Source organism: Curtobacterium sp. 314Chir4.1 (assembly GCF_900215175.1).
Classification (GTDB): Bacteria; Actinomycetota; Actinomycetes; order Actinomycetales; family Microbacteriaceae; genus Curtobacterium; species Curtobacterium pusillum_A.
The window spans coordinates 459,285-515,954 of sequence record NZ_OCMI01000001.1 but is presented as its reverse complement, the minus strand read 5'-3'; the positions used below and the strand labels follow the sequence as shown (position 1 = coordinate 515,954).

At 70.9% G+C, this 56,670-nt stretch carries 56 protein-coding genes (1 of these 56 cut by a window edge); 34 read left to right on the top strand and 22 right to left on the bottom strand.

The window, feature by feature from the left end; translation table 11 throughout:
• Window positions 1-991, bottom strand: the 5' portion of a protein-coding gene (locus tag CRP27_RS02350; RefSeq protein ID WP_097179137.1) for a glycosyltransferase family 9 protein. It extends 104 nt beyond the left edge of the window; 991 of the gene's 1,095 nt are visible here — the first part of the coding sequence; it begins with the start codon at window positions 989-991; its stop codon lies off the left edge, out of view.
• Window positions 988-1,539, bottom strand: a complete 552-nt coding sequence (locus CRP27_RS02345) for an HAD-IIIA family hydrolase (RefSeq protein WP_097179136.1) — start codon at window positions 1,537-1,539, stop codon at window positions 988-990. The genes CRP27_RS02350 and CRP27_RS02345 overlap by 4 nt, the downstream gene beginning before the upstream one ends.
• A gap of 100 nt (window positions 1,540-1,639) precedes the next feature.
• Here CRP27_RS02345 and CRP27_RS02340 point away from each other — a divergent pair, with 100 nt between their 5' ends.
• The 3 genes from CRP27_RS02340 to CRP27_RS02330 all read left to right on the top strand — a co-directional run bounded on the left by CRP27_RS02340 (window position 1,640) and on the right by CRP27_RS02330 (window position 4,123).
• Window positions 1,640-2,629: a glycosyltransferase family 9 protein gene (locus CRP27_RS02340; RefSeq protein ID WP_097179609.1), complete on the top strand. Its 990-nt coding sequence runs from the start codon at window positions 1,640-1,642 to the stop codon at window positions 2,627-2,629.
• Between the two features lie 50 nt (window positions 2,630-2,679).
• Window positions 2,680-3,036 (top strand): PRC-barrel domain-containing protein, encoded by a 357-nt coding sequence (locus CRP27_RS02335; protein ID WP_097179608.1) that lies wholly within the window; start codon window positions 2,680-2,682, stop codon window positions 3,034-3,036.
• An 85-nt stretch (window positions 3,037-3,121) separates the two neighbouring features.
• Entirely contained in the window at window positions 3,122-4,123 is a 1,002-nt protein-coding gene (locus CRP27_RS02330) for an SGNH/GDSL hydrolase family protein (protein WP_097179135.1), read from the top strand.
• A gap of 67 nt (window positions 4,124-4,190) precedes the next feature.
• On the opposite strand, the gene CRP27_RS02325 is transcribed toward CRP27_RS02330, so the two are convergent.
• Window positions 4,191-5,033, bottom strand: a complete 843-nt coding sequence (locus CRP27_RS02325; protein WP_097179134.1) for a universal stress protein — start codon at window positions 5,031-5,033, stop codon at window positions 4,191-4,193.
• A 216-nt stretch (window positions 5,034-5,249) separates the two neighbouring features.
• On the opposite strand from CRP27_RS02325, the gene CRP27_RS02320 reads away from it, so the two are divergent.
• Together CRP27_RS02320 and CRP27_RS02315 are read left to right on the top strand one after the other, a co-directional pair.
• The gene (locus CRP27_RS02320) at window positions 5,250-5,711 is read left to right on the top strand and encodes an NUDIX domain-containing protein (RefSeq protein WP_097179133.1); all 462 of its coding nucleotides are present in this window, start codon (window positions 5,250-5,252) and stop codon (window positions 5,709-5,711) included.
• Between the two features lie 129 nt (window positions 5,712-5,840).
• Window positions 5,841-7,895, top strand: coding sequence for a collagen binding domain-containing protein (locus CRP27_RS02315; protein ID WP_141399657.1), 2,055 nt, complete (start codon window positions 5,841-5,843; stop codon window positions 7,893-7,895).
• A 383-nt stretch (window positions 7,896-8,278) separates the two neighbouring features.
• Here CRP27_RS02315 and CRP27_RS02310 read toward each other — a convergent pair whose 3' ends face one another.
• Both CRP27_RS02310 and CRP27_RS02305 read right to left on the bottom strand, forming a co-directional pair.
• The gene (locus CRP27_RS02310; RefSeq protein ID WP_176505431.1) at window positions 8,279-9,655 is read right to left on the bottom strand and encodes an MFS transporter; all 1,377 of its coding nucleotides are present in this window, start codon (window positions 9,653-9,655) and stop codon (window positions 8,279-8,281) included.
• A 232-nt stretch (window positions 9,656-9,887) separates the two neighbouring features.
• On the bottom strand, window positions 9,888-10,736 hold the full coding sequence (locus tag CRP27_RS02305) for a hypothetical protein (RefSeq protein ID WP_097179130.1): 849 nt from the start codon (window positions 10,734-10,736) through the stop codon (window positions 9,888-9,890).
• A 62-nt stretch (window positions 10,737-10,798) separates the two neighbouring features.
• Here CRP27_RS02305 and CRP27_RS02300 point away from each other — a divergent pair, with 62 nt between their 5' ends.
• A complete protein-coding gene (locus CRP27_RS02300; protein ID WP_079236016.1) occupies window positions 10,799-11,002 on the top strand; it encodes a hypothetical protein in 204 nt (67 codons plus the stop codon).
• 134 nt (window positions 11,003-11,136) lie between these two features.
• Here CRP27_RS02300 and CRP27_RS02295 read toward each other — a convergent pair whose 3' ends face one another.
• Both CRP27_RS02295 and CRP27_RS02290 read right to left on the bottom strand, forming a co-directional pair.
• Window positions 11,137-11,874 carry a membrane protein insertase YidC gene (locus CRP27_RS02295; protein ID WP_097179129.1) on the bottom strand — a complete coding sequence of 246 codons (738 nt, stop codon included), beginning with the start codon at window positions 11,872-11,874 and terminating at the stop codon, window positions 11,137-11,139.
• 59 nt (window positions 11,875-11,933) lie between these two features.
• Window positions 11,934-12,218 (bottom strand): DUF6412 domain-containing protein, encoded by a 285-nt coding sequence (locus tag CRP27_RS02290; RefSeq protein ID WP_255257401.1) that lies wholly within the window; start codon window positions 12,216-12,218, stop codon window positions 11,934-11,936.
• Between the two features lie 67 nt (window positions 12,219-12,285).
• Here CRP27_RS02290 and ybaK point away from each other — a divergent pair, with 67 nt between their 5' ends.
• The 17 genes from ybaK (at window position 12,286) to CRP27_RS02205 (ending at window position 30,507) form a co-directional block, all read left to right on the top strand.
• The gene (ybaK, locus tag CRP27_RS02285; protein WP_097179128.1) at window positions 12,286-12,771 is read left to right on the top strand and encodes a Cys-tRNA(Pro) deacylase; all 486 of its coding nucleotides are present in this window, start codon (window positions 12,286-12,288) and stop codon (window positions 12,769-12,771) included.
• A 95-nt stretch (window positions 12,772-12,866) separates the two neighbouring features.
• On the top strand, window positions 12,867-15,467 hold the full coding sequence (locus CRP27_RS02280) for an ATP-dependent Clp protease ATP-binding subunit (protein ID WP_097179127.1): 2,601 nt from the start codon (window positions 12,867-12,869) through the stop codon (window positions 15,465-15,467).
• 621 nt (window positions 15,468-16,088) lie between these two features.
• On the top strand, window positions 16,089-16,325 hold the full coding sequence (locus tag CRP27_RS02275) for a hypothetical protein (RefSeq protein ID WP_097179126.1): 237 nt from the start codon (window positions 16,089-16,091) through the stop codon (window positions 16,323-16,325).
• Window positions 16,326-16,422: 97 nt separating this feature from the next.
• Entirely contained in the window at window positions 16,423-16,965 is a 543-nt protein-coding gene (locus CRP27_RS02270) for an adenine phosphoribosyltransferase (protein ID WP_097179125.1), read from the top strand.
• A 193-nt stretch (window positions 16,966-17,158) separates the two neighbouring features.
• On the top strand, window positions 17,159-19,072 hold the full coding sequence (gene thrS / locus CRP27_RS02265; protein ID WP_255257439.1) for a threonine--tRNA ligase: 1,914 nt from the start codon (window positions 17,159-17,161) through the stop codon (window positions 19,070-19,072).
• Window positions 19,072-19,641, top strand: coding sequence for an HIT domain-containing protein (locus CRP27_RS02260; protein ID WP_097179124.1), 570 nt, complete (start codon window positions 19,072-19,074; stop codon window positions 19,639-19,641). Before thrS ends, CRP27_RS02260 begins: the two co-directional genes overlap by 1 nt.
• Before the next feature lie 12 nt (window positions 19,642-19,653).
• Window positions 19,654-20,574, top strand: coding sequence for a pyridoxal 5'-phosphate synthase lyase subunit PdxS (pdxS, locus tag CRP27_RS02255; RefSeq protein ID WP_097179123.1), 921 nt, complete (start codon window positions 19,654-19,656; stop codon window positions 20,572-20,574).
• Window positions 20,571-21,164, top strand: a complete 594-nt coding sequence (gene pdxT / locus CRP27_RS02250; protein WP_097179605.1) for a pyridoxal 5'-phosphate synthase glutaminase subunit PdxT — start codon at window positions 20,571-20,573, stop codon at window positions 21,162-21,164. The genes pdxS and pdxT overlap by 4 nt, the downstream gene beginning before the upstream one ends.
• Before the next feature lie 116 nt (window positions 21,165-21,280).
• A complete protein-coding gene (locus tag CRP27_RS02245; protein ID WP_097179122.1) occupies window positions 21,281-22,045 on the top strand; it encodes a YebC/PmpR family DNA-binding transcriptional regulator in 765 nt (254 codons plus the stop codon).
• A 7-nt stretch (window positions 22,046-22,052) separates the two neighbouring features.
• On the top strand, window positions 22,053-22,715 hold the full coding sequence (gene ruvC / locus CRP27_RS02240; protein ID WP_255257438.1) for a crossover junction endodeoxyribonuclease RuvC: 663 nt from the start codon (window positions 22,053-22,055) through the stop codon (window positions 22,713-22,715).
• A complete protein-coding gene (ruvA, locus tag CRP27_RS02235; RefSeq protein WP_097179120.1) occupies window positions 22,712-23,332 on the top strand; it encodes a Holliday junction branch migration protein RuvA in 621 nt (206 codons plus the stop codon). Before ruvC ends, ruvA begins: the two co-directional genes overlap by 4 nt.
• Window positions 23,329-24,366 carry a Holliday junction branch migration DNA helicase RuvB gene (gene ruvB / locus CRP27_RS02230; RefSeq protein ID WP_097179119.1) on the top strand — a complete coding sequence of 346 codons (1,038 nt, stop codon included), beginning with the start codon at window positions 23,329-23,331 and terminating at the stop codon, window positions 24,364-24,366. The genes ruvA and ruvB overlap by 4 nt, the downstream gene beginning before the upstream one ends.
• A gap of 117 nt (window positions 24,367-24,483) precedes the next feature.
• Window positions 24,484-24,882, top strand: a complete 399-nt coding sequence (gene yajC, locus CRP27_RS02225; RefSeq protein WP_097179118.1) for a preprotein translocase subunit YajC — start codon at window positions 24,484-24,486, stop codon at window positions 24,880-24,882.
• An 86-nt stretch (window positions 24,883-24,968) separates the two neighbouring features.
• Entirely contained in the window at window positions 24,969-26,720 is a 1,752-nt protein-coding gene (gene secD / locus CRP27_RS02220; protein WP_097179117.1) for a protein translocase subunit SecD, read from the top strand.
• On the top strand, window positions 26,720-27,721 hold the full coding sequence (gene secF, locus CRP27_RS02215) for a protein translocase subunit SecF (protein WP_097179116.1): 1,002 nt from the start codon (window positions 26,720-26,722) through the stop codon (window positions 27,719-27,721). Before secD ends, secF begins: the two co-directional genes overlap by 1 nt.
• Window positions 27,721-28,098, top strand: a complete 378-nt coding sequence (locus CRP27_RS02210) for a rhodanese-like domain-containing protein (RefSeq protein ID WP_097179115.1) — start codon at window positions 27,721-27,723, stop codon at window positions 28,096-28,098. Before secF ends, CRP27_RS02210 begins: the two co-directional genes overlap by 1 nt.
• Window positions 28,099-28,155: 57 nt before the next feature.
• Window positions 28,156-30,507 carry a bifunctional (p)ppGpp synthetase/guanosine-3',5'-bis(diphosphate) 3'-pyrophosphohydrolase gene (locus CRP27_RS02205; RefSeq protein WP_255257400.1) on the top strand — a complete coding sequence of 784 codons (2,352 nt, stop codon included), beginning with the start codon at window positions 28,156-28,158 and terminating at the stop codon, window positions 30,505-30,507.
• On the opposite strand, the gene CRP27_RS02200 is transcribed toward CRP27_RS02205, so the two are convergent.
• The 3 genes from CRP27_RS02200 to deoC form a co-directional block, all read right to left on the bottom strand.
• A complete protein-coding gene (locus tag CRP27_RS02200; RefSeq protein WP_097179114.1) occupies window positions 30,494-31,087 on the bottom strand; it encodes a hypothetical protein in 594 nt (197 codons plus the stop codon). The genes CRP27_RS02205 and CRP27_RS02200 overlap by 14 nt on opposite strands.
• Before the next feature lie 96 nt (window positions 31,088-31,183).
• Window positions 31,184-32,137, bottom strand: coding sequence for an ROK family protein (locus CRP27_RS02195; protein ID WP_097179113.1), 954 nt, complete (start codon window positions 32,135-32,137; stop codon window positions 31,184-31,186).
• Between the two features lie 122 nt (window positions 32,138-32,259).
• Window positions 32,260-33,006: a deoxyribose-phosphate aldolase gene (deoC, locus tag CRP27_RS02190; RefSeq protein ID WP_303622055.1), complete on the bottom strand. Its 747-nt coding sequence runs from the start codon at window positions 33,004-33,006 to the stop codon at window positions 32,260-32,262.
• A 42-nt stretch (window positions 33,007-33,048) separates the two neighbouring features.
• Between deoC and CRP27_RS02185 the strand changes: the two genes are divergently transcribed.
• The 4 genes from CRP27_RS02185 (at window position 33,049) to CRP27_RS02170 (ending at window position 37,261) form a co-directional block, all read left to right on the top strand.
• A complete protein-coding gene (locus tag CRP27_RS02185) occupies window positions 33,049-34,581 on the top strand; it encodes an SDR family oxidoreductase (RefSeq protein ID WP_097179112.1) in 1,533 nt (510 codons plus the stop codon).
• Window positions 34,578-35,162 carry a GDSL-type esterase/lipase family protein gene (locus CRP27_RS02180; RefSeq protein WP_097179111.1) on the top strand — a complete coding sequence of 195 codons (585 nt, stop codon included), beginning with the start codon at window positions 34,578-34,580 and terminating at the stop codon, window positions 35,160-35,162. The genes CRP27_RS02185 and CRP27_RS02180 overlap by 4 nt, the downstream gene beginning before the upstream one ends.
• Complete coding sequence (locus tag CRP27_RS02175) at window positions 35,162-35,602, top strand: DUF6804 family protein (protein ID WP_176505430.1); 441 nt, start codon at window positions 35,162-35,164, stop codon at window positions 35,600-35,602. Before CRP27_RS02180 ends, CRP27_RS02175 begins: the two co-directional genes overlap by 1 nt.
• A gap of 93 nt (window positions 35,603-35,695) precedes the next feature.
• Entirely contained in the window at window positions 35,696-37,261 is a 1,566-nt protein-coding gene (locus CRP27_RS02170) for a stealth conserved region 3 domain-containing protein (protein WP_097179110.1), read from the top strand.
• 550 nt (window positions 37,262-37,811) lie between these two features.
• On the opposite strand, the gene CRP27_RS02165 is transcribed toward CRP27_RS02170, so the two are convergent.
• The 5 genes from CRP27_RS02165 to CRP27_RS02145 form a co-directional block, all read right to left on the bottom strand.
• Entirely contained in the window at window positions 37,812-38,771 is a 960-nt protein-coding gene (locus CRP27_RS02165) for a phosphodiesterase (RefSeq protein WP_097179109.1), read from the bottom strand.
• A gap of 177 nt (window positions 38,772-38,948) precedes the next feature.
• Entirely contained in the window at window positions 38,949-40,634 is a 1,686-nt protein-coding gene (locus CRP27_RS02160; protein ID WP_097179108.1) for a ubiquinol-cytochrome c reductase cytochrome b subunit, read from the bottom strand.
• A complete protein-coding gene (locus CRP27_RS02155) occupies window positions 40,634-41,701 on the bottom strand; it encodes a ubiquinol-cytochrome c reductase iron-sulfur subunit (RefSeq protein WP_079236042.1) in 1,068 nt (355 codons plus the stop codon). The genes CRP27_RS02160 and CRP27_RS02155 overlap by 1 nt, the downstream gene beginning before the upstream one ends.
• Window positions 41,702-41,734: 33 nt before the next feature.
• Window positions 41,735-42,544, bottom strand: coding sequence for a cytochrome c (locus CRP27_RS02150; RefSeq protein WP_097179107.1), 810 nt, complete (start codon window positions 42,542-42,544; stop codon window positions 41,735-41,737).
• Between the two features lie 21 nt (window positions 42,545-42,565).
• Window positions 42,566-43,204, bottom strand: a complete 639-nt coding sequence (locus CRP27_RS02145) for a heme-copper oxidase subunit III (protein ID WP_058727853.1) — start codon at window positions 43,202-43,204, stop codon at window positions 42,566-42,568.
• Window positions 43,205-43,274: 70 nt separating this feature from the next.
• Here CRP27_RS02145 and trpD point away from each other — a divergent pair, with 70 nt between their 5' ends.
• On the top strand, window positions 43,275-44,330 hold the full coding sequence (trpD, locus tag CRP27_RS02140; RefSeq protein ID WP_097179106.1) for an anthranilate phosphoribosyltransferase: 1,056 nt from the start codon (window positions 43,275-43,277) through the stop codon (window positions 44,328-44,330).
• Window positions 44,331-44,426: 96 nt separating this feature from the next.
• On the opposite strand, the gene glpK is transcribed toward trpD, so the two are convergent.
• Window positions 44,427-45,938, bottom strand: a complete 1,512-nt coding sequence (gene glpK, locus CRP27_RS02135; RefSeq protein WP_097179105.1) for a glycerol kinase GlpK — start codon at window positions 45,936-45,938, stop codon at window positions 44,427-44,429.
• Between the two features lie 44 nt (window positions 45,939-45,982).
• Entirely contained in the window at window positions 45,983-46,708 is a 726-nt protein-coding gene (locus tag CRP27_RS02130; protein WP_097179104.1) for an MIP/aquaporin family protein, read from the bottom strand.
• 283 nt (window positions 46,709-46,991) lie between these two features.
• Here CRP27_RS02130 and dhaK point away from each other — a divergent pair, with 283 nt between their 5' ends.
• From dhaK to dhaM, 3 genes are read left to right on the top strand one after another with little or no spacing between them, the layout of a single operon-like run.
• On the top strand, window positions 46,992-47,993 hold the full coding sequence (gene dhaK / locus CRP27_RS02125) for a dihydroxyacetone kinase subunit DhaK (protein ID WP_097179103.1): 1,002 nt from the start codon (window positions 46,992-46,994) through the stop codon (window positions 47,991-47,993).
• Between the two features lie 32 nt (window positions 47,994-48,025).
• Window positions 48,026-48,652, top strand: coding sequence for a dihydroxyacetone kinase subunit DhaL (gene dhaL / locus CRP27_RS02120; protein ID WP_097179102.1), 627 nt, complete (start codon window positions 48,026-48,028; stop codon window positions 48,650-48,652).
• Window positions 48,649-49,371 (top strand): dihydroxyacetone kinase phosphoryl donor subunit DhaM, encoded by a 723-nt coding sequence (dhaM, locus tag CRP27_RS02115; RefSeq protein WP_097179101.1) that lies wholly within the window; start codon window positions 48,649-48,651, stop codon window positions 49,369-49,371. Before dhaL ends, dhaM begins: the two co-directional genes overlap by 4 nt.
• 108 nt (window positions 49,372-49,479) lie before the next feature.
• Here the strand turns inward: dhaM and CRP27_RS02110 are convergent, their stop codons facing one another.
• Entirely contained in the window at window positions 49,480-50,076 is a 597-nt protein-coding gene (locus tag CRP27_RS02110) for a TetR/AcrR family transcriptional regulator C-terminal domain-containing protein (protein ID WP_097179100.1), read from the bottom strand.
• A gap of 56 nt (window positions 50,077-50,132) precedes the next feature.
• On the opposite strand from CRP27_RS02110, the gene CRP27_RS02105 reads away from it, so the two are divergent.
• Window positions 50,133-51,353 (top strand): beta-ketoacyl synthase, encoded by a 1,221-nt coding sequence (locus CRP27_RS02105; protein ID WP_097179099.1) that lies wholly within the window; start codon window positions 50,133-50,135, stop codon window positions 51,351-51,353.
• A 47-nt stretch (window positions 51,354-51,400) separates the two neighbouring features.
• The gene (locus CRP27_RS18090) at window positions 51,401-51,544 is read left to right on the top strand and encodes a hypothetical protein (RefSeq protein WP_176505429.1); all 144 of its coding nucleotides are present in this window, start codon (window positions 51,401-51,403) and stop codon (window positions 51,542-51,544) included.
• 66 nt (window positions 51,545-51,610) lie between these two features.
• Here CRP27_RS18090 and CRP27_RS02100 read toward each other — a convergent pair whose 3' ends face one another.
• The 4 genes from CRP27_RS02100 to CRP27_RS02085 all read right to left on the bottom strand — a co-directional run bounded on the left by CRP27_RS02100 (window position 51,611) and on the right by CRP27_RS02085 (window position 55,810).
• The gene (locus CRP27_RS02100; RefSeq protein ID WP_097179098.1) at window positions 51,611-52,594 is read right to left on the bottom strand and encodes an AraC family transcriptional regulator; all 984 of its coding nucleotides are present in this window, start codon (window positions 52,592-52,594) and stop codon (window positions 51,611-51,613) included.
• A gap of 472 nt (window positions 52,595-53,066) precedes the next feature.
• Window positions 53,067-54,320 (bottom strand): MFS transporter, encoded by a 1,254-nt coding sequence (locus CRP27_RS02095; RefSeq protein ID WP_097179097.1) that lies wholly within the window; start codon window positions 54,318-54,320, stop codon window positions 53,067-53,069.
• The gene (locus CRP27_RS02090) at window positions 54,317-54,886 is read right to left on the bottom strand and encodes a helix-turn-helix domain-containing protein (protein WP_176505428.1); all 570 of its coding nucleotides are present in this window, start codon (window positions 54,884-54,886) and stop codon (window positions 54,317-54,319) included. Before CRP27_RS02090 ends, CRP27_RS02095 begins: the two co-directional genes overlap by 4 nt.
• 90 nt (window positions 54,887-54,976) lie before the next feature.
• Window positions 54,977-55,810 (bottom strand): helix-turn-helix domain-containing protein, encoded by an 834-nt coding sequence (locus tag CRP27_RS02085; RefSeq protein WP_097179095.1) that lies wholly within the window; start codon window positions 55,808-55,810, stop codon window positions 54,977-54,979.
• A gap of 102 nt (window positions 55,811-55,912) precedes the next feature.
• On the opposite strand from CRP27_RS02085, the gene CRP27_RS02080 reads away from it, so the two are divergent.
• On the top strand, window positions 55,913-56,593 hold the full coding sequence (locus CRP27_RS02080) for an SDR family NAD(P)-dependent oxidoreductase (RefSeq protein WP_097179094.1): 681 nt from the start codon (window positions 55,913-55,915) through the stop codon (window positions 56,591-56,593).
• Window positions 56,594-56,670 lie beyond the last annotated feature (77 nt).

Genomic DNA, 56,670 nt, shown 5'->3' with positions numbered 1-56,670 from the left:
TGGACAGGCACGGGTGACCCGGGACGGGGCACTCGCGGGCGCGGCTCAGGCGGCACGGGGCGCCCTGGTCGCCGAGCAGTTCGACCAACGGTCCGTCCGGTGCCCACTTCACCGCTGGGACGACGGGGGAGAACAGGCTGACGATGGGCGCGCCCACCGCCGCGGCGAGGTGCGCGGGCCCGGTGTTGCCGACCACGACGACCTCGGCACCGGCGAGGACCGCGGCGAGCTCCGCGGGCGATGTCCGCCCGCCGAGGTCGATCGCGGTGTCCCCGGCGACCGCCGCGGTGCGTGCACGCTCACCGGCGGAACCCGTGACCACGACGGGGACGCCGCGGGCGGCGTAGGCCGCGACCAGCGCACGGTGCTGCGACTCGGGCCACTCCCGGGCCGGCACGCTCGCTCCCGGGTGGACGACGACGTACCGGTCCAGCCCGGCCACGGGCGGCGGCGCGCCGACGTCGAGGCGCACCCCGAGCCTCCCGTCGTCATCCGGCGGCGGACGGAAGCCGGCCGCCTCGGCGATGCGCAGCGCGCGCTCCCGTTCCGGCACGTCCTCGGGGAGGTCCTCGCCCGGGCGCAACCGCACGTCGAGCAGCGACCCCGGGTGGTCGACGCTCGCGCCGGACACGCGCTCGACGCCGGCCAACCGGAGCAGGAGCGCGACGGGCAGGGGCGACTGGTGGAACGAGGTGAAGACGACGGCCTCGTCCGGGGCCTCCTCGGCGACGATCGCGCGGAACTCGGCGACCAGGGCGTCGTCGATCGGCCGTGCGGTCTCGGTGACCCACGGTGCGGCCCACACCCGGACGCGGTCGACGCCGGGCAGGAGATCGGCAGCCGGCGCGCCCTGCGGGCCGCAGAGCAGCGTGACGTGCGAGGCCCCGGCCGCGATCGCCCGCACCGCCGGGCCGGTCACCAGCACGTCGCCGAACGAGTCGAGCCGAACGGCCAGCACGCGCGGTCGGGCACCGGGTGCCCGCCCGCTCACGACCGCACCGCCTCGGCGCGCGCGAGGGCCAGCTCGACGGCCTCGTCGAGGGACGCCGCGACGGTCGGAGCGGCGTCGACCTCCGCACGACGGGTCCGAGGCGTCGGCACGAGCACGGCCTGCGCGCCCGCTGCCAGTGCGGCACCGACGTCGGCCCCGATGTCACCGATCACGACGAGCTCCGCGGGGGACAGCCCGAGTCGGTCCGCTGCGTCGAGCACCATCCCCGGCCGGGGCTTCCGGCACGCGCACCCGTCGTCGGCGTCGTGCGGGCACACGCACCACGCGTCGAACGGTCCGACGAGGTCGTCGACGCGGGCGTTCGTCGCGTCGACCTGCTCGCGGGTCGCCATGCCCTTCGCGATCACGGACTGGTTCGTCACCACCCCGAGCAGCAGTCCGGCCGCACGGGCGCGCTCCACTGCCCGGTGTGCACCGGGTACGGGCACGACCAGGTGCGGATCGGCGTTGTAGGGGACGTCGACGACGAGTGTGTCGTCCCGATCGAAGAGGAGACCGCGAACCACACGGTCCGGTGCGAGAGCCATGCACCTCGACTACCTGCGGGTCGCCGGGGGAGGCCTCAGGATCAGCCACGGAACGCGTTCCCGGGTGTTCCCGCGGCCGTTCGCGGCTACCGTCTGCGCCGTGACCGCCGTCGACACCCTGCCACCGTCCGACGGGCGCCCCGAGCTGCTCGTGCTCCGCGCCATCAAGCTCGGCGACCTGCTCGTCGCCGTCCCGGCCCTGCGCGCGCTGCGGCGTGCCTTCCCGGAGCACCGGATCACGCTCGCGACGACCGCCTGGCTCGCCCCGGTCGTCGAGCTCGTGCCGGAGGTCGACGTCCATCTGGCCCAGCACGGGCTCGACCACCCGATCAGCGCCCCGGCCGGAGCGGTCGACGTCGCGGTGAACCTGCACGGCGCCGGGCCGGAGTCGTCCGACCTCGTCGCGGCGCTCGGCGCACGGCGGGTGATCGGGCACGCCGACCCCACCAACGGCTTCGAGGGTCCGGCGTGGCCGGACGCCGTGCACGAGCGGGAGCGCTGGACGCGCCTGCTCGCCTGGCACGGTCTCGCGGCCGACCCGGACGACGTCGGCATCGCCCGCCCGGTCGCGCCGCCCGTGGTCGCGGACGTCGCGGTCGTGCACGTGGGCGCCTTCCACGGTGCGCGGCACTGGCCGACGGACCGCTTCGCCGCCGTGGTGCGGGGGCTGCGGGATCGCGGGTTCGACGTGGTCCTGACGGGAGGCGCGGACGACGTCGAGCGCGCGGCCGCCGTCGCGGGGGCGGCCGGGTTGGCGCCGGGGGCGATCCTGGCCGGCGTCCTGGGTCTGCAGGAGTTCGCGGGCGTCATCGCCGCTGCGCGGCTCGTCGTCACCGTCGACACCGGTGCCGCCCACCTCGCCTCGGCGTACGGGATCCCCTCGGTCGTGGTGTTCGGTCCGGCGCCGCCCGAAGCGTGGGGTCCGCCGGCCGCCGGCCCCCACGTGGTGCTGACCGACGCATCCGTCCGTCGCGGTGACGTGTTCGCCGAGGACCCCGACCCCGCACTGCTCGCGGTCGGACCGGGCGACGTGCTCGAGGCGGTCGACGCCCTGGGCGTGACCGTGACCGACGCCCCGACGCCCCGGTAGCGTCGGTGGCGAGCGGCCCGGACGCACCGGGCGCTCACGAGGAGGCGCACGTGTTCGAAGCCGCGAACATCCGGGACTGGATCGGCCTGCCGGTCGTCGACGAGGCGGACGACAAGGTCGGCACGCTCGAGAGCATCTACTACGACACCGCGACGTCGGAGCCCGCGTTCGGCTCGGTCACCACCGGCATGGTCGGGTTCCAGAAGCTCCTGTTCGTACCGCTCGCCGGGGCGCTCGTGGCACCGAAGCACCTCCGGGTCGCGTTCCCGAAGAAGCTGGTGAAGGACGCACCCACGATCCCGACCGACGGCGAGCTCGACGCCTCGCTCGAACCGGAGCTGTACCAGCACTACGGGCTCGAGTACCGCACCGGCAGCGGGGGAGAACGGCGACTCGGACGCCGCTAGGCTGGTTGGTCCAACCCGACCCTGGAGGCCGAACCTGCTCCGCTCCGCCCGCTCGACGCTGCTCGCTGCAGCGGCGACGTTCGTCGTGCTCGCGGGGTCGCTCGCGGGCAGCGGCGCGGCGGTGGCGGCACCGATGTGGCCGGTCCCCGAGCCCTGGCCGACGACGGCGGTGCCGCAAGAGACCCTCGCCGGCATCCCCGCCGGCAGCGAGTACGTCGCGCTCGGCGACTCGTACTCGGCCGGTTACGGGCTGTCGGACCCGACGCGGCTGCCGACGAGTGCGTGCGGCCAGTCGGCCCAGGACTACCCGCACCGCATCGCAGCACGCTTCGGACTCGCCCTGAAGGACGTCACGTGCGGTGGGGCGACGAGCGCGGACGTCACCAGCGGGTTCCAGTTCAAGGGCGTCCCGCCGCAGATCCGGTCGTTGTCCGATCGCACCCGCCTCGTCACGCTGACGATCGGCGGCAACGACGCCGACCTGTTCGGCACCGCGGCGTCGTGCCTGGCGATCTCGGCGAAGGGCCCGGTGTTCTCTGGTCGCGACGCCCCGTCGTGCCGGAGCACCCTCGTGTCCGACGGGGTCGACCAGCTCGGTGCGAAGATCCAGTCCCGCGTCGCTCTGGGCATCGCGGACACGCTCGCCGCCGTGAAGGCCGCTGCACCGAACGCCCGGATCGTGTTCCTCGGCTACCCGGCGATCTTCCCGGACGCCGACCACACCCCGAAGGGCGGCTGCTTCCGGTCGGCGCTCGACCTCGGCACCCTGACCGGGTCCTTCCCGACGAACTCGTACCCGTTCACGAACACCGACGTCCGGTACCTCCACGGTGTCCAGCAGGAGCTCAACGAGGTGTCGAGGACGGCGGCGCGCGCCGCCGGCGTCCGGTTCGTCGACGTCTTCTCGAGCACGCAGGCGCACTCCGCCTGCGCGACGAAGAAGCCGTACGTGTCCGGGGTGTCGCTCGACGGCACGGCGAACCTGCGAAGGATCGACCTGCAGCCGGACGCCCTGCACCCGAACATGCGCGGTGTCGCGTACCTGACGAAGCGCGTCGCGGCGGCGACGCGCGACCTCGCGGGCTGACCAGCGCCTCCGACACGGCGGGCCGGTGCCGCCGAACCGGGTGACGCCCGTCACGCGCCGACGCTCGTCAGGCGCTGACGCCGACCGCTTCGGTGTGCGCAGCAGGGGGCACGACGCACACCGGCGAGACCGTCTCCCGCAGGACGTCGTGGAGCACCGACCCGGACAGCGCCTTCACGTGCCCCAGCCCGAGCACGACGAGACAGGCCCGCCGGGTGTGCGCGGCGATGGCGTGCCCCGGGTGCCCCTCGACGAGCAGCGGGTGGAACCGGACCTCCGGGTACCGTCGGGTGAGCGCTGCCGTCACGCGCTGCAGGAGCTCGGCGTTCCGGGTGCGCCACCGCATCGGGTCCTCGGCGAAGTCGGTCAGCCCCGTGCGGGTGAGCACCGGCATCTCCCACGCCCGCAACAAGGTCACGCGACGGTGCCGGCGGCGGGCCTCGTCCACGGCGATCGCGACGGCACGCTCGTCGAGGGGCTCCTCGACGGCGAGGACGACGTCGCCGTCGATCGGGTGCGGGCCGTCGGGCACGACGACCGTCGGCACCGCGGCGCGCTCGGCGACCCGTGCGGGGTCGCCACCGGCGGTCGAGCCGCGTCGGCTCCGGAACGTGCCGATGACGAGCAGGTCGCCGTCGTCGGACTCCTCCACGAGCGCGGCGGCGAAGGGTCCGGCGTGGCGTCGGATCTCGACCTGCACGTCCGGCAGGCCCGCGCGTGCGGCATCCGCGACGGCTTCGGCCACGCGTCTGCCCGACGGTCCGACGCGGGCCTCGAGCGCCGGGTCGACCCCGATCACCCGGATGCGTTCGATGCCGGTCCCCGCCCGCGCGGTGATCCAGTGCACGGCCTCCTCGTGCGGCTTCGCTGCGTCCGCGGCCAGCGTGACCGTCGTCCACCGTTCGTCCATCCCGATCGACCTCCTCGTCCGGGGTCCTCCGGGGGCGTCGCCATGGCGCTCCTTGCGGTGCAAACTACTCCCGCCGTGCGGCCCGGTACGCCCCGTTCCTCAGGTACCGAGTGCATACGGGCGTACCTGGTCGTTCCTTCCGACCAGGTACGCCCGGATCCGCGTTCCATCGCACGTGCTCTGGGAAGGGACGCCGCGCGCGCTACGCTCGCCGACATGGTGCTGAGCGCGGGACTCCTGCTCTACCGGGTCGACGACTCCGCGCTCCAGGTGTGGATCGCGCACATGGGTGGGCCGTTCTGGCGTCGTCGGCCCCGGGCGTGGTCGATCCCGAAAGGCCTCGCCGAGGGGGACGAGGACGTGCTCGAGACCGCGCGCCGCGAGTTCGCGGAGGAGATGGGCGTGCCAGCCCCTGCTGGTCCGACGATCGACCTCGGGGAGCACCGGCAGGCGTCGGGGAAGCGCGTGCGGGTGTTCGCCGTGGAGGCCCCGACGTTCGAGGTCGCCGAGGTCCACTCGAACACCGCGCGGCTCGAACTCCCGCGCGGTTCCGGCCGGTTCGTCGAGGTACCGGAGGTGGACGAGGCCCGGTGGGTGCCGATCGAGGCCGCTCGGGACATGGTCGTCGCGGGGCAGGTCGGCGCGCTCGATCGGCTGATCGCGGTGGTGCAGCCGTGATGCACGACCGTTCTCGTGGCGCGTGTGACGGGGGTCACGAACGGGTCTCGGTCTGGACGGAGTTCGCGGTCTCTGGCTAGCCTGAACGAGCGCCGTGGCAGCGCGGTGCGCGAAGCAGGGGAGTTGCACATGCAGCGTTGGCGCGCGCTCACGGCAGGGTTGACCGGGATCGTTCTCGGAGCAGGACTGGCGATCGGCGGCGCGACGAGCGCCTCCGCCGCGCCGGCCGGGCACTGGGGCACGTTCACACTGAGCGGGTCGAGCAAGGACTACACGGGCACGATGACGTTGCCCGGGTTCCCGGGCACGACCTTCACCTCGAACTCCCGGCAGTCCACGGTGATCAGCGGGGCGTCGACGTGGCAGGGGCCCTCGACGGGTCCGGGCGCCGCCTACGGATCGAGCCGCGGCAACACGTACATCAACCAGCGCCCGAACGCGGACTCGCCGACCGCGGCTGCCGCGTCGACCACGACGTACACCTTCGACGGACCGACGCCCGGCAACGGAAGCTGGTCGTTCGTGCTCGGCGACATCGACGCCGACCAGGCGACGATCTCGGCCACGGTGCAGGGCGGCGCTCCGGCGACGGCCGCGCAGCTCGGCTACCAGAGCTCGTACAACTCGTGCTCCGCGGTCTCCGCAGGCGGGTGGTCCTGCCCGGCCGACCCGGGCGGCGTCCCGGCCGGCCAAGACCGCCCGACGTGGAACGAAGCGTCGCGCACGCTGATCGGGAACGCCGCCGCGAACGACACCTCCGGCGCCACCGCCTGGTTCACCCCGACCGTGCCGCTCACGTCCCTGACGATCACGTACCAGCAGCGCAGCGGGTTCCCCGTGTACCAGACCTGGTTCGCGAACCGGACGGCGGCGATCACCGGCACCGCCACGCTCGACGGCACGCCGATCCCCGGGACTGTGGTGACGGTCACGGCGCCAGGCGGACAGGTCTTCACGACGACGACCAGTACCAGTGGTGAGTACACCTTCCCGGCTCTCACGCCGCAGGCGGGTTACACCGTGTCCGTCACTCCACCGCCGGGAGCCGAGACCGACCCGGCGTCCCCCGCCACGCAGACGGTCGACCTCGTCGACCCGGATGGCGGCGGCGTGGATGGCACCGCGGACTTCCGCTTCACCTCGCCGTCGGGCACTTCGTCGATCATCGGTGTCGTGACGAATGGTCAGCAACCCATCGCGAACGTCCCCGTCACGATCACCGATCCGTCGGCACCGGGAACCCCGATCGAGACGACCACCAACGATGCCGGCGTCTACACCGGATCCGGCCTCTCACCGAACACCACCGTCGAGGTGTCGGTCGACAGCGGGACCCCTGTGCCCGTGAGGACCGGAGATCCGGGTACGGCTGCCACGCCTCCCACCATCGAGGCCCCGAACGCGGCAGCGACCGTCAGCGGAGTCGTAACGCTCGACGGTGCTCCCGCTCCCGCCGTGGCTGTCGACCTGCTCGACGGATCCGGGAACGTCGTCGCAACCGTTGAGACGGACGCGGACGGGCGGTACTCGTTCACGACCATCGACGGCACTTACACGATCCGCTCCGCCCTGCCCTCAGCGGACGCCGAGGGCTCGACAACGAGCCAGCCGGTGGCGATCGTGGGCGGCGGTGCGCCCCAGACGCGGGACTTCGCCTTCATCACGCCCGAACCGCCGACGGCGGTCACGACGATCGCCACCGGTCGCGTCATCGACACCGACGGCCAGCCGATCGCGGACACCGCGGTGACGGCCACCCCGAGTGACTCAGATGCTGGGGGACCGGTTACGGCAACCACGGGTGACGACGGCAGTTACACGCTCGATGGTCTCAACCCTTCGACGGAGTACACGGTCTCCGTGGCCGGCAGTGACGTGTCAGTCGACTTCACCTCCGGCACGGACGAGGCCGACGTGACAACAGTGCCCGACCTCGTGATCGATGCAGCGACCGTTACGCCGACGCCGACTCCGACGCCCTCCGCTTCGGCGCCCGCCGCCGGGCCGGGCACCACGCCGGTGTCGTCGAACGGCGGCTCGAACACGGGCGGCGCACTGGCGTACACCGGTGCGGACCTGACGCCGGGCCTCATCGCGGCGGGCGTGCTCGTGCTGCTCGGCGCCGGGCTGCTGACGTTCCGCGCCGTGCGGAACCGTCGCCGGACCTCGCACCTGCAGGACTGACCCGGGCATACGAAGGGGCGGGATCGGCGCTCCCGATCCCGCCCCTTCGTCGTGTGCGCCCGGCGGACGAACGGTGGACCGGCGGGCGGTGCCGAGGTCGCACGTCCTGTCGCCCGGGGTCTCTCCGAGCGGCACTTTGTGCGACCCCGGTGGCACGCGCGCGGCATGTCACGCGACCTCGGCCAGCTCGCCAGTCAACTCGCCCGCCCGCCCGCGACCCTCCGGGACCGGCGCCACCCGGGCGTCGAGGTCGCACGTGCTGTCGCCCGGGGTCTCTCCGAGCGGCACTTCGTGCGACCTCGGTGGCACGCACACGGCATGTCGTGCGACCTCGACCGGGCGCGATCGGCCGGCTGGCCCGGACCGCCGGCCCCGGCCAGGACTCAGCGGCGCCGACGCGTGGGAACGGACCCGGTCGCCACGGCGCCCGGCACGACCGAGACCGACCCCGTCAGGGTCTGGATCGCCCGGCTGACGACGGGCACCGAGGTGGTGACGACCGCCAGCGACGAGGTGATGGCCTCGATCGACGAGGTCGACAGGTGCTCCTGCACGTGCGTCTGTACGGGGAAGCCACGACGAGCTGCGATCACGACACCGAGCGAGCCGACCAGCACCGCCGCGCCCGCGAACGGCATGAACTGCAGCCCGACGACGCTCAGGGCCTGCCCGCCGATCGCCGCACCCCCCGCGATGCCGATGTTCGAGGCGCCGTTGACGAGTGCCCCGGCGATGTCGGGGGAGACGCCCCCGGTGCGGATCGCAGCCGCCATGAACAGCGTGCCGGTCGTGCCGTTCGCCGCCATCCAGACACCCGCGACGACCATCGTGCCGAGCAGCGACCCGTGCACGAACGGCAGGACGGCGAAGGCTGCAGCCATCACGGCGACGGCTGCGATCAGGGTCTGTCGGGGAGCCCGGTCGACGAACATCCCGGCGAGCCAGAGCCCGACGACCCCGGTGCCCCCGAGCACGAGCAGCGCGCCGCTCACCAGGTGGGCGTCGAGTCCGGCGTCGATCGCGTACGGCCCGATGTACGTGTAGACGATGTAGTGCCCGGCGAAGAGCAGCAGGTCCGCGACGACGACGGAGAGCAGGCCGGTGCGTGCCCAGGCCTTCGGGGAGCCGATGTGCGGCGACGCGGCGCCGCTCACGCTCGGCAGGAACAGGAGCGCGACGACGGCGAGGGCGGCGGCCGCGACGGCGACGGCACCCACGGCGGGACGCCAGCCGATGGACTGCGCGACCCAGGTGGCGATCGGCACGCCGAGGACGAACCCGAGCGAGCTGCCGGAGTACACGAACGCGATCGCACGGCCGGCGAGACGCGGCGGGACGATCCGGGTCGCGTACGCGGACGCCACCGAGAAGAAGAGCGCGTGGGCGATGCCGCCGACGACCCGCCCGGCGCAGACGACCGCGAACGAGGGCGCCAGCGCGATCATCACGTTCGACACGGTGTAGCCGACGAGCGTCGCGACGAGCACGGTCTTGCGGGGGAGCCTGGCGGTGAGCGACGTCAGCGGCAGGGCGAGGAGCGCGACGGCCGCGGCGTACACGGTGACGACGATGCCCATGGTCGACTCGGAGACCCCGAGGTCGGCGCTCATGGTGCCGAGCAGCCCGACGGGCATGAGCTCGGTGGTGATCGCGAAGAACGTGGCGAGACCGAGCACGGCGATGCCGACGATCGACCCGCTCGTGACGGTGATCGGCCGCGTGTTCGTCACGGCCGGGTTCGTGGTGGTGTTGGTGGACACGCTGCTGACCTCCTCCGGGGCACGGCGGAGCACGCGTCGGTGTCGACGGATCGACGACAGCAGATACGCACTCGCTGGTGGTGTGGATGTGGATGTGTTCGGGTACGACTCCACGGCGAGTGCGTCCATCCAGTCTTGCACGCTGCCCGGGAGCAGCGCGAGAGCCCTCGCCGAGAATCTCCTAGGAGCGCTCCAACGCACCGGCCACGGAGGCATTCCCGATCCGGGCGGATCAGTTCTCGTTCGTCACCGTGCCCTGCACGCCACCGCCGCGCAGGGTCAGCGTCAGCGTCCCGCTCATCGACTGCGCGGACAGCGACACCGATCCGTGCAGCGCGTCGTCCCGCGGGTAGCAGGCCGACGTCGACTCGAGACGGTTGGCCGTCGCGACGAGGCAGATCGTCGACCGGTCCGTCCCGACGCCGGCCCACACGCTCCACGGTGTCTCGAACGAACCACCGTCCAGCGCTCGGTTCGTGAAGATCAACCGGGTGGTGCGCAGGCTCACCGGCGCCTCGACCGGGCCCGGAAGCTGGTCGGCGTAGGTCTGCGGGGCGTCGAGCAGGTCCTCGAGGGTGATCGTCCCGGCACTCGGCGTGACGCTCGGTGCGGCCGGAGTCTGCTCGTGCGAGGTCCCGACCACGGTCCCCGCCGCGAACGCCACACCGATCGCGGCGGCCGCGCCGAGCGCGATCCACACGCGGGGTCGGGTGGTCCAGAGGAACCGTCCGGCCCGCGTCCGCCAGGGGACGGTGTCGGCCTGGAGGCGCGGATCACCGCCGGCACGATCCGCCACGTCCGACACGTGGTCGGTTCCGGACCCGCCTGCCGCCGTCGGTGACGACGGCGCACCCGCCGCGGGTCGCTGGACGGTCCCGCCGGGCTCGACCGCGGCGGTGGGAGCCGACCGTGTCGGGGACGGAGCGGTCGACGGGACGGGAGTCGCGCCTCCAGGCCGGTGCCCGCGGGACAGCTGCTGCAACGCGGCGCGCGCTCGCGCAGCGTCGGCCTCCGGGACGCCGGCACCCCACGCGAGCGCCTCGAGCCGTGCTCGCTCCGCTGCCACGTCGTCGTCGGCCATGCCTCATCGTCCCACCGGCACCCGGTGCGTGCTCGCCCAGTTCGGGGGCGTAGACGGGTGCGATGAGCGACACGCACGAACCCGATCCCGAGACCCTCGAGCCGCTGAGCCACGACGCGCAGTCCGGCGAGGCCGACTACGTCGCGACGAGTCCCGGCGGGAGCGGCACCGAACGCCACGTGCCCACCGCGGACGAGGAGCAGGGACGCGGCACCGAGTACGACCCCGTCGACCAGGGTCCGCAGCAGGAGGGCCAGGGCGGCTAGCCAAGGGCGCGAGACACCGCCGAGTTCGCGAGACACCGCCGCGCCGTCGAGACACCGTCCGATCCGGCGGTGTCTCGACGCTCGCGCGGTGTCTCATCGTGTCGGCGGCGTGCGGCGGCGGCGTGACACCGCGGCTAGGCGAGGACGCGACGCAGGACGGCACGCTCGCCGTACGTCCACGCCGCACTCGTCACGACGTAGAGCGCCGCGGCGAGGGGTGCGATCGCCGCGAACACCACGGTGACGAACGGCGCGTACCGCCCGATCGCCGCCGTGGCCGCTGCTCCCGGCACTGCTGCGTCGGGTACGGCGGCCGGGTTCCAGCGCAGGTTCGCACGGCGCGTCAGCTCGACCACCACAGCGAGGACGGCGAGCAGGAGCACGACCACCCAGGCGTGCGCCCAGAGCGGCGACGTCAGGACGACGACGAGCGAGTGGCCGAGCGGGACGCCGGCCAGCGTCGCCGACAGCAGGGTGTTCGTGACGCCGCCGATCGACGCGTGCGTGAACAGGGCGTAGACGAGCGACAGCACCGGCGCCTGGGCGAGCACCGGAAGGCAGCCCGCGAGCGGCGAGACCTTCTCGTTCGTGTAGAGCTCCTGCAGGGCGCGCTGCATCCGCTCGCGGTCCTCGGCGTACCGCTTCCGCAGTGCGGCGATCTGCGGGGCGAGCCGTCGTCGGTCCCGTTCCGCGCGGACCTGCAGCACGGCGAGCGGCAGGAGCACCGCGCGGACCGCGACGGTGAGCAGGACGACGGCGATCGCCGCGGCGAGTCCGCCGGCGACGGGGGAGAGTGCCGCTGTGGTCGCGGCGAGGAGGTCGGCGCCGCCGTGCAGCAGCGGCCCGACGAGGGGCAGGGTCGAGAGGTCCATGACGTTCCGATCGGTTCGGTGGGAAGGGTTGCGTGTGCGGCCCGCCCACCGGCCGGTGGTCAGGCCGGAGCGACGACTCCCGGTGCCCGGGGTCGGGCGTGTCCGTCGGCGTCGGGGTGGCTCCACGCGATCCGCGTCGCGAGGTCGGCCGGCGCGCGCGCCGGCGCTGCCGGGCCGGTCGTGTCCAGACCGAGCACGAGCGCCAGGACGTGGGCCACCAGCACGGCGACGGCCACGGCGGTCAGCCCGAGCGCAGCGACCGCAAGGAGCGGGAGCGCGGTCACTGCGGGGTCGCCGAGGACCAGTGCGGCGGTGCAGCGCAGGAGGAACTCGACGACGGTCATGGTCCGTTCAGGGTAACGCCCGCGCGCCGCTCGGAGGGAAGTGGCTGGTCACGGCAGGATCGTGCCCATGACCGCAGGTTCGCCGAGCACCCCAGCGACCGCCGCCCTCGAGCGGGCAGGGGTCGCGTACACGCCGCACGTGTACGAGCACCACGAGACCGCCACGAACTTCGGCGAGGAGGCAGCGGCAGCCCTCGGGCTCCGCGAGGAGCAGGTGTTCAAGACCCTCGTGGTGTCGGTCGACGGTGCCCTGGCGGTGGCGATCGTCCCGGTGGCGAACCGACTCGACCTCAAGGCGATCGCGGCAGCGGTCGGCGGCAAGAAGGCGACCCTGGCCGACCCGGCCCTCGCCGAGAAGCGCACCGGCTACGTCGTCGGGGGTATCAGTCCGGTCGGCCAGAAGACGAAGCTGCGGACCGTGGTGGACGAGTCGGCGTTGTCGTACGCGAGCATCTTCGTGTCCGGTGGGCGTCGCGGCTTCGACATCGAGGTGGCCCCGGCCGACCTCGTCCGCGTCACCGGGGCGACGGTAGCGGCCATCGCACGGGCCTGAGTCCGCTCGCCTCAAGTTCTTTCCGATCCCGGGAATGACCCGGCACCTCCTGCGTTGCATTGAGTCAAAGGCACTCAAGTTCCCAGGAGGTCCCTTTGCCAGCACAGTTCGGCCCGACCGGCGGCAACGACTCGTTCGACGAGTTCCTCGCCCGACTCCTCGCGGCCCAGAACCCCGGCGCCCAGCGATCCGTACCGCTGGGACGCCCGGTCGACATCACGCGACTGCTCAGCCGTCGCACCCACGAACTGCTCCAGCGCACCGCCGAGTACGCCGTCGAGCAGGGCCAGCACGAGGTCGACGCCCTGCACGTCCTGCACGTGCTCGTCCGGACCGACCCGTTCACGGCGATCGTCCGGCAGGCCGGGGTCGACCCCGAACAGCTCGCCGACGAGATCGAGCAGCGGCTCCCGATGGCGTCGGAGGCCGGCGCGGACCAGGGCGCACGACCGGCACTGACCGGCACCGCGCAACGCATCCTCGTCGAGGCCACCCAGGCGGCCCGCGGGTTCGGCAGCACCTACACCGACCCCGAGCACGTCTTCTTCGCGCTCGTCATGGACCAGGACACCGTCACCGGGCAGCTGCTCGCGAGCGCCGGCGTCACCCCGCAGGTGATGCAGGAGTACGCGGCGCAGGCTTCGGCCGCCGCACGAGCGGGACGCCCGGCGCCCGGCACCGAGTCCACGCGCAACGCCGACGAGTCGACGAGTGACACCCCGACGCTCGACCAGTTCGGCACCGACCTCACCGAGCGCGCCCGGGACGGCCGCATCGACCCCGTGATTGGCCGCGCCGAGGAGATCGAGCAGACCGTCGAGATCCTGCTCCGCCGCACCAAGAACAACCCCGTCCTCATCGGCGAGCCCGGTGTCGGCAAGACCGCGATCGTCGAGGGCCTCGCCCAGCGCATCGCGGACGGCGACGTCCCCGTCCTCCTGCAGGGCAAGCGGGTCGTGGCGCTCGACCTGCCGGGCATGCTCTCCGGTACCCGGTACCGCGGCGACTTCGAGGAGCGCCTCACGACGGCGATGGACGAGATCGCGGCGCACGCCGACGAGCTCATCGTCTTCGTCGACGAGCTGCACGCGGTCGTCGGCGCCGGTGGCGGCGGCGAGGGCGGTTCGATGGACGCCGGCAACATCCTCAAGCCCCGGCTCGCCCGCGGCGACCTGCACCTGGTCGGCGCGACCACCCTCAACGAGTACCGCCGGATCGAGAAGGACGCCGCGCTCGAACGTCGCTTCCAGCCGGTCACGGTGGGGGAGCCCAGCGTCGAGGACGCGGTCGCGATCCTGACCGGTCTCGCCCCGCGGTACGAGGAACACCACGGCGTCACGTACACACCGGACGCCCTGCGCGCCGCGGTGGAACTGTCGCACCGCTACGTCACCGACCGGCACCTGCCGGACAAGGCCATCGACCTCGTCGACCAGGCCGGTGCACGCCGCCGACTCGCCCTGTCGGGCGACGTCGACGTCGAGGCGCTGCGCGCGCAGATCGCGACGCTGACCGCGTCCAAGGACGCCGCCGTGGCGGAGGAGCACTACGAGGAGGCGTCGCGCCTGCGCGACGAGATCGACGACCTGGAGGCACGGATCACCGCCGCCGGACAGGCGGACGCTGGTCGCGCCTCCAGTCGGGAGATCGTGGGCACGTCGATCACGGAGGTCGACATCGCTGCCGTCGTGTCGCGCGCCACCGGCATCCCGGCCACGCGCCTGACGCAGGGCGACCGCTCGCGGCTCGCCGCGCTCGAGGACGAACTCCACGAGCGCGTCGTCGGCCAGGACGACGCCGTGCGCGCCATCGCCACCGCGGTGCGGCGCAGCCGGACCGGCATGGGCGACCCGCGTCGTCCTGTCGGCAGCTTCCTGTTCCTCGGCCCGACGGGCGTCGGCAAGACCGAGCTCGCCAAGGCGTTGGCGGGATCGTTGTTCGGCGACGAGTCGGCGATGCTCCGCTTCGACATGAGCGAGTTCGGCGAACGCCACACCGTGTCGCGGCTGGTCGGTGCCCCTCCGGGGTACGTCGGTTACGACGAGGCGGGACAGCTCACCGAGCGCGTCCGCCGGAACCCGTACTCGGTGATCCTGCTCGACGAGGTCGAGAAGGCGCACCCGGACGTCTTCAACCTGCTCCTGCAGGTGCTCGACGACGGCCGGCTGACCGACGGCCAGGGGCGCACGGTGGACTTCCGGAACACGGTCCTCATCATGACGTCGAACATCGGGTCGGAGTTCCTCGCGTCGCGCTCCGGTGCGCTCGGGTTCGCGCCGGTCGGCTCCGGGGACGGGTTCGCCGAGGACGACCTGCGCGCCCGGGTGATGGGCAAGCTGCGCGAGGCGATGCGGCCGGAGTTCATCAACCGCATCGACGAGATCGTGCTGTTCCGCAAGCTCGACCGGTCGCAGCTGCACGCGATCGTGTCGATGCTGCTGCAGGACACCGCGCTCCGGCTGCTCGCGCAGGGCATGACCCTGTCGGTGTCGGACGCCGCGGTGGACTGGCTCGCCGAGCACGGGTACGAGCCGGAGTACGGTGCCCGCCCGCTCCGTCGGCTGATCCAGCGCGAGGTCGACGACCGCATCGCGAACCTCGTCGTCGGCGAGGCCGTGACGCACGGCGACACGGTGCGGATCGACGTCGTCGACGGGGGCCTGGACGCGACGGTCGCAGTGGCCGCCACGGTCTAGCACCACCTTCCGCAGAACGCCCCGGTACCCGTCGTGGTGCCGGGGCGTTCTGCGTGCCGGGGTTTCGGACTGTCGTGGGTCTCCGGAGCATCCGGACTGTTCGGGAATGCAATTCCGGAAGAAGTTCGAGAAAAGGCTTGCGCGGGGAATGCCGGTGTGGATAGTGTTCACGGGCAGCAATCACCACGTCAGCACGAGACCGAGAGGGGGCCTGACCATGATGATCACCGCAACGACTCCGTTCCGTGGCATCCGAACGTTCGGCGGCACCCCGATCCGGGTCCGCTGACGCGGAGCGTCCCGCACCTGTCGACACTGCTGTCCTGACACTCCCGCGCTGAGTGCGTCTCGCCGGGACGCGTCTGGGGCCTCCGTCGGTCACGCGTCTCGCAAGCTCGATCACCACCCTTCGCGGTGGTGTTCTCCGGGCGGCGAAATGCGGCCGCGAATGTCGGTGGTGGGTGGCACGCTCGTCGTATCGGCAGTCATTCCTGATCGCTTCCGCGCACATTCTCGTGCGGGGCGCGAAATGCATTCTCTTGCATTCATCTCCTGCCCGCGTACCGGGCAGTCCGTCATGCCCGCGTGCGGGCGATTCCGTCATGCCATGAAGGGGACACCGTGTCCACGAAGACCACCACCATCCGCCCTCCTGACACCCGCGCGGTGCGCCGTCGGGTGTCGCTCTCCGACCGCATCGCGCTCCGCATCGGGATGACCCTGATCATCTGGAGCCGTCGCACCCACCGGGTGCGGCCGTCGGTCGACTTCGAGACGCGCCAGCGCCTCGAACGCGAGCGGCTCGACCGCGAGGCCCGCTGGCTCGTCCAGAGCGCAGCGATGCACCTCTGGCACTGAGTGCGTTCGCGGTCGCTCCACCACGACCAGCACGGTGCGAGGTCCCGCCGACCTCGCACCGTGCAGGGGCACGCCGCACCTCCCGTACCGTTGTCGGGTGACCGAAACCGCTGCTGCACTCGTCGAACGCCTCACCGCCATCGTCCCGGACTTCCCCTCGCCGGGGATCCTGTTCCGCGACGTCACGCCGGTGTTCTCCGACGCGGTCGCCTTCGGCCGGGTGTGCGAGGCACTCGCCGCGCCGTTCGCCGTCGGTGAGGGCTTCGCAGCGGTCGCCGGCATCGAGGCCCGTGGCTTCGCACTCGCCGGTGGCATCGCCGCGCAGCACCAGGTCGGTGTCCTGACCGTCCGCAAGGCCGGCAAGCTCCCGGGCGAGGTCCTCAGCGAGCAGTACGCGCTGGAGTACGGCGAGGCCGAACTCGAGCTCCGCCCCGGTCAGCTGCCTGCCGGTACCCGGGTGCTCGTGATCGACGACGTCCTCGCGACGGGCGGCACCGCGGCCGCCACCGTGACGCTGCTCGAACGCGCCGGGTACGAGGCCATCGGCTTCGCGGCGCTGCTCGAGCTCGACGGCCTCGCGGGGCGTGAACGGCTCGAGTCGCGTCTGCCCGTGCAGACGCTCGGTTCCGTGCCCGCCTGAGCCGCACGCGCGCACTAGTCTTGACGCACCATTTCGATCGAGGAGTCCCATCATCGTGACCGAGTCAGTCGCCGCAGCGCCGGAAGGTGCATCGCCGGAGAACGCCGAGCCCGCAGCCGTGCCCCAGGCACCCGAGCCCCGCACCGCGACGACGACCACGACGGGCACCGAGCTCTTCGACGGCGTTCGTGGCGTGGTCGCGATCCGGGTCGCGGGTGTCCTCAAGGACCTCGCCGCGGCGGTCGACGCCGGCGACGTCGTGGAGCCGGTCACGCTCGACGAGCAGGACGGGCTCGACATCCTCCGCCACTCGGCGGCGCACGTGCTCGCGCAGGCCGTGCAGCAGATCAACCCCGACGCCAAGCTCGGCATCGGGCCGCCCGTCACCGACGGCTACTACTACGACTTCGACGTCGCCGAGCCCTTCACCCCGGAGGACCTCAAGGCGATCGAGAAGAACATGGACCGCATCATCCGGCAGGCCCAGCGCTTCCGCCGCGTGGTCGTCACCGACGAAGAGGCCCGCGAGCGCATGGCGGGGGAGCCCTACAAGCAGGAGCTCATCGGCCTCAAGGGCGCTGCGGACGCCGGTGACTCCGGCGAGAGCGTCGAGGTCGGTGCCGGCGAGCTGACGATCTACGAGAACGTCGACCCGAAGACGGGCGAGGTCGTGTGGGAGGACCTGTGCCGCGGCCCGCACCTGCCGCACACCCGGATCATCGGCAACGCCTCGAAGCTCATGCGCGTCGCCGCGGCGTACTGGCGCGGCTCGGAGAAGAACCCGCAGCTCCAGCGCGTCTACGGCACCGCGTGGCCGGACAAGGACCAGCTGAAGGCCTACCTGCTCCGACTCGAAGAAGCAGCGAAGCGCGACCACCGCAAGCTCGGTGCAGAGCTCGACCTGTTCTCGTTCCCGGACGAGATCGGTTCCGGCCTGGCGATCTTCCACCCCAAGGGCGGCATCATCCGTCGTGAGATGGAGGACTACTCGCGTCGCCGGCACGAGCAGGAGGGCTACTCGTTCGTCTACACGCCCCACATCACCAAGGGCGACCTGTTCGAGCAGTCCGGGCACCTCGGCTGGTACAAGGACGGCATGTTCCCGGCCATGCACATGGACGAGGCACGCGACGAGGACGGCAACGTCACCCGCCAGGGCGCCGACTACTACCTCAAGCCCATGAACTGCCCGATGCACATCCTGGCGTACCGGTCGCAGGCGCGCTCGTACCGGGACCTGCCCCTGCGCATGTTCGAGTTCGGCACGGTGTACCGGAACGAGAAGTCCGGCGTGATCCACGGGCTCACCCGGGTCCGTGGCATGACCCAGGACGACGCCCACATCTTCACCACGCAGGAGAAGATGAAGGAGGAGCTCACCACGACGCTCGAGTTCGTGCTCTCGCTGCTGCGCGACTACGGCCTCGACGACTTCTACCTCGAGCTCTCCACGAAGGACCCGGAGAAGTACGTCGGCGACGACGAGGTCTGGGAGGTCGCGACGAACACCCTGCGCGAGGTCGCCGAGGAGTCCGGTCTCGAACTCGTCCCGGACCCCGCCGGCGCCGCGTTCTACGGCCCGAAGATCTCGGTGCAGGCCCGTGACGCCATCGGCCGGACCTGGCAGATGTCGACCGTGCAGCTCGACTTCAACCTGCCCGAGCGCTTCGGCCTGGAGTACGCGGCGGCCGACGGCACGCGCCAGCGCCCCGTGATGATCCACCGCGCCCTGTTCGGCTCGATCGAGCGGTTCTTCGGCGTCCTGACCGAGCACTACGCCGGGGCCTTCCCGGCGTGGCTCGCCCCGGTGCAGGTCGTGGCGATCCCCGTCGCGGCGGAGTACGGCGACTACCTCGACGAGGTCGTCGCGAAGCTCCGGTCGCACGGCGTCCGCGCCGAGGTCGACCACTCCGACGACCGCATGCAGAAGAAGATCCGCACGCACACGAAGCAGAAGGTCCCGTTCCAGCTCATCGCGGGCGGCGACGACCGCGACGCCGGAGCGGTCTCGTTCCGCTTCCGTGACGGCCGTCAGGACAACGGGGTGCCGGTGGACGAGGCGGTCGAGCGCATCCTGACCGCGATCCGCGAGCGCGCGCAGGTCTGATGACCGACGAGCAGGACCCGCTGGTGATCCGGGACGCCGCGTCCGGCGCAGCCGTCCCGGACGCCTTCCAGCGGCTGTGGAACCCGCACCGGATGGCGTACATCGACGCGGGGCGTGAGGGGCGTGGCCGCGGGCACGACGACGACTGCCCCTTCTGCGAGGCACCGCGCAAGTCCGACGAGGACGCCCTGATCGTCGCCCGCGGCGAGCACGCCTACGTCCTGCTCAACCTGTTCCCGTACAACAACGGGCACCTGCTGGTCTGCCCCTACCGCCACGTCCCGCTCTACGACGAGGCAACGCCGGACGAACTCCGCGAGATCGGCGAGCTCACCCAGACCGCGATGCGCGTCCTGCGTGCCGTGTCGCACTGCGACGGGTTCAACATCGGCATGAACCAGGGCGAGGTCGCCGGAGCCGGGGTGGCCGGACACCTGCACCAGCACATCGTGCCCCGGTGGCAGTCGGACGCGAACTTCTTCCCGATCATCGCGCGGACGAAGTCGATGTCGCAGCTGCTCGGTGAGACCCGGCGTCTCGTCGCCGAAGGGTGGCCGGCAGACCACTAGACTGTCGGCATCATGAGCGACAGCAGCAGCACCCCGAGCACCCCCGGCACCTCGATCACCGGCTCCGACCGCGTCAAGCGCGGCCTCGCGGAGATGCTCAAGGGCGGCGTCATCATGGACGTCGTCGACGCCGAGCAGGCCCGCATCGCCGAGGAAGCCGGCGCGACGGCCGTCATGGCCCTCGAGCGCGTCCCCGCCGACATCCGCGCACAGGGCGGCGTCGCCCGCATGTCCGACCCGTCGATGATCGAGGAGATCATCGCCGCCGTGTCGATCCCCGTGATGGCGAAGGCCCGCATCGGCCACTTCGTCGAGGCGCAGGTCCTGCAGGAGCTCGGCGTCGACTACATCGACGAGTCCGAGGTCCTCTCGCCTGCCGACTACGTCAACCACATCGACAAGTGGAACTTCACGACCCCGTTCGTCTGCGGTGCCACGAACCTGGGCGAGGCCCTCCGTCGCATCACCGAGGGCGCGGCCATGATCCGCTCCAAGGGCGAGGCCGGCACGGGTGACGTGTCCGAGGCCACGAAGCACATCCGCACGATCAACAAGGAGATCGCTGCCCTCCGGTACCTGAAGGAGGACGAGCTCTACGTCGCCGCGAAGGAGCTGCAGGCACCCTTCGACGTCGTCAAGGAGGTCGCCCAGACCGGCAAGCTCCCGGTCGTGCTCTTCACCGCCGGAGGTGTCGCCACCCCGGCCGATGCCGCGATGATGATGCAGCTCGGCGCGGACGGCGTGTTCGTCGGCTCCGGCATCTTCAAGTCCGGCGACCCGGCGGCCCGCGCCGCGGCGATCGTCAAGGCCGTCACCTTCCACGACGACCCCAAGGTCATCGCCGAGGTCTCGCGCGGTCTCGGCGAGGCGATGGTCGGCATCAACGTCGCCGACGTCCCGGCCCCGCACCGTCTGGCCGAGCGCGGGTGGTGAGCGCGCGGCCCCGCATCGGGGTCCTCGCGCTGCAGGGTGACTTCCGGGAGCACATCACCTCGCTGACGGAACTCGGCGCCGAGGTGGTCCCGCTGCGTCGCCCGGAGGAGATCGGCACGCTGCACGGCGTCGTCATCCCCGGCGGCGAGTCGAGCGTCATGGACAAGCTGTCCAGGGCGTTCGGGGTTGCCGAACCGCTTTCAGCGGCGATCCGCGGCGGGCTCCCGACGTACGGCACGTGTGCGGGCATGATCATGCTGTCCTCCCGCATCGCCGCCGGCATCCCGGGGCAGCAGACGCTCGACGTGCTCGACACGACCGTCCGGCGGAACGCCTTCGGCAGCCAGAACGACTCCTTCGAGACCGACATCCCGATGCCGGCGCTCGGTGACGCCCCGGTGCACGCGGTGTTCATCCGTGCACCCGTGGTCGAGCAGCACGGCCCCGGGGTCCAGGTCCTCGGTGCCCTGCCGGACGGACAGGTCGTCGCGGTGCAGCAGGAGAACGTCATCGCGAGCGCCTTCCACCCGGAGGTCGCGGGCGAGGACCGCTTCCACCGCCGGTTCCTGGACCTCGTCCGCTCGGCCTGAGCCGCGTCGCGCACGCGCCGGCGGACCACTTGTCCACAGGACCAGCGCGGCGGGGGCGAGCCGCGCCTCCAGGCCGGTAAACTGAGTCAGATTTTCCGCTAGACGCAAGGAGCACCGTGTCCGGGCATTCCAAGTGGGCAACGACCAAGCACAAGAAGGCGGTCATCGACCAGCGCCGTGCCAAGTCGTTCGCGAAGCTCATCAAGAACATCGAGGTCGCCGCGAAGATGGGCGGTGCCGACCTCTCCGGCAACCCGACCCTGGTCGACGCCGTGCAGAAGGCCAAGAAGACCTCGGTCCCCAACGACAACATCGACCGCGCGATCAAGCGCGGTGCCGGGCTGACCGGTGAGTCGATCGAGTACACGACGATCATGTACGAGGGCTACGGCCCCAACGGCGTCGCGATGCTCATCGAGTGTCTGACCGACAACAAGAACCGTGCAGCGGCCGAGGTCCGCACGGCGATGTCCCGCAACGGCGGCACCATGGCCGACCCGGGCAGCGTCGCGTACAACTTCGCGCGCAAGGGCGTCATCTCCGTGACGAAGACCGACGGTCTCGACGAGGACACCGTCATGACGGCCGTGCTCGACGCCGGTGTCGAGGACGTCATCGACCAGGGCGGCGGCTTCGAGGTCATCACCGAGGCGACCGACCTCGTCGCGGCCCGCACGGCGCTGCAGGACGCCGGGATCGACTACGACTCCGCCGACGCCGAGTTCGTGCCGGGGCTCAAGGTCCCGGTCGACGCCGAGACCGCGCGCAAGGTGTTCCGCCTCATCGACGCGCTCGAGGACAGCGACGACGTGCAGAACGTCTACTCGAACTTCGACATCCCCGCCGACGTCCAGGCCGAGCTCGACGAGGACGAGGACTAACCCGATGCTGCGCGTGCTCGGGGTGGACCCCGGGCTCACGCGGTGCGGCGTCGGCATCGTCGAGGTCGCACCGAACCGGCGTGCACGGCTCGTCCACGTGACGGTCGTGCGCACGCCGGCGGACATGGCACTCGAGCAGCGCCTGCTCCGCATCGCCGACGGCATCGCGGCCGAGATCGACGAACACCGCCCCGACGCGGTCGCCGTCGAGCGGGTCTTCGCGCAGGCGAACGTCCGCACGGTGATGGGGACGGCCCAGGCGGCGGGTCTCGCCCTGCACGCGGCGGCGGCTCGTGGGCTCCCGGTCGGCCTGCACACGCCGTCCGAGGTCAAGGCTGCTGTCACCGGGTACGGCAACGCCGACAAGCGCCAGGTGCAGACGATGATCGCGCGGGTGCTCGGCCTCGACGAGGCCCCGAAGCCGGCGGACGCAGCCGACGCCCTCGCGCTGGCGGTCTGCCACGCGTGGCGTCTCGGCGCACCGGACACGGTCGGCACCCGTGTGACGAACCTCACACCCGCGCAGCGAGCCTGGCGCGACGCCCAGGGCGGCACCGTCGACTCGCCCCTCGCGCGCGCAGCGGCCGCGGCTGCCCGTCCGCAGCGCGGTGCGGTGGCGCAGCGTGGCACCTCGGCTTCGTCGGCGGCGGGCCGTAGGCTCGGCGCATGATCGCGAGTCTCCGGGGCACCTGCATCGACGTCGCCGGCTCGGCCGTCGTGGTCGAGGTCGGGGGAGTCGGCTACGCGGTGACCGTGACGCCGGCGCACGCCCTCACGATGCGACACGGGGCCGAGGTCTTCCTCCGCACGGCGATGATCGTGCGGGAAGACGAGCACCTGCTGTTCGGCTTCGAGTCCACCGACGCGCTGCAGGTGTTCGACCTGCTGCGGAGTGTGTCCGGTGTCGGCCCGAAGTCCGCGATGGGCGTCCTCGCACACATGGAACCGGCACAGGTCGCGAACGCCGTCGCGAACGACGACGACGCCGCGTTCCGCAAGGTGTCCGGCATCGGTCCGAAGACCGCCAAGCTCATCATCGTCGCGCTCTCCGGCAAACTCGCCGCGTTCGAGCAGACACCCGCGGCCGCAGCTCCACGTGGCACCACCGCCCACCCGGCCGCCGTCGACGTGGTCGCCGCCCTGGTCGGCCTGGGGTGGCGTGAAGACGCCGCCCAGCGCGCCGTCGACGACACCATCGCGAACGAGCCCGGCGCCGCCACCATGGGCACGCAGTCCCTGCTCCGCGCCGCGCTCGGCGCCCTCCGCCCCGCCGGAGCCGGCCGGTGAGCGGCATCACCGCCGCCGACGCCGAGTCGCAGGAAGAACTCGCGTTCGAAGGAGCGCTCCGCCCGAAGTCCCTCGACGAGTTCGTGGGGCAGCGCAAGGTCCGCGGCCAGCTCGACCTGCTCCTGAAGGCCGCAGCACTCCAGGACCGGACGCCCGACCACATCCTGATGGCGGGACCACCCGGCCTCGGCAAGACCACCCTGGCGATGATCGTCGCGCACGAGTCCGGTCGCCCGTTGCGGATGTCCAGCGGGCCTGCGATCCAGCACGCGGGCGACCTCGCTGCCGTGCTCTCCTCGCTCGTGCCCGGCGAGGTCCTCTTCATCGACGAGATCCACCGCATGGCGCGCTCCGCAGAGGAGATGCTCTACCTGGCGATGGAGGACTTCCGCATCGACGTGATGGTCGGCAAGGGTGCCGGTGCCACGAGCATCCCGCTCGACCTCGCACCGTTCACCCTCGTCGGCGCCACCACCCGGGCGGGTCTCCTGCCGAACCCCCTCCGTGACCGCTTCGGCTTCACCGCGCACCTCGAGTTCTACGAGAAGGACGAACTCGAACAGGTCCTCATCCGGGCGGCGCACCTGCTCGAGCTCGACATCGACCGCACGGCACTGCGCGAGATCGCCGGTCGGTCCCGCGGTACGCCGCGCATCGCGAACCGCCTGCTCCGACGCGTCCGCGACTACGCCCTCGTGCACCGCACCACGGACGGGATGGCCGCCGTGCAGGGCGCGCTCGACCTCTACGACGTCGACGAGCTCGGGCTCGACCGTCTCGACCGCGCCGTGGTCGAGACGATGCTCACCCGCTTCGACGGGGGTCCGGTCGGCCTGAACACCCTCGCGGTGTCGGTGGGCGAGGAATCGGAGACCATCGAGTCGGTCGTCGAACCGTTCCTCGTCCGGGTCGGGCTCGTGACACGCAGCCCCCGTGGGCGGATCGCCACGCCGCAGGCCTGGCGCCACTTCGGGATGACGCCGGGGCAGGGGAGCCTCGCGCAACCCGGGCTGTTCGACGACGACCCCGACTGAGAGCACCAGCACCGACCGAGACGACCACCGGCGTAGTCAGGACGACACAGCACGCACAGGCGTGTGCCCTAGACTGCTACGGCCCGAAACCGAAATACCAGAGAAGGCATCGCAATCATGGGTCAAGAAGTCATCCTCATCGTCATCGTCGTGGCGTTCGCGGCCTTCATGTTCTACAACAGCCGGAAGCGCAAGAAGCAGCAGTCCGAGCTCGCCACCAAGATGGTGCCGGGCGCGAAGGTCATGCTGTCCTTCGGCCTGTACGGCACGCTCCTGTCGGTCGATGACGAGAAGGTCACCGCCGACGTCGAGATCGCGCCGGGCACCGTCGTCACCGTCCACCGCCAGACCCTGTCGCGTGTCGTCGACGACAGCGCGTCGGACATCCAGACCACCGCCACGCCGGAGGACGAGCCCAAGCCCGTCGCCGAGCTCAACGGTGAGCCGGTCTACGGGGAGCGCATCGAGTCCACCGAGACCGACACCGACGCCGCGAAGCGCAAGACCGAAGACTGACACCTCGGCCGCCGGGTCCACCGATCCGGCGGCGACACCTGCCGTCGGTCTCCGCCGTCGGTCCTGACAGAAAGACGAGACGACCGGTGGCACGATCGACACCCGTCAAGAAGGCGATCCGCTCGCTCACCTGGTTGGTGATCCTGATGGCGGTCCTCGCCGGGTTGAACACCGCGGCATCGGTCCTCGCCGGGACCACGAAGGACGACAGCGGCAAGTGGTTCGAAGGGGCCAGCTGGGTCCCCGAACTGGCACTCGACCTGCAGGGCGGAACGCAGCTCACCCTCGCGGCGCAGAACACCGAGGGCGGCTCGGTGACGAGCCAGCAGCTCAGCCAGGCCGTCAACATCATCCGTCAGCGCATCAACGCCACCGGTGTCTCGGAGTCGCAGATCAACACCCAGGGGACGAACAACATCGTCGTCTCCATCCCCGGCAAGCCGGACAAGGCGACGATCGACCGCATCGAAGCGGCCGCGAAGCTGACGTTCCGCCCGGTCCTCTACACCGAGGCCGCGACGAACACCTCCGTCGGCGACGACGGGTCCAAGAGCGCGTCCCCGACGCCGTACTCGCCGCCCGCGTCCCTCGCCGCGACGCCGAGCGCGAAGCCGACGAACGCCAGTGACCTCAACTGGGTGACGCCCAAGCTGCAGGACCTGTACACGAACTACAACTGCTCCGCGCCCGACGACGTCACCACGGCGCCGGACGACGAGCCGCTCGTCACCTGCGACCAGGACGGTGCTGCGAAGTACATCCTCGGCCCGGTCGAGGTCTCCGGCTCGAACATCAGCAACGCGACCTCGGGCCTTGCGACGGACTCGCAGGGCACCTCCACCGGGCAGTGGGCCGTCAACCTGACGTTCGACGGCACCGGCTCGAAGGACTTCCGGACCGTCACGAACCGGCTCGTCTCGCTCACGCAGCCGCAGAACCAGTTCGCGATCGTCCTCGACGGCTCGGTCATCACCGCGCCGACGACGAACTCCGCGATCACCAACGGCAAGGCGCAGATCACCGGGTCGTTCACCGCGGACTCCGCGAAGACCCTCGCCGACCAGCTGAAGTACGGCGCGCTGCCGATCAACTTCCAGGTGCAGTCGAACGAGAACATCTCCGCGACGCTCGGCACCGCCCAGCTCGTCGGCGGTCTCGTCGCCGGTCTGATCGGCCTCATCCTGGTGATCATCTACTCGGTGATCCAGTACCGGGCGCTGGCGTTCGTGACCGTGCTGTCGCTCGGTGTCGCGTTCGCGCTGACGTACCTCGTGATCGCGATCATGTCGTGGCGCGTCGACTACCGCCTGTCGTTGGCCGGCGTCGCGGGGTTGATCGTGGCCATCGGCATCACCGCGGACTCGTTCATCGTGTACTTCGAGCGCATCAGGGACGAACTCCGCGACGGACGCGCACTCGAGAGCGCCGTCGAGTCCGGGTGGAAGCGTGCGCTCCGCACGATCCTCGCCTCGGACTCGATCAACTTCCTCGCCGCGATCGTGCTCTACATCCTCGCCGTGAGCGACGTGAAGGGCTTCGCGTTCACACTGTTGCTCACGACCCTGATCGACGTCGTCGTCGTGGTGCTGTTCACGCACCCGATGATGCAGCTCATCGCCCGGAGCCGCTTCTTCGGCGAGGGGCACCGGTTCAGCGGGCTCGATCCGTCGGCCCTCGGCGCCGTCTACCGCGGGCGGGCGCAGTTCCGCGCGCCGGTCGTGGACGGCAAGCGTCAGCGCAGTGCCGGTGAGGCGCAGCGTCGACAGACCATCGCGGAGCGGAAGGCCCAGCAGGCCTCCGGCGAGAACGGCACCACGCCGGACGGGAAGGACGACTGATGGCCAGCTTCAGCCAGTTCGGCAGCGACCTCTACACGGGCAAGCGCTCGTACGACATCGTCGGTCGCCGCAAGACGTGGTACCTGATCGCGGTCATCGCGATCGTCATCTCCCTCGCGGTGCCGTGGCTCCGCGGTGGGTACCAGCTCGGCATCGAGTTCACGGGCGGGTCGGAGTTCACGCTCTCCGACGTGCAGAACCTCGACCAGAGCATCGCCACGAAGACCGTCGAGGAGATCGTCCCCGAGGGCGTCCCGCGCGTCTCGCAGCTCGGCACGCACGGCATCCGTGTGCAGACCGGACAGCTGACGGACCGTGAGACCACCGAGGTCCAGGACGCCCTGGCCAAGGCGTACGACGTGCCCGACAGCCAGGTGGCCGCGACCTTCATCGGTGCGACCTGGGGTGCGGACGTCCTCGCGCAGGCCATCCGCGGCCTCGTCATCTTCCTCGCGCTGGCCGCGGTGTTCATGGCGCTGTACTTCCGGACCTGGAAGATGTCCGTCTCCGCGATGGTGGCGCTGCTGCACGACCTCCTGATCACGGCCGGTGTCTACGGCATCGTCGGACTCGAGGTCACCCCGGCCGCGGTCATCGGCTTCCTGACGATCCTCGGGTACTCGCTGTACGACACCGTCGTGGTGTTCGACAAGGTCCGCGAGAACACGAGCCAGGAGTCCCACCGGACGTTCGTGCAGTCCGTGAACCTCGCGGTGAACCAGACGCTCGTCCGCTCGATCAACACCTCCGTCGTTGCACTGCTGCCCGTTGCGGCGATCCTCTTCATCGGGTCGTACATCCTCGGTGCCGGGACGCTCCGCGACATCTCGCTCGCGCTGTTCATCGGCATCATCGTCGGGACGTACTCGACGATCTTCATCGCCTCGCCGATGTACGCGCACCTGCGTGAGAACGAGCCGAAGGTCAAGCAGGCGGACGCGAAGAAGCAGGCTGCCGCGGCGAAGCGTCAGCGTGAGGTCGACGCGGCGGCGGGCGTCTGATGCCCGCCGAGATCCAGGACATCGACGTCGCAGAGGCCCGTCGTCGGCTCGCGGCAGGGGCACGGTTGTTCGACGTCCGCGAGCAGGGGGAGTGGGACGAGGTCCACGCTCCCGAGGCCACCCTCGTGCCGATGTCCGAGCTGGTCGCGCGGTGGAAGGAGATCGACGGGGGCGACGAGCCGGCGATCGTGGTCTGCCACTCCGGCGGTCGTTCCGCCCGCGTCGTTGCGGCGCTCGAACAGTCCGGTGTCCCGGCCGTCAACCTGGTCGGCGGGATGCTCGCCTGGGAGCAGTCCGGCGCCCCCGTGGTCCGCGGCGGCCAGACGGACGCCGGCACCGACGCCGACGCTCAGGGCGAACCGCGTCACGAGCACTGACCGGGCGCGCGTAGTCTTGTCGGATCGACTTCGGACCATGTCCTCGGGAGGCGCATCATGACGGACACGCGTGCATCCACGCCCCAGGACGCCCCGGCTCCCACCCCGGCCGACGTCGCCAGCCGCCCCGGTTCGGCGTCGCGCCCGACGAGCCCCCTCGGTCCGAACACCACCGGCAACCTCGGTTCCCTCCGGTCACTGCTGCCGCGGCTGTTCTCGCGAGCGCAGCCCGCCGGTGCCGTCGACACGCTCATCCGGACGGTGCGCTCGCACCACCCGAAGGCCGACGTCACCCTGATCGAGCGCGCGTACTCGGTCGCCGAGCGCGCGCACGACGGCCAGAAGCGCAAGTCCGGGGAGCCGTACATCACGCACCCCGTCGCGGTCGCGCAGATCCTCGCCGACCTCGGGATCGGTCCGATCACCATCGCGGCCGCGCTCCTGCACGACACCGTGGAGGACACCGACTACCAGCTCGACCAGCTGCGGCACGACTTCGGTGACGAGATCGCGATGCTGGTCGACGGCGTCACCAAGCTCGACAAGGTCAAGTACGGCGACAGCGCCCAGGCCGAGACCGTCCGCAAGATGGTCATCGCGATGTCGAAGGACATCCGAGTCCTGGTGATCAAGCTCGCCGACCGCCTGCACAACGCCCGCACGTGGGGCTTCGTCGAGTCGACCTCCGCCACGCGCAAGGCGAAGGAGACCCTCGAGATCTACGCGCCCCTCGCGCACCGTCTGGGCATCCAGATGATCAAGCTCGAGCTCGAGGACCTCTCGTTCGCGGTGCTCCACCCGAAGCTCTACGTCGAGATCGACAGCCTGGTCAAGGAGCGGCAGCCGAAGCGCGAGCAGTTCGTGCAGAACGTGATCGGCACGCTCAAGAAGGACCTGAAGGCCGCCAAGGTCCGCGGCGACGTCATGGGCCGCCCGAAGCAGTACTACTCGATCTACCAGAAGATGATCGTGCGCGGGCGCGAGTTCGACGAGATCTACGACCTGGTCGGCATCCGGGTGCTCGTCCCGACCGTGCGTGACTGCTACGCGATGCTCGGCTCGGTGCACGCGCGCTGGACGCCGCTGCCCGGGCGCTTCAAGGACTACATCGCGACGCCGAAGTTCAACCTGTACCAGTCGCTGCACACGACGGTCCTCGGGCCGCAGGGCCGCGCGGTGGAGATCCAGATCCGCACGCACGAGATGCACCAGCGTGCCGAGTTCGGTGTCGCGGCGCACTGGAAGTACAAGCAGCGCGCGGCCGGCCGCGACGTCGACTCCTCGTCGGCGAACGACCAGGACATGGCCTGGCTCGCGCACATCACCGACTGGCAGGCCGAGACGAGCGACCCGGGGGAGTTCCTCGACTCGCTGCGCTACGAGATCGGCGCGAAGGAGACGTACGTCTTCACCCCGCAGGGCAAGGTCATCGGCCTGCCCTCCGGCGCGACCCCTGTGGACTTCGCCTACGCCGTGCACACCGAGATCGGGCACCGCACGATGGGCGCGAAGGTCAACGGTCGCCTCGTGCCCCTCGAGAGCTCCCTCTCCAGCGGCGACGTCGTCGAGATCTTCACCTCGAAGAACCCCGACTCCGGCCCGAGCCAGGACTGGCTGACCTTCGTCCGCAGTCCGCGTGCCCGGAACAAGATCAAGCAGTGGTTCACCAAGGAGCGCCGCGAAGAGGCGATCGAACAGGGCCGCGACGCGATCGCGCGGGCGATGCGGAAGCAGAACCTCCCGCTCCAGCGCATCATGAGCCAGGACTCCATCTCCGAGGTCGCCTCGTCGATGCGGTACGACGACGTGTCGGCCCTCTACGCTGCCGTCGGCGAGGGCCACGTGTCGACCCAGTCGGTCATCGAGAAGGTCCTCGGGAACGTCCAGGCCGAGACCGAGTCGGACGAGCCGGAACTCACCTTCCCGCGTCAGGTCACCAGTCGTCAGCTCCGCAACAGCGACAGCGGCGTCCTGGTGCGCGGTGCGCCGGACATCCTCGTGAAGCTGGCGAAGTGCTGCACCCCGGTGCCGGGGGACCAGATCGTCGGGTTCATCACCCGCGGCCAGGGCGTCTCGGTGCACCAGGCATCGTGCACGAACGTGAAGTCGCTGATGAACGAACCCGACCGCATGATCGAGGTCGAGTGGGCACCCTCGTCGAAGTCGGTGTTCCTCGTCCAGATCCAGATCGAGGCGCTCGATCGCTCTGGTCTCCTGAGCGACGTCACGCGGGTCCTGACGGAGTACCACGTGAACATCCTGTCGGCGACGGTCTCGACCTCGTCCGACCGCTTGGCGCTCAGCCGGTTCGTGTTCGAGATGGGCGACACCACGCACCTCGACCGGGTGCTCAACGCGGTCCGCCGGATCGACGCCGTCTACGACGTCTACCGCGTCAGCGCGGGCTGACGGGCTCCACCAGCGCGCGGAGCCGTCGTGACGCCTGCCGGACCATCGGGATCGTCCCGAGCCCGCACAGCCGCTCCTCGACCTCGGCGACGGTGACCGCGCCGATCGCGAGCAGCCCGCGGAGCGCCTCCGACTCAGCGGTCCCGAACGTCCGCTCACCGGTGCTCGGCGTGCGCAGCAGGTCGATGGCCGTGCGCACCGGAGTCGTCACGCCGAGGTCGCCGGGACCGCCCGAACCGCACGGTCCGCCCAGCCGCACGACGTCGGCGGGGTCGATCACCACCTCGCGCAGCCGCACTCCCGCGTCGACGTGCACTCGGGCCTGCGGCGAGATCGCAGCCTCGAGCGGTGTCGGCGGCCGCGAGGTCGCACCCCAGATCCACGCCGCGGTCCGCGTTCCGGCGATCAGCCGGGCATCGCGGAGCATCCACGCTGCGGCGGCGGCTCGGAGCGACGGCGTCTGCGGCTCGACGGGGGAGGCCCAGCACGCCCCGACAGCGACCAGTTCACCGGCGAGCACCGCCGCACGCAGTTCGGCCTCGGGCCAGTCGTCGCTGGTCACGAGGCGGGAGCGGGGCACCCCGACATCCTGCCCGAGGCCCGGACGCCGGCACGACTGCCTGTGGAGAGCGCCGATGCACGGCAGCGGGTCCGGGCCCCGCACGGCCGCTGGACGTCAGCGCAGCACGTCGGCGCGGTGCACGAGGGCGGCGGCACCGATGAGCGGGCCGTCCTGCGACAGCCCGGTGGGCACGATCCGGACCTTCGTCACGAAGCCGAACTCGACGCGCTCGGCAACGGCCTCGCGCGCGTACTCGAACAGGTCGGGTGTGACGTGCGAGAACCCGCCGCCGATCGCGACCACCTCGAGGTCGACCAGGCTCGTGGCGGCGGCGATGGCCTGCCCGAGCGCACGCCCGCTCCGCTTGACGGCAGCGACCGCGATCTCGTCCCCGGCCGCGTAGGCCGCCGACAACTCCTCGCCGGTGGACCCGGCGAAGCCCTGACGCTGGGCCCAGGCGACGGTCTTCGGGCCGCTGGCGATCGCCTCGAGGCAGCCGGTGCCACCACAGGCGCAGGGGTCGTCGAACCCGCCGCACTCCACGTGGCCGATGTGTCCGGCGTTGCCGGTGGGTCCGCTGACGGTCCGGCCGTGCAGGATCAGGCCGCCGCCGACGCCCGTCGAGACGATCATGCCCATGACGTGGTCGGAACCCTGCGCGGCACCGACCCAGTGCTCGGCGAGCGTGATCGCCAGGCCGTCCATCCGCAGGGTCACGGGAACGCCGGCGGGGACGTGGGCCGCCACACGGTCGCGGAGGGGGTAGCCACGCCACACCGGCATGTTCAGCGGTGACACGAGGCCGTGCTCTTCGTCGACCGGGCCGGCGGAACCGATCCCGACGCCCACCAGGACCGCGTCCGCCGGCACGGCTGCGAGGGCGGCGGTGACGACCTCGTCCACCGCGGCCTGCAGCTCGTCCGAGGTGCGCCCGGGCCCGGTGGGGCTCCGGAACCGGGTGGCGGGCAGGACGACGCCGGCGTCGGTGACGAGCGCGGCTTCGACCTTCGTGCCGCCGAGGTCGACGGCGAGGGCCAGGGGGGCGGACTGCGGTGCGGTGGTGGACATGCTCGCTCCGATGCGGCGGTCTGGAGGCACGGTGCCGGTCGCGGACGCGTCGTCGCGTCCGGTGGGCGCCGGCCCCGTCGTGGTGGGTCGGTCCGGGTGGTGCGGGGCGCGGGCCCCGTGGGTCAGTAGGACGCGGTGTCGTCGCCGAGCGCGGAGGCCGCGCCCGTCTCCGCGCGGTGCGCGACCTCGTCGAGGATGCGTGCGGAGGCGCTCGTGCCGATGCGGTTCGCACCCGCCTCGACCATCTCGAGCAGGGTGTCGAGACCACGGACGCCACCCGAGGCCTTCACGCCGGTGTCGCTGCCGACCGTCGCCCGCATGAGGGCGATGTGCTCCGCGGTCGCGCCGCCGCCGGCGAACCCGGTGGAGGTCTTCACGAACGCGGCGCCGCCGGACTGCGCGGCACGGGAGGCCGCGACGATCTCGTCGTCGGTGAGGAACGCGGTCTCGAGGATGACCTTGACGACGGTGCTGCCGGCGGCGTCGACCACGGCGCGGACGTCGGCCTCGACGCGGTCCCAGTCACCGGACTTGGCGGCGCCGATGTTCTGGACCATGTCGAGCTCGAAGGCGCCGTCGGCCAGTGCCTGCAGCGACTCGGCGACCTTGGCCTCGGTCGAGGTGGTGCCGTGCGGGAAGCCGATGACCGTCCCGACGCCGACACCGGTGCCGGTGAGCCGGGCGACCGCGTGGGCGACGTCGCTCGGGCGCACGCACACGCTGAAGACGCGGTACGCGGCGGCCTCGTCGAGCTGGGCGTCGACGTCCGATCGGGTCAGCTCGGGCTTGAGGATCGCGTGGTCGATGAGACCACGGACGACATCGGCGCTGATCTGTTCGGGCCCGGTGGGGAACGCTGCATTGTCCACCCGGCAAGCCTACCCGGAGCCGAGCCGCGTACCGTGCGACGCATGCACGTCCTCGTCACCGGCGCCACCGGCTACATCGGTGGCCGCCTCGTCCCCCGCCTCCTCGAAGCCGGCCACACCGTCCGGGTGTTCGTCCGCAACCCCCGCAAGCTGCAGGACGTTCCCTGGCGCGACGACGTCGAGGTCGCCGAGGGCGACCTGCAGGACGCCGAAGCCGTCCGCGCCGCGGTCGACGGCGTCGAAGCCGTCTACTACCTCGCCCACGCCATGGGTGCCGACGGCGACTTCGAACGGGCCGAACGCCAGGCCGCCGAGACCATGGCGCGCGAGGCGAAGGCGGCCGGCGTCCGACGGTTCGTGTACCTCGGTGGGCTCCACCCGGACGGCGAGCTGTCGAAGCACCTCCGCAGCCGCAAGGAGGTCGGTGACGTCCTGCTGCACTCCGGCGTCCCGACCATCGCGTACCAGGCGGGTGTCGTCATCGGGTCCGGCAGCACGTCGTTCGAGATGATCCGGCACGTGACCGACGTCCTGCCGTGGATGCCCGCGCCGCGCTGGGTCCGCAACCACATCCAGCCGATCGCCGTCCGCGACGTCCTGTACTACCTGGTCGAGGCGCTCACGATCCCGGCCGACGTGAACCGGACGTTCGACATCGGCGGACCGGACGTCCTCCGCTACGGCCAGATGCTGAACGGGTACGCCGTCGAGGCGAAGCTGCCCCAGCGCCCGATCTCGGTGCTGCCCGTCCTGACCCCGGGCCTGGCCGCGCACTGGTTCAACCTGGTGACACCGATCCCGCGCAAGCTCGCGAAGCCGATCATCGAGTCGCTGCAGTTCGAGTGCGTCCAGCGCGAGCACGACATCGACGAGGTGGTGCCCCGGCCCGAGGGTGGACTGACGTCGTACCGCCGCGCCGTCCGGCTGGCCCTGACGAAGATGCGGAAGGGCGAGGTGCAGACCAGCTGGCGCAACGCCACGCTCGCGGCGACCTCGGCCGACCCGCTGCCGAGCGACCCCGACTGGGCCGGGCACACCGTCTACGTCGACGACCGCCGACGGCACTCGGCCGCCAGCGCCGAGGACGTCTGGCGCGTCGTCGAGTCCATCGGCGGCGAGAACGGCTGGTACTCGTTCCCACTCGCGTGGGTGGCCCGCGGCTGGATGGACAAGATCGCCGGGGGAGTCGGACTGAACCGGGGCCGTCGTGACCCGCAGCGCCTGGAGCAGGGCGACGCGCTCGACTGGTGGCGCGTCGAGCGGCTCGAGCGTGGCCGCTACCTGCGGCTCCGCGCGGAGTTCAAGTCACCCGGCCGTGCCTGGCTCGAGATGACCGTGACCCCGGCCGACGACGGCGGCAGCGACTACCACCAGCGGGCGATCTACTTCCCGCAGGGACTCGCCGGACGCCTGTACTGGTACTCGATCCTGCCGTTCCACGGGGTGATCTTCCCCGGCATGGTCGAGCGCATCTCCGCCGCGGCGGAACGCGAGTCCGAGCACACCGAGTCGACGGGGCGGAACTGGACCCAGCAGAATGGGAAGCCGGAACCGGCACACGAGGAGGCAGCATGAGCGCGGAACACACCGGCGTCCTGTTCCTGGGCGACAGCATCACGGAGCAGGGGTCCTGGGACGCCTGGCTCCCCGACGAGCGGACGATCAACCAGGGCATCGGCGGCGACACCACCGACGGCGTCCTCGCGCGACTCGACGCCGTCATCGCGGAGCAGCCCGAGGTGATCGTCCTGCTCATCGGCACGAACGACTTCGGCAACCACCGCGCGAGCGTCGAACACGTGGTGCGCGGCGTGGAGTCCGTCCTCGTCACGCTCCGCCGCGAACTCCCGGGCGTGCGGCTCCTGCTCGTGTCGATCCTGCCACGGCAGGCCGACTACACGGCGAAGATCGAGGAGGCGAACCGGCACCTCCGGCAGTTCGTCGCCACGTGCCACGCCCAGTACCTCGACGCGTGGCCGGCCCTCGCCGACGGCGACCACCTCGACGAGCGGTTCACCGAGGACGGCCTGCACCTCACCGAGGAGGGCTACCGCGCCTACGTCGCCGAACTCGTCCCGGCGCTCGAGCGGGTGCGCGGTCTCCCGCCGATGTCGCGGTCGATCCAGGCCATCGACCTCGACGGGGCCACCGCCTGATGGCAGCTCGCAAGGGGCGGCCCGCCGCGGGTTCGTCACTGCAGGGCGTACCCGCCTCGACCGCGACGAGCACGCCGAAGACCCCGGGGAAGAAGGAGGCGCCGCCGTTCACCCGGCCCGCGCTCGCCCCGTCGCTCATCGCCGCGATGCTCCTGCTCGCCTGCGTCGCCGTCATCGACTCGTCGGCGTTCGTGTTCGCGCGCTGGGGTGTCGCCGTGATCGCCCTGATCGTCCTGGTCTTCGCGGTCCGCGGCCGGACGTGGTGGGCCGCAGCCGTCATGGCGGCCGTCGCCGTCTGCTGGAACCCGATCGCCGTCGTGCCGATCCCCGGCGAGGTCTGGGCGGCGCTGCAGATCGTCGCCGCAGCACTGTTCGTCGTCGTCGGCATCGTCGTGAAGGTGCCGCGCGAGGCGGAGCCGACCCGCGCCTCCAGGCCGTAGCGAAGGCGACCGACGAGCGGACCGAGCGTCCGCGCGGACGGTAGGATCGACGAGTCGGGCGCACGGCCCGACCGATCGACCCGAAGGGCATGGATGAGCAACGAGACCGAGCCGGTGACCGAGAGTCCTCTGCTGAACCCTCGACCGTCCTCCGGCGGTCTCGACCGACCTGACGTCGTGGTGCGGAAGGGTCGGCTGACGCTCGTCAACGGACACCTGACGCCGCAGCAGTCGATGATCGAGGACCTCCTGTTCCTCGACGACGCCCTCACCGCCGGTGACGTCGACCACCTGCTCATCCGCGGCAACGACCAGCGCCCGGTCATCGCCCTGGACGAACGCGACCGTCAACGCGCGGAGAGCGCCGTGATGGCCGCCGCCGCGAACGAGCCCCTGTACGCGAAGCCCCCGGGCAAGCCGGCCGTCCTCGTCATCGACGACGGTCTCGCGTCGGTGGACGAACCCGTCCTGCGGGTCTTCCGACCGCGCGTCGAACCCCTCGGCCGTCTGCGCTACGGCGCCGAGACGAGCGTGCAGCTCGAGTTCTGGCGGGTGACCGACACCGAGGTCCTCGCGCCCGTCGAGAACGCCCTGATGCGCCGGAGCCTTCCGGTCGACGAGTTCGTCCTCGTCGACATCGAGCGGTACGGCCGGACCTGGCGCACCGTCGAGCACATGTTCGACGACCACGTCTCCGACATCCGCTTCCCGATCGACATCGTCTTCTCCTGGGTCGACGGCAACGCCATCGAGTACCAGCGCGCACGACAGGCCGCGCAGTCCGGTGCCGTGCTGGGGGAGGGCGACGACGCCCCCGCCCGCTTCCGGCAGATCGACGAGCTCAAGTACGCACTGCGATCGGTGCACACCTTCGCCCCGTGGATCCGGCAGATCTACATCGCGACAGACTCACCCGCGCCGGCCTGGCTCGCCGACCATCCGAAGGTGCGGATCGTCCGGTCGGAGGAGTTCTTCGCGGACCCGTCCGTGCTGCCGACGCACAACTCGCAGGCCGTCGAGTCGCAGCTGCACCACATCCCGGGCATCAGCGAGCACTTCATCTACTCGAACGACGACATGTTCTTCGGGCGCTCGGTCGACCCCTCGGTGTTCTTCAGCCCGGGTTCGGTGACGAAGTTCATCCTCGCGACGACCCGCATCGGCCTGGGCTCGAACAACCCGGCCCGCAGTGGGTTCGAGAACTCCGCCCGGGTCAACCGCCGGCTCCTGCAGCAGCGGTTCGGTGCGGTGACCACCCGGCACCTCGAGCACGCACCGACGCCCTTGCGCGCCTCGATCATGACCGAGATGGAGCACGAGTTCGCGGACGAGTTCCGCGCGACCGCCGCGTCCCGCTTCCGTGCTGCCGAGAACATCTCAGTGACGAACTCGCTGTACCACTACTACTCGCTGCTCACCGGCCGGGCGATCGTGCAGGAGAACGCTCCGGTGCGGTACATCGACACGACGATGCAGTCCGGACTCCGAGCGCTCGACGAACTCCTCAAGAAGCGGAACGTCGACTTCTTCTGCCTCAACGACGGCAGCTTCCCGGAGGTCAGCGACGAGGAGCGCACCCGGCGCGTGACGGACTTCCTCGAGAAGTACTTCCCGTTCCCCGCGCCGTGGGAGCGGGACACGGGCGACGCGACCGTCTGACGGCCTGGGGGCGCGGGGCGGGGCCGCTGCGCGCCTCCGGGCCGGTGTGTGGGTGTGCGCTGGTGCGGGCGTGCGGCGGGTGTGTGTGGGCGTGCGCGTCGGTTGTTGCGCGTGCAGCGAGCGACAAGACGCCTGTCGAACGACGGCCGTGTTGTCGCAGCATGCACGCGCAACTGTTGCGGGTGCAACGGACGACACGACGCCTGTCGAACGACGAGCGCGTTGTCGTCTCTTGCACGCGCAACGACCCGGCTCGGGTGTCTGCGCCGCGCGGGTCGTTGCTCGTGCAGCAAGCGACACGACGCCTGTCGTACGACGGCCGCGTTGTCGTTTCTTGCACGCGCGACGACCCGGCTCGGGTGTGTGCGGACGCGCGGGTCGTTGCTCGTGCAGCAAGCGACGAAGCGCCTGTCGAACGACGACCACGGCGTCGCACCATGCACGCGCAACTGTTGCGTGCGCAACAAGCGACAAGACGCCTGTCGAACGACGACCGCGTTGTCGTTCCTTGCACGCGCAACGACCTGTCAGACGCCGACCGCACCCGGCCTCAGCGGTGGACGGGGGAGACGGGCACCGAGTCGAGCGTGAACACGGGGATGCTCGAGGTGACCGGCGCCGGCTCGACCGCGGGGGCGATCGTGATCCCGGCAGCAGCCAGCCGTGCCTCGGTCTCGACGGCGGAGACCGGCTGACCGACCGTCGAGTAGTGCCCGATCGGCACCACGGAGTGCACCACGTTGTGACCGTAGACGTGCACCAGGTTGAACGCCTGGGCGCCGTCGCGGCCCCGGGTGCCGCCCTGGAACTCGGTGAGGTCCTGCGTGTAGCAGGTGGCGCTCGCGACCGACACGGGGATACCCGCGAACACCGCGCTCGTCGAGTAGTGCAGGTGTCCGGCGATGATCGCGATGACGTCGCTGCCCTCGACCACCTCGGCCAGGGCGTCCTGGTCGCGGAGCTCCACGAGCACGGCGAGGTCCTGCACGCTCGGCACCGGCGGGTGGTGCATCGCCAGGATCGTGCCGTGCGGCGCTGCTTCGGACAGCACCTCGGCGAGCCAGTCGAGCTGCTCGGGGGAGACCTCGCCGTGGTGTGCCCCGGGGACGCTCGTGTCCAGGGTGATCACGCGGAGGCCGTTGACGTCGTAGACGAAGTCCACGGGGCGGTCGGTGGGCTGGAGGCCGAAGAGCTCCTGGCGGAACGCACCGCGCTCGTCGTGGTTGCCCATCGCCCAGATCACCTGCGCGCCGATGCGGTCGGCGGCCGGCTGCACGATGTCGCGGATGCGTGCGTAGGCACCCGGTTCGCCCTTGTCGGCCACGTCACCGGTGACGACGATCGCCTCGGGCCTGGTGCCCGATGCCTCGATGTCGGCGACGATCTCACCGAGCCGTGCTGCCGAGTCGACGTCCCCGTAGAGGTCGCCGTCACCCGCCACGAGGTGGGTGTCGCTGAGGTGGAGGAGGAAGTGGTTCGGCCTGGGGTGTTCGGCCGTCCGGCTGTCCATCGGGGTCTCATTCCGTTGGCGGGTGCGTGGTGCAACACAGTGCCACACCGTCCTGGACGAATCCAGCACGTGTCGGTGAATCACCCGTGAACGTGGGACGGCGTGTTGATGAGGCGAACGAACGAACCCCCCGACCACGAAGTGGACGAGGGGTTCGTTCGTTCTTGCCGAGGAGTGTTACTTTCCGGCTCCGACGGCGGGAGCGTTGTGCTCGCCACCATCCAGCTCGGGACCGTGGTGCGCGGCGTGCGCTGCCTCGAGCTCGGCCTTCGTGACCGGCGTGATGCGGTCCTCGAAGAAGAAGCGCGACATGCTGGCGCGGATCTTCTGCGCACCGGTGATCTTGCCCTTGGCGTTCGGGCGGATCATCAGCGGCTTGTACTCGTTGAACTGCAGGAGCTTCCAGCGCTCGTACTCGTCGAGCTGCTCGTGCACCTCGATGTACTCGCCGTGCGGGAGTCGCACGATGCGACCGGACTCGTAGCCGTGCAGGACGATCTCGCGGTCCTTCTTCTGCAGGGCGATGCACACGCGCTTCGTGATCCAGAAGGCGATGAACGGACCGAGGACCGTCGTTGCCTGGATCACGTGGATCACGTGCTCGATCGACACCAGGAAGTGGGTCGCGATGATGTCCGACGACGCAGCGGCCCAGAGGCTCGCGTAGAGCGTGATGCCGGCGGCGCCGAACGCCGTGCGGGTCGGGGCGTTGCGCGGACGGTCGAGGATGTGGTGCTCGCGCTTGTCACCGGTGACCCAGCCCTCGATGAAGGGGTAGAGCAGGATCGCCAGGATGAGCAGCACCAGCACCGCGATCGGCGCGAGGATGTTGAACGACACCGTGTAGCCGAACCACACGACCTCCCAGTGCGGGGGCACCAGTCGGAGCGCGCCGTCCGCGAAGCCGATGTACCAGTCGGGCTGGGTACCGGCGGACACGGGGGACGGGTCGTACGGGCCGTAGTTCCAGATCGGGTTGATCGTGAACAGCGACGCGATGAGGGCCAGGATGCCGGCGACGATGAAGAAGAACCCACCGGCCTTCGCGGCGAACGCGGGGAGGATCGGAACGCCGACGACGTTCTCGTTCGTCTTGCCGGGACCGGCGAACTGCGTGTGCTTGTTGATGACGACCAGCACGAGGTGGACGCCGAGCACCGCGACGAGGATCGCCGGCAGCAGCAGGATGTGCAGCGTGTAGAGGCGGCCGACGATGTCGGTACCCGGGAACTCGCCGCCGAACAGCAGGTAGGCGATCCAGACGCCGATCACCGGCACGCCCTCGATCATGCCGACGATGATCCGCAGACCGTTTCCGGAGAGCAGGTCGTCGGGGAGCGAGTAGCCAGTGAAGCCCTCGGCCATGGCCAGGACCCAGAGGAGGAAGCCGAACACCCAGTTGAGCTCACGCGGCTTGCGGAACGCGCCGGTGAAGAACACGCGGGCCATGTGCAGCATGATCGAGGCCACGAACAGCAGGGCCGCCCAGTGGTGGATCTGCCGGACGAAGAGCCCGCCGCGGATGTCGAACGAGATGTTCAGCGTGGACTGCAACGCCGTGGACATCTCCACGCCCTTGAGCGGGACGTACGAGCCGTTGTAGACGACCTCGGCCATCGACGCCTGGAAGAAGAACGTCAGGAACGTCCCGGAGAGCAGGACGACGACGAAGCTGTACAGCGCGACCTCGCCGAGCATGAAGCTCCAGTGGTCGGGGAAGATCTTGCGCCCGACCTCCTTCACGAGGCCCGAGATGCTGGTTCGCTCGTCGATGTAGTTGGCGACCCCGCCGATGATGCGGGATCCGCGCTCCGGCGCCGGCTTGGTGGCCGACGCGGGTGCGTTCGTGGTGGTGGTGCTCATCAGCGTTCACGCTCCCAGAAGGACGGTCCGACAGGCTCGTGGAAGTCGCTCTGCGCAACCAGGTAGCCGTCGTCGTCGATCGCGATCGGAAGTTGGGGGAGGGGGCGCGCGGCCGGTCCGAAGATGACGTCGCAGTTGTTCGAGACATCGAAGGTCGACTGGTGGCACGGGCACAGCAGGTGGTGCGTCTGCTGCTCGTAGAGCGCGACCGGGCACCCGACGTGGGTGCAGATCTTGGAGTACGCGACGATGCCGTCGTAGCCCCAGTTCTCGCGACCCTTGGCGGGGTTGAGGTCCTTCGGGTCGAGGCGCATGAGGAGGACGGCGGCCTTGGCCTTCTCCTCGAGCATGTGCTCCGAGTCGAGCATCCCGTCGGGGATGACGTGGAAGACCGAGCCGATCGTGACGTCGGACGCCTTGATCGGGAGGCCGGTCGGGTCCTTCGTCAGGCGCATGCCCGACTTCCAGAACGTGTGACGGAGCAGCTCGTTCGGGTCGGCGGCGGGCGCGAGGTCACGCACGAGGACGATGCCGGGGAGCGGGAACGCGGCGAGGGCACCGATCATCGAGTTGCGGATCAGCTTGCGACGGCTGAAGCCCGACTCCTTGTCGGCGAGCTGGAAGGCCTCGACGGCCTTCTCGCGGGTCGCGTCCGTGCCACGGGTGGGGTGGCGGAGCTCCGAGATCTCACGGTCGACGACGAGCGACTTCGACCAGTAGACCGCGCCGAGACCGAGCGCCAGGAGCGCGAGGGCGATCGCGAGACCGAGGAAGAGGTTCGCGGTGCGGACCGTGCCGAAGTCGTCGGCGCTGATCGGGAAGGCGACGTACGCCGCGATCGCGAGGACGCTGCCGACGATCGACAGGTAGAAGAACGTGGCGACCTGACGCTCGGCCAGGCGCTGCTTCTTCGGGTCGACGTCGGTGCGGCGCGCGCGGTGCGGCGGCTCGCCCGGGTTCTCGAACGGCTCCGCGGGCAGGACCGCGGTGCCGGCCGACGTCGTGGTCGTGCCGTGCTTCTCGACAGCCGAGGACGAGTTCAGTGCCTCGTCGTCGTGCTCTGCCATGGTGTTCCCTTCAGTGTCGTTCGACACGGACGATCAGTTGGACTTCGCGGTCAGCCAGACGGTCATCGCGACGACCGCGCCGAGTCCGAAGATCCAGATGAACAGACCCTCTGCCACCGGGCCGAGGGAGCCGAGGGCGAACCCACCGGGCGACTTGTTGTCCTGCACGTACTTGAGGTACGTGATGATGTCGGCCTTCTGCTGGGGCGTGAGGTTCAGGTCGTTGAACACCGGCATGTTCTGCGGACCAGTGACCATGGCCTCGTAGATGTGCTTGCCGGACACGGACTGCAGGTTCGGGGCGTACTTGCCCTCGGTCAGCGCACCACCGGCACCGGCCACGTTGTGGCACATCGCGCAGTTGATGCGGAAGAGCTCGGCGCCCTCTGCCGCGTTGCCGTCCGAGCCGTCGGTGAGGCTGGCGGACGGGACCGACGGGCCGGGGCCGAGCGACGCGACGTACTCGGCGAGGGCGTCGATCTGGTCGTCGGTGAACTGCGCGGGCTTCTCTTCGGCCTGCGGACCCTGGGCAGCCATCGGCATGCGGCCGGTGCCCACCTGGAAGTCGACCGACGCGGCACCGACACCGATGAGGGACGGACCCTCTGAGGTGCCCTGCGCCGAGAGGCCGTGGCAGGTGGCGCAGTTCGAGGCGAAGAGCTTCTGGCCCTCGTTCACCTTCGACTGGCTCGTCGCCGCCACGGTGCTCGTGCTGTCGTCGGCGTTCGCCGTCGAGCTGAACAGCGCGTACGCACCGCCGGTGGTCATGAGACCGACGACGATGAGCGACACGGTCGCCATCGGTGAACGGCGGCCCTTCTTGGACTTGGTTCTGTTGAACATGCGGTGGGGGCTATCCAGTTCCTACTTGAGAAGGTAGATGACGGCGAAGAGGCCGATCCAGACGACGTCGACGAAGTGCCAGTAGTACGACACGACGATCGCGGTGGTCGCTTCCTTGTGACCGAAGTTCTTGGCGGCGAACCCGCGGCCGAGCGTCAGCAGAAAGGCGATGAGGCCGCCGGTGACGTGGAGGCCGTGGAAGCCGGTGGTCATGTAGAACGCCGAGCCGTACGCGCTGGAGGAGAGCGTCACGCCCTCGTGCCAGAGGTTGGCGTACTCGAAGATCTGGCCGCAGACGAAGATCGCGCCCATGCAGTACGTGACGAAGAACCACTCCGTCATGCCCCAGTCCTTCGGGTTCCAGCTCGTGCGGTGCACCTGGAAGCGCTCGGCGGCGAACACCGCGAACTGGCAGGCGAAGCTGGACAGCACCAGGATGATCGTGTTCACCGAGGCGAAGGGCACCTCGAGCTTGGCGGTCTCGGTCGCCCACAGTTCGGGCGAGGTGCTGCGCAACGTGAAGTAGATCGCGAACAGGCCGGCGAAGAACATGACCTCGCTGCCCAGCCACACGATCGTCCCCACGGCAACGGCGTTCGGCCTGTTGAGGACCGGACCGCTGGCGGATCTGGAGAGAGGGGTGCTAGTCACGTCCTCCATTATGGCGGAAGTCACGGACAGTGTTTTCGCAGGAGACTGGCGGGTCTCTCGAATTCACTACGATCGAGTCATGTCTGAGCACCTCACGTGGCCTTCGGTGATCAGCGCGCTCATGGCGCGCGAGGACCTGACGATCAGCCAGTCCACATGGGCCATGCAGGAGATCGTGCAGGGTCGGGCGACCCATGCGCAGATCGCCGCGTTCGTCGTCGCGCTCCGCGCGAAGGGCGAGACCGTCGACGAGGTCGTCGGCTTCCGCGACGCGATCCTCGACGCCGCGGTCCCGCTCGACGTCGACCCGATGGCGCTCGACATCGTGGGCACCGGTGGCGACGTCGTCGGCACGGTCAACGTCTCGACCATGGCGGCCATCGTGATCGCCGCCGCGGGGGTCCCGGTCGTGAAGCACGGCAACAAGGCGAGCTCCTCGAAGTCCGGTTCGAGCGACGTGCTCGCCGCACTCGGGCTCGACCTCACGATGGACGCCGCGCGTGTCGCGGACACGTTCCGGCGTGTCGGACTCACCTTCGCGTTCGCGAGCGCGTTCCACCCCGGTTTCGCGCACGCCGGTCCGGTCCGTCGCGAGATCGGCGTGCCGACGGTCTTCAACTTCCTCGGCCCGCTCGTCAACCCCGCACGGTGCGAGGCCAACGCGGTCGGCGTGGCGCAGCTCGAGCTCGTACCGATCATCACGGGCGTGTTCCAGACCCGCGGTGCGACGGCGCTGGTGTTCCGCGGTGACGACGGCCTCGACGAGCTGACGACGACCGGACACAGCCACATCTGGGAGGTGACGGGCGGCCGGGTCACCGAACACGACCTCGACCCCCGCGACCTCGGGATCGCCCGCGCACGCATCGAGGACCTGCTCGGCGGCGACCCGGAGCACAACGCCGCCGTGGTGCACCGCGTCCTCGCGGGGGAGACCGGTGCGGTCCGCGACATCGTCCTGCTCAACGCCGCCGCCGGCCTGGTGTCCTTCCGCCTGGCGGAGGACCCGGCCGAGGTCGACCGCCCGATCCTGCAGCGGTTCCGCGAGCAGCTGGTCGTCGCAGCCGACGCGATCGACTCGGGTGCCGCGGCCAGCAAGCTGGCCGACTGGGTGGGCGCGACCCCCGCCTCCTGAGCGCAGCCGCAACCGCCCCGGACGCAACTGACCGGAGGCGCGGTGCCGGTCCGTGGGACCGGCACCGCGCCTCCAGGCGGTCACCTCAGGACAGGACTACTGGACGTCCTCGTCGACCCAGTCGAACGTCTTCGTGACGGCCTTCTTCCAGAGGCGGAGCGTGCGGTCGCGCTCGGCCGCGTCGAGCTGCGGCTCCCAGCGCTTGTCCTCCTGCCAGTTGGCACGGAGCTCGTCGAGGTTCGCCCAGAACCCGACCGCCAGGCCCGCCGCGTAGGCGGCGCCGAGCGCGGTGGTCTCGGCCACCACCGGACGCACCACGGGCACGTTGAGGATGTCGGCCTGGAACTGCATGAGCTCGTTGTTGGCGGTCATGCCGCCGTCGACCTTGAGCTCGGTGAGGTCCACCCCGGAGTCCGCGTTCACGGCGTCGAGGACCTCGCGGGTCTGCAGCGCCGTCGCCTCGAGGGCCGCACGCGCGATGTGGCCCTTGTTGACGTAGCGGGTGAGGCCGACGATCGCGCCGCGGGCGTCGGGGCGCCAGTACGGGGCGAAGAGACCCGAGAACGCCGGGACGAAGTACACGCCGCCGTTGTCCTCGACGGTCTTGGCGAGGGCCTCGACCTCCGGGGCGCTGCCGATCAGCCCGAGGTTGTCGCGGAGCCACTGGATGAGCGAGCCCGTGACGGCGATCGACCCCTCGAGGGCGTAGTGCGTCTCCTGGTCGCCGAGCTTGTAGCCGACGGTCGTGAGCAGCCCGTTCTCCGAGCGGACGATATCCGTGCCCGTGTTGAAGATGAGGAAGTTGCCGGTGCCGTAGGTGTTCTTCGACTCGCCCTGGTCGAACGCCGCCTGGCCGAAGGTCGCGGCCTGCTGGTCACCGAGGATGCCGGCGATCGGCACCTCGCGCAGAAGGTTCGAGGACTCGACGTGCCCGTAGACCTCGGAGGAGCTGACGATCTCGGGCAGCATCGCCTTCGGCACACCGAAGTCCGCGAGGATGTCGTCGCGCCACTCGAGCGTCTCGAGGTCCATGAAGAGCGTGCGGGACGCGTTCGTGACGTCGGTCTTGTGGACACCGCCGTCCACACCGCCGGTCAGGTTCCAGAGGACCCAGGTGTCGGTCGTGCCGAAGAGCAGGTCGCCCGCCTCGGCCTTCTCGCGTGCACCCTCGACGTTCTCGAGGATCCAGACGATCTTCGTGCCGGCGAAGTACGTCGCGAGCGGGAGGCCCACGACGGACTTGTACCGGTCGGTGTCGCCGTCGGCGAGCTTGTCGACGATCGACTGCGTGCGGGTGTCCTGCCAGACGATCGCGTTGTAGACGGGCTTGCCGGTGTTCTTGTCCCAGACCACCGCGGTCTCGCGCTGGTTGGTGATGCCGACCGCCGCGACGTCGTGGCGGGTGATGTCGGCGCGGGACAGTGCCTGGCCGATGACCTCACGGGTGTTGTCCCAGATCTCGGCGGGGTCGTGCTCGACCCATCCGGCTCGCGGGAAGATCTGCTCGTGTTCCTTCTGGCCCACGGACACGATCGAGCCGGAGTGGTCGAAGACGATCGCTCGGGTCGAGGTCGTGCCCTGGTCGATGGCGACGATGTAGTCGGCCATTGGTGCTCCTTACGCTGGTGCTCGGGTTGGGGTGGTGCGGTCGATCAGGAGGCGATCGGCAGCAGGAAGGTCGAGGCTCCGGCCGCGAGGGCGCCGCCGATGAGCGGCCCGACGACGGGGACCCAGGCGTAGGCCCAGTCGCTCGACCCCTTGCCCTTGATCGGGAGGAAGGCGTGCGCGATGCGCGGGCCGAGGTCACGGGCCGGGTTGATGGCGTAGCCGGTGGGGCCACCGAGGCTGACACCGATCGCGATCACGAGGAAGGCGACGGGAACCGCGCCGAGCTCCTTCGGGGTGCCGCCGTTGGTGAAGGCGAGCACGACGAACACGAGGACGAAGGTGCCGATGATCTCGGTGACGAGGTTCCAGCCGTAGGAGCGGATCGCCGGACCGGTGGAGAAGACGCCGAGCTTCGCTGCCGCGTCGGGCTCCTCGTCGAAGTGCTGCTTGTACGCGAGCCAGACGATGACCGCACCGATGATCGCGCCGATGAGCTGGGCGAGCCAGTACAGGAACATCTCGCCCACGGTGATCTTGCCGAGGAGCGCGAGCCCCAGGCTGACCGCGGGGTTGAGCTGACCGCCGGAGCTGTACGACACGGTGACACCGGCGAAGACCGCGAAGCCCCAGCCGAACGTGACCATGAGGAAGCCGGCTCCGAAGCCCTTGGACTTCGTCAGCGAGACAGCGGCGACGACGCCGCCACCCAGGATGATGAGCATCGCCGTGCCGACGAGCTCAGAGAGGAAATTGACGCCGATGCCGTCCATCGGTGACCTCCAGTGCGTGAGGGTGGGGGTCCGGTGGTGCTGCGCCGGCACTCCCCGTTGAGTGATTGGGGCCGAGCATAGTGACGCCGTTCAACCAATGGCGATGCGTTCGTGAGGGAAGTGCGCGATTGTGCACGAACGTGCATCCGCAGTGTGCGTACGACCGTCCCGCGGGCACGCAGCCGCATCCCGGCCCGGGACCCGTCTGCACGAACGTGCACGACGGCCGAACGACCGGCCGATGTAGATTGGGCCCGGTCAGAGACGACAGTGGAGGCTCCGCATGAAGAAGCTCATCAACGACCCGCACGACGTGGTCGACGAGACCGTCCGAGGGTTCGCCCGGGCGCACGCCGGACACGTGGTCCTGGTCGAGGACCCGATCCACCTCCACCGAGCGGACGCCCCCGTGCAGGGCAAGGTCGGCATCGTCAGCGGCGGCGGCAGCGGGCACGAGCCCCTGCACGCCGGCTTCGTCGGCCACGGCATGCTCGACGCCGCGGTCCCCGGCCCGGTGTTCACCAGCCCGACGCCCGACCCGATCGTCGCCGCGACGAAGGCCGTCGACGGGGGAGCGGGCGTGCTCCACATCGTGAAGAACTACACCGGCGACGTGCTCAACTTCGAGACCGCCGCCGAGCTCGCCGGCATGGACGACGTGCGCGTCGAGTCCGTCGTGGTCGACGACGACGTCGCCGTGCAGGACTCGCTCTACACGGCCGGACGCCGCGGCGTGGCCGGGACCGTCGTCGTCGAGAAGTGCGCGGGCGCCGCCGCCGAGCGCGGGGACGACCTCGACGCCGTCGCCGCGGTCGCCCGGCACGTCAACGACGTCACGCGGTCGATGGGCCTCGCGCTCAGCTCCGGCACGGTCCCGCACGCCGGCGAACCGTCCTTCACCCTCGCCGACGACGAGGTCGAGCTCGGCATCGGCATCCACGGCGAGCCGGGCCGCGAGCGCATCCCGATGGCACCGGCCGACCAGCTCGTCGACCGGGTGCTCGAACCGATCCTCACCGACCTCGAGCCCGCGGTGGGCTCGAAGCTGCTGCTCCTCGTGAACGGCATGGGCGGCACGCCGCTCTCCGAGCTGTACATCGCCTACCGACGCGCCGCCGAGGTCCTCGCCGACCGCGGGTACGAGGTCGCGCGTAGCCTGGTCGGCGACTACGTGACATCCCTCGAGATGCAGGGGTTCTCGCTCACCGTCACGGTGCTCGACGACGAACTCACCGCCCTCTGGGACGCACCGGTGGAGACCCCGGCACTGCGCTGGGGACGCTGAACCACCGCCCACCATCCAGGAAGGAACACGAATTGGCGCTCGACACCGCATGGGCCATCGACTGGGTCCGTCGCACCGCCGCGACGATCGACGAGCACCGGGCCGAGCTCGTCACGCTCGACCGTGAGATCGGCGACGGGGACCACGGTGAGAACCTCGACCGCGGGTTCCGTGCCGTGCTCGAGGCCGTCGACACCGGTTCGTTCGACACGCCCGGCGCCGTGCTCAAGGTGGTCGCGACGAAGCTCATCTCGACCGTGGGCGGTGCCGCCGGTCCGCTCTTCGGGACGGCGTACCTCAAGGCCGCGCAGGCCGCCGGCGACGCGACGGAGCTCGACGCCGACACGCTCGTGGCCGTGCTGACCGCCGCCCGGGACGGCGTCGTGTCCCGCGGCAAGGCTGCCGTCGGCGACAAGACCATGGTCGACGCCTGGTCGCCTGCCGTCGACGCAGCCGCTGCTGCGGCCACCGCCGGGGACAGCCCCGAACAGGTGCTCGCCGCCGCCGCGGACGCCGCCGTCACGGGCGCAGAGTCGACCGACCCGCTCGTCGCCCGCAAGGGCCGTGCGAGCTACCTCGGGGAGCGTGCCGTCGGACACCGCGACCCGGGTGCACAGTCCACCGTCTACATCCTCCGCGCTGCCGTGGACGCAGCGTGACCGTCGGCATCCTGATCGTCTCGCACAGCGCGGCGATCGCGACCGGCACCGTCGAGCTCGCACGCCAGATGGCGGCCGACGTCCCCCTCGTCGCCGCCGGTGGCACCGACGACGGCGGCATCGGCACCTCGTTCGAGGCCATCACCGCCGGCATCGAGGAACTCTCCGGCGCCGACGCCGTGGTCGTCCTGTGCGACCTCGGCTCCGCCTACCTGACGACCGACACGGCCCTCGACTTCCTCGACGACGACGCCCGCGCGCGGGTGCACGTCTCACAGGCTCCCCTGGTGGAGGGCGCGGTCGCCGCGGCCGTCGCAGCGCAGACCGGCGGTGACGTCGACGCGGTCCTGGCCGCTGCCGCGTCTGCCGCAGCCTCCGAGGCGGACGCGGGTCGTCCCTCCAGTCTGTCCGACGAGCAGCCTGGAGGCGCGGTGCCGGTTGACGGGGCCGGCCCCGTCGACGACGTGGCCGCGTCCGAGAGCGTCGAGCTCGTCAACGAGAGCGGGCTGCACGCCCGCCCCGCGGCGGAGTTCGTGAAGACCGCGGCGCGGTACGAGGCGTCGGTCCGGGTGAACGGAGTGGACGCGAAGAGCCTGCTCGCGATCATGGCGCTGGCGCTGCCCAAGGGCGCGACGGTCACGATCGAGGGGTCGGGACCCGGCGCGCAGGAGGCCGTCGACGCGCTCGTCGCGCTCGTCCGGTCCGGCTTCGGCGAGTGACCCGGCGCGGCGAGTCTCGGCGAGATCCGGCCGAGTCTCGGCTGAGGCGACCGATCTCGCGCTCCGGGGCGCGAGCGTCGTCGCTCACGCCGAGTCTCGAGCGCCCGCTCAGGTGATCGAGACGGTACCCGCGAGGTCGAGGTCGGACGGGCCGCCGGTCACACCGGCATCGGCGAGCAAGGTCGCGCCGAAGACCGCGCTCCAGAACGTCCGGGCGTCCCTCCCGACGCCGCTCCGGCTCGTCCAGCCGTGCTCGGTGACGACCCGTTCGAGGTAGCGCTCCGACTGTCGGAACAGGACCGCCAGCAACAGGCGCGCCCGATCGCGCTGGTCGGCGTCGTCACCGGCGGACGCGAGCGCGCGGACGACGAGCGGGGTCGACGGCATCGCGAGGGCGGTCCGGGCGAGGACCTGTCGGAACACCTCGGCGCTCGTGGCACGGCGGCCGGCAGCCTGCAACCGCGTCGTGTCACGGAGGAACAGCGCGAAGGCGGCGTCGAGGACGAGACGGTCCTTCGAGCCGAAGTGGTGCGTGATCTGGTTCGGGTAGACGCCGGCGGCGCGGGCGATCTCGCTGACGGTGACCGACCGGTGCTCGGTCGACTCGGCTCGATCGCCGGCGCTCAGGAGGCCGGCGGTCGCAGCGAGGATCCGGACGCGGGTCGCCGCGCCGCGCGGGGTGCCTGGACCGTCGGTGGTTGCCATGGCCGAATTGTACGTGGTACAACTCCACTTGTTCAACGTACAAGAAGGAGTCTTCCGTGGACATCTCCATCACCGGCTACGGCGCGGTCTCCCCGTTCGGCCACGGCGTCGACGCCCTCTGGGACGCGCTCGTCGCCGGGCGCTCCGGCGTGCACGTCCTCGAACGCACCGGCGCGCTGTGGGAGCAGGTGCCGATCCTCGTCGGCGCCGACGCCGAACTCGACGCCGACGCGGCACTCGGCCGGGTCCGCGCCAACCGCCTCGACCGCAGTCAGCAGCTCGCGCTCGTCGCCGCCGGGGAGGCCTGGGCGGACGCCGGCGCTCCCGCCGTCGAGGGCGACCGGCTCGCGGTGGTCGTCGGCACCGGCATCGGGGGAGTGGAGACCCTCCTCGACGCCCACGACGTCCTCGGTGCATCCGGGGCTCGTCGGGTGTCCCCGCGCACCGTCCCGATGCTCATGGCCAACGGGGCCGCTGCGCAGGTCAGCATCGAGTACGGCGCACGGGCCGGTGCGTACACGACCGTGTCGGCGTGCGCGTCCGGTGCCGAGGCGATCGCGATGGCCGCGCGGCTCATCGTCACGGGTGAAGCCGACGTCGTGATCGCCGGTGGGACCGAGGCCGCGGTCACCCCGGTCACGATGGCGTCGTTCGCACAGTCCCAGGCCCTCGCGAAGCCGGGCGACGACGACCCGACGACGCTCTCACGCCCCTTCGACGCGTCCCGCCGGGGGTTCGTGCTGGGGGAGGGCGCGGGGTTCGTCGTCCTCGAGAGCGCAGCGCACGCCGCCGCGCGGTCGCACCGGTCGCATGCCACGCTCGCCGGGTGGGGCGTCACCTCCGACGCGTTCCACATCACCGCCCCGCTCGCCGACGGCAGCGAACAGGAGCGGGCGATGACGGCGGCGATCCGGATGGCCGGGCTCACCGGCGCGGACATCGACCACGTCAACGCGCACGCGACCAGCACGCCGGTCGGGGACGTCGGCGAGGCCGCTGCCATCGCTCGAGCGGTCGGCACCGGTGCGCTCGTCACCGCGCCGAAGAGCTCGATCGGGCACATGTTCGGTGCCGCGGGCGCGGTCGAGTCGATCCTCGCCGTCCGGGCCATCGAGACCGGGGTCGTACCGGCGACGCTGAACCTGGAGCACCTGGACCCGGCGATCGAGCTGGACGTGGTGTCCGGTTCGGCGCGGACGGCCCCGATCAGGGCGGCGCTCAACAACTCGTTCGGGTTCGGCGGGCAGAACGCGTCGTTGGTGTTCACGGCGGCGTGATCGTCGGTCGCAGGACAGATTGAGGGAGTCTCGGTACCGTCGGGCCCATGGACACGAGTTCGATGATCATGGGGGCTGCGATCGCGTCGGTCGCGTGGATCTGCTTCGTCCCGTGGACCAAGCTCAAGGAACTCCGGGCCCAGGAGGAGCAACAGGGGCGGACGGATCCGCCCGAGGCCGACCCCCGGTAGCCTCCTCCGCCTGGCCGGTCTTCGCGGTCATCGGCCTGTCGCGACCGCGTCGTGCTGTCCGTCCCGTCACCGCCGCAGGGTCTCCGAGGGCAGCTCGCCGAAGCGTGCGGCGTACGCGGACGCGAACCTGCTGACGTGCAGGAACCCCCACCGGGTAGCGACCTCCGTCACCGTGCGGTCGTCCGGGTCCGCGGCCAGGAGGTCCTCACGCGCCCGTTCCAACCGGAGCTTCCGGAGGTAGGCCATCGGCGTGGTGTCCAGGCTGCGGCGGAAGCCCTCCTGCAGGCTGCGAACGCTCGTGAACACCGCGGATGCGAATTCGCCGACCGTCCACGGCCGCGCGGGGTCGTCGCGGAGCATCTCGACCACACGGGTCACCGCACGGGAACCGGATCGCCCCCGGGGCGCCTCGAGTGACGCGGAGTGGCTGTGCGGCTGGCCGAGCAGGAGGCTCTGGACGAACACCTGCTCGAGACTGCGCACCGCCAGCGGGTGGCTGAGCGCGCCGTTCGGCTGTCGCGATCCCTCGTCGACGAGACGGAGCGCCTGTGAGACCGCGCGACCGCCGGCCGACGCGAGGTCGAACGCGGTGTCGAAGTCGACCGGCCTCGACACCGGTTCGTCCAACAACCGCTCCAGCTCGGTCTGCAGGTCACGGCGAGGGATCATCACGGCGACCTGCGCGAACCAGTCACTGCAGTCGAGCTCCACCGAACGGCCGGGCATGAAGACACCGGCGGTCTGCGCGGTCCCGTGCAGCGGCGCGCCTCCGTCGGCACGGGCGGTCATCATCGAGCGGACCGGGACGTCGAGGTGGTACTCGACCGGCTCAGCGGTCCGGATCCGCACGGCTTCGCGGAACCGCATGTACCCGAAGGTGATCCGGCCGAGGGTGAGCGCGTTCAGGTGCATGCTGACGTCGGAGGAGCCGTCGGTGGGGTCGACCTGCACGGGCAGGAACACGTCGCTCAGGACCGCGGCGGCCTCGTCCACGGTCGTGCTCATCGCGACCGGGTGCGACGCGAACATGTCCGCTGTGCCCTCGATCATGGCGCGACTCTACCCGGCGGTGACACGTCAACCGTGCCCAGAACCCGCCAGGTGACGGGTTCCGCGCACATCGACGGTGGTGCCGCGCACAGCGGATGGCATCCGCATGGCACGCTCCCTACCGTCGAACACGTCCGGCACGCCTCCGTGCCGGTGCGGAAGCGGTGGCCTTTCCCTTCGGGTGGGGAAGGCCACCGTGGCGTCGGTTCGAGGGTGGGAGCAGCACGTGGGTCGTCCAGAACGTGAGGGTGCAGAGCATGCGGAGGTGTTCGTGCTGACCCGCTCCGCCGAGCGGATCCGCGTCCGGTGCGACTGCCCAGCGGCGGCGGATCATCCGTTCGTGCGACCGCTCGGCGCGCCTTCCGGAGTCAGCTCGGCGGGAGCTCCTGCAGGCCAGTGACCCGCAGCAGTCGAGCGTCGCGGCGTCTCCGCCCGGGCGAAGAGCACCAGGGGCGACCGAGGTCCTCGACCGTCAGCTGCGCACACGGCGCGGTCCTCGACGGAGCAGGACGAACGCCAGGACGGCGGTGAGCGCGTAGGCCCCCGCCTGGACCTCGAGCAGGGGGAGCGTGCCGATCGGTTCCTGCAGCAGACCCGCCGCGGTGATCCCGATCGCCTGGCCGACCGCCTGCCCGAGGCCGAGCGCGGCGAACGCGCTGCCCCGGCGTGAGCCGTCCGTCGCGTGCTGCAGCAGGCTCGTCATCCCGGCGCCCATGAACACGGCCGGCACGCCGATGGCAGCGAAGAGCACGGCGTAGAGCGGCACGGCGTGGGACACGAACGAAGCGTTCCAGCAGACCACCGTGATGACCGTGAACGCACTCGACCCGATGAGCGCGAGCCGCAGCGCGTCGATCCTCGCGCCGAGGACGCCGAGCGCGAGGCCGGCGCCGATCGCGCCGATCGCCTGCACGCCGCGCAGCAGCCCGACGTCGGCTTCGTCGCCGCGGATCACGTCGGTCACGAAGAAGACGAACAGCACGAGGAAGAGCCCCTGCGCGATCGACGCCACGGTGGTCACCACGACGAGGTCACGCGTCGGTCGGTCCGTCAGGGCGCGGAGGACGCCCCCGGTCCTCGCGCCCTCCGTGCTCGTGTCGGCGGACGGCACCGCGTCGGTGTGGCGGCTTCGGGGCAGGCTGAGCACCAGGGCGGCCGCGACGACGTACGACGCGACGTCGATGAGCGCCACCGTCGCGATCGACCCGACAGCGAGGAGCACGCCGCCGAGCGGGCCGCCGATGATCCGGCCGAGGTCGTTGTTCAGCCCGACGAGCGCGTTGGCCGAGTTCGCGCGCTCCAGTCCGACGAGCGTCGGGAGCAGCGCGTTCTTGGCCGGCAGGAAGAAGGCGCCGAACGAGGCCTGGGCGATGATCACGCCGTACACGATCGGCAGTTCCGAGCGGTCGTGCACGAGGAGCAGCGGCAGGAGCGTCGTGGCCTGCCCGATCATCGCGACGACCATCACGAGCCGGTGCGACAGTCGGTCGGTGACCCGCGCGACGACCGGGGCGAGCAGCACCGGCGGGGCGAGTTCGAGGAGGAACGCGAACGACGTCCCGACGGCGGACCCACTGAGCTGGAGCACGACGAGCGGCAGTGCGATGAACATCAGCCAGTCGCCGGTGTCCGAGACGAGCCCGGCGAGCCAGAGCCGTCGGAACGCCGGTACCGCCATCGCCGACCCTGCCGGCCCGCGGCGGGTGGCGGTCCGGAGGTCGGTCACCGGTCCGTACCGAAGCCCAGGCGCGGGAACGCGGAGAGCGAGAGGTGGACGTGCTCGGCGTCGGCCGGGACACCCTGACGGGTCGCCTGGATGTACGGACGGACGACCGCATCCAGGCGTTCGACGACCTCGGCCAGCTCGGACGGTGTGAGTGCGAGTCCGTACGTGGCGTGCACGTCGACATCGCGCCACCCCTGCGGCACCGCGTCGCGGCCGCGGAGGTACTCACGCAGCAGGTGGTGGTCGAGCTCGACGGAGGCGGCGAGCATGCGGTCCAGGCCGGCGAGGTCCGCCGGATCGACGCCGTCGGTGGTGAAGCCGGTGATGGTCGTGCGCCACGGCCGCGACCGACCGTCGCCCGACGGGTCGGGTTCGACCAGCCCGTGGGACGCGAGCACCCGGAGGTGGTAGCTGCAGTTCGAGGGGGTGTCCCCGACCGCGCGGGCGCACTGCGATGCCGTCGCGGGCCCGGCGGAGGCCAGGTAGCCGAGGACGTCGAGCCGCACCGGGTGGGACAGCGCATCGAGGACGCCGGGCTCGGCGAGGTTCGGACGGTTCTCCTGCACGGCGGCTCCCTCGATCTGAAACGGTCTTTCAGATCGTACGTCCGAGCCGCGAGATCTGCAAATGTCTTTCAGGTCTACGTCTGACAGGCCTCAGCGCGGCGTGAGCTCCTGCAGGCCCGTGACCCGCAGCAGGTCGAGCTTCGCCGCGTCCTCCGTGCCCGGGACCGCCGTGTAGACGACGATGCGGAGGTCGCCGCCGGGCACGCTCAGCACGTCGCAGTCGATCTCGATGGGGCCGACCGGCGTCCGGACGGTCTTGCGGCTCGCGCGGTGCTCGGCGACCCGGCCGGTGTTCCAGCGCCGTTCGAACTCGGGGGAGTCCCGCCGGAGCCGTGCGACGAGCTCGGCCAGGTCACGGTCGGCGGGGTAGCGGCCGAGCGCGGCACGGAGGTCGGCGGCGAGGTCGCTGGAGAACTCCTCCTGGTGGGTGTCGTCCCACTCCACGCCGTCGTGGCCGTGCATGAAGTGCCGCCAGACCAGGTTCCGCTCGATCCCCGTGTACCGGTTCGGGTCCCCGGACATCGCCGCCCAGAGCTCGTTCCAGAGGACGATGTCGTGCGTGGCCGTGAACACCGCGAGCGGGACGTCGCCGAGTCGATCGACGATCCGCTGCACACCCGGGGTGACGTGCCGGGGCACCACCAGGCGGGACGGCGGCACCACGGAGGCGACCCGGCAGAGGTGGTCGCGCTCCTCCTCGGTAAGGCGGAGCGCGGTCGCGAGCGCACTGAGGAGCTGCGCGGACGGGTTCGTGGCGCGGCCCTGCTCGAGGCGCACGACGTAGTCGACGCTCACCCCGGCGAGTGCGGCGAGCTCCTCACGACGGAGGCCCGGCGTCCGTCGGCCGGGCCCGGCCGGCAGGCCGACCTCCTCCGGACGCACCCGGTCTCGCCAGGAACGCAGCACACTCGCGAACTCGCTCATGCCCACCATCCTCGCCCCGCGCCTCCCGGCTTCCCTGGTACTGGTGGACCCACTGTCGAACGGTGCCTGGGGGACCCGGCCACGGAGGCGGAGGGTGGGGGCATGACAACGACACTCATCACCGGAGCCAACCGCAGTCTCGGGCTCGAGACCGTCCGCCGCCTCGTCGAGGCAGGCCACACCGTGTACGCCGGCATGCGCGACCCGTCGCGCGGCGACGACGCACGGGCGCTCGGCGCGCACGTCGTCCAGCTGGACGTCACCGACCAGTCCTCGGTCGACCGGGCGGTCGCCGAACTGCCCGGACTCGACGTGCTCGTGAACAACGCGGGCATCCTCGGGACGTCGTTCGGGGTCGACGATCTCGACGCCGACGCCATCGCCGCGGTGCTCGACACGAACGTGACCGGGGTGGTGCGCGTGACGCAGGCGGCGCTGCCGCTGCTGCGGGAGTCGGTGAACCCGGTGATCGTGAACGTCGCCTCCGGCGTGGGCTTCCCCCGCTGGCTGACGACCCCGGGCCGGGACGAGTACCCGGTGCCGGCGGTGCCGTACCCGGCGTCGAAGGCCGCGCTCATCGCGGTGACCGTGCAGTACGCGAAGCTCCTGCCGGGGTTCCGGGTGAACGCGAGTGACCCCGGGTACACCGCGACGGAGTTCAACGGCTTCGGCGGGCACCAGACCGTCACCGAGGGCACGGACGCCACGGTGGCGCTGGCGACGATCGGTGCGGACGGCCCCACGGGGGAGTTCCACGACCGGACGGGCGTCATCGCATACTGACGCGCTGCGTCGCTTCTCGAGTGAGCAGGAATCGTCGAATCCGCGGTCGAAGGACGGCCTGGAGGCGCGGCTCGCCT

Excerpts from the sequence above, each read along its gene's own strand:
- CRP27_RS02080 (WP_097179094.1), top strand. The coding sequence starts at position 55,913 with ATGACAACGACACTCATCACCGGAGCCAACCGCAGTCTCGGGCTCGAG.
- CRP27_RS02160 (WP_097179108.1), bottom strand. The coding sequence starts at position 40,634 with ATGAGCACCACCACCACGAACGCACCCGCGTCGGCCACCAAGCCGGCG.
- CRP27_RS02145 (WP_058727853.1), bottom strand. The coding sequence starts at position 43,204 with ATGGAGGACGTGACTAGCACCCCTCTCTCCAGATCCGCCAGCGGTCCG.
- CRP27_RS02205 (WP_255257400.1), top strand. The coding sequence starts at position 28,156 with ATGACGGACACGCGTGCATCCACGCCCCAGGACGCCCCGGCTCCCACC.
- CRP27_RS02175 (WP_176505430.1), top strand. The coding sequence starts at position 35,162 with ATGGCAGCTCGCAAGGGGCGGCCCGCCGCGGGTTCGTCACTGCAGGGC.
- CRP27_RS02180 (WP_097179111.1), top strand. The coding sequence starts at position 34,578 with ATGAGCGCGGAACACACCGGCGTCCTGTTCCTGGGCGACAGCATCACG.
- CRP27_RS02345 (WP_097179136.1), bottom strand. The coding sequence starts at position 1,539 with ATGGCTCTCGCACCGGACCGTGTGGTTCGCGGTCTCCTCTTCGATCGG.
- CRP27_RS02260 (WP_097179124.1), top strand. The coding sequence starts at position 19,072 with ATGACCGACGAGCAGGACCCGCTGGTGATCCGGGACGCCGCGTCCGGC.
- pdxS (WP_097179123.1), top strand. The coding sequence starts at position 19,654 with ATGAGCGACAGCAGCAGCACCCCGAGCACCCCCGGCACCTCGATCACC.
- CRP27_RS02290 (WP_255257401.1), bottom strand. The coding sequence starts at position 12,218 with ATGACCGTCGTCGAGTTCCTCCTGCGCTGCACCGCCGCACTGGTCCTC.
- CRP27_RS02315 (WP_141399657.1), top strand. The coding sequence starts at position 5,841 with ATGCAGCGTTGGCGCGCGCTCACGGCAGGGTTGACCGGGATCGTTCTC.
- CRP27_RS02325 (WP_097179134.1), bottom strand. The coding sequence starts at position 5,033 with ATGGACGAACGGTGGACGACGGTCACGCTGGCCGCGGACGCAGCGAAG.
- CRP27_RS02195 (WP_097179113.1), bottom strand. The coding sequence starts at position 32,137 with ATGTCCACCACCGCACCGCAGTCCGCCCCCCTGGCCCTCGCCGTCGAC.
- yajC (WP_097179118.1), top strand. The coding sequence starts at position 24,484 with ATGGGTCAAGAAGTCATCCTCATCGTCATCGTCGTGGCGTTCGCGGCC.
- secF (WP_097179116.1), top strand. The coding sequence starts at position 26,720 with ATGGCCAGCTTCAGCCAGTTCGGCAGCGACCTCTACACGGGCAAGCGC.
- CRP27_RS02295 (WP_097179129.1), bottom strand. The coding sequence starts at position 11,874 with ATGGACCTCTCGACCCTGCCCCTCGTCGGGCCGCTGCTGCACGGCGGC.
- CRP27_RS02100 (WP_097179098.1), bottom strand. The coding sequence starts at position 52,594 with ATGATCGAGGGCACAGCGGACATGTTCGCGTCGCACCCGGTCGCGATG.
- CRP27_RS02320 (WP_097179133.1), top strand. The coding sequence starts at position 5,250 with ATGGTGCTGAGCGCGGGACTCCTGCTCTACCGGGTCGACGACTCCGCG.
- ruvA (WP_097179120.1), top strand. The coding sequence starts at position 22,712 with ATGATCGCGAGTCTCCGGGGCACCTGCATCGACGTCGCCGGCTCGGCC.
- CRP27_RS02085 (WP_097179095.1), bottom strand. The coding sequence starts at position 55,810 with ATGAGCGAGTTCGCGAGTGTGCTGCGTTCCTGGCGAGACCGGGTGCGT.
- dhaK (WP_097179103.1), top strand. The coding sequence starts at position 46,992 with ATGAAGAAGCTCATCAACGACCCGCACGACGTGGTCGACGAGACCGTC.
- CRP27_RS02165 (WP_097179109.1), bottom strand. The coding sequence starts at position 38,771 with ATGGACAGCCGGACGGCCGAACACCCCAGGCCGAACCACTTCCTCCTC.
- CRP27_RS02155 (WP_079236042.1), bottom strand. The coding sequence starts at position 41,701 with ATGGCAGAGCACGACGACGAGGCACTGAACTCGTCCTCGGCTGTCGAG.
- CRP27_RS02305 (WP_097179130.1), bottom strand. The coding sequence starts at position 10,736 with ATGGCCGACGACGACGTGGCAGCGGAGCGAGCACGGCTCGAGGCGCTC.
- glpK (WP_097179105.1), bottom strand. The coding sequence starts at position 45,938 with ATGGCCGACTACATCGTCGCCATCGACCAGGGCACGACCTCGACCCGA.
- trpD (WP_097179106.1), top strand. The coding sequence starts at position 43,275 with ATGTCTGAGCACCTCACGTGGCCTTCGGTGATCAGCGCGCTCATGGCG.
- CRP27_RS02170 (WP_097179110.1), top strand. The coding sequence starts at position 35,696 with ATGAGCAACGAGACCGAGCCGGTGACCGAGAGTCCTCTGCTGAACCCT.
- CRP27_RS18090 (WP_176505429.1), top strand. The coding sequence starts at position 51,401 with ATGGACACGAGTTCGATGATCATGGGGGCTGCGATCGCGTCGGTCGCG.
- CRP27_RS02210 (WP_097179115.1), top strand. The coding sequence starts at position 27,721 with ATGCCCGCCGAGATCCAGGACATCGACGTCGCAGAGGCCCGTCGTCGG.
- ybaK (WP_097179128.1), top strand. The coding sequence starts at position 12,286 with ATGACCGCAGGTTCGCCGAGCACCCCAGCGACCGCCGCCCTCGAGCGG.
- CRP27_RS02185 (WP_097179112.1), top strand. The coding sequence starts at position 33,049 with ATGCACGTCCTCGTCACCGGCGCCACCGGCTACATCGGTGGCCGCCTC.
- CRP27_RS02300 (WP_079236016.1), top strand. The coding sequence starts at position 10,799 with ATGAGCGACACGCACGAACCCGATCCCGAGACCCTCGAGCCGCTGAGC.
- CRP27_RS02130 (WP_097179104.1), bottom strand. The coding sequence starts at position 46,708 with ATGGACGGCATCGGCGTCAATTTCCTCTCTGAGCTCGTCGGCACGGCG.
- CRP27_RS02150 (WP_097179107.1), bottom strand. The coding sequence starts at position 42,544 with ATGTTCAACAGAACCAAGTCCAAGAAGGGCCGCCGTTCACCGATGGCG.
- CRP27_RS02110 (WP_097179100.1), bottom strand. The coding sequence starts at position 50,076 with ATGGCAACCACCGACGGTCCAGGCACCCCGCGCGGCGCGGCGACCCGC.